We start from the raw sequence: 56,965 nt of genomic DNA, 5'->3' as shown, positions 1-56,965 counted from the left end.
ATGAATTGTCATGCCCTAGTTGCCAAGCAGGCCGCGCGTGGCAAGGTTGCGCATGAGCGCGGCCGTCCCGAAGGTCCAGGGCGGGCATTCGGTCGACAAGGCCACCGTGTTGATCAGGCTGCCCAACTCAGCGTTCGAAATTGCTACCCTGTCGCCTATCTTGTGCGTAAAGCCCTGGCCGGGTGTATCGCGATCCTCGACCGGCGCAAAAAGGGTTCCCATGAACAGCATGAGCCCATCAGGATATTGATGGTGGCGACCAATCGTCTGGGCGACGAGATCGAGCGGATCGCGACTGATCTCCTTCATCGAACTGCTGCCATCAAGGACGAAACCGTCCCTGCCCTCGATCCGTAGTTCCAGTTCGGCGTTGCGCACGTCCGCGATCGAGTAAGTCTCGTCAAACAGGCGGATAAACGGCCCGATGGAGCAAGAGGCGTTGTTGTCCTTTGCCTTGCCGAGAAGAAGCGCCGAACGACCCTCGATATCGCGCAGGTTGACATCGTTGCCGAGTGTCGCCCCCTTCACGCGCCCCCGGCTGTCGACGGCCAGCACGATCTCGGGCTCGGGATTGTTCCAGTTCGACACCGGATGAAGTCCAACGGAGGCGCCCCAGCCGACGGAGGACAGCACCTGCGCCTTGGTAAAGACCTCTGCGTCTGGTCCGATACCCACTTCCAGATATTGCGACCAGAGGCCGACCTCGATCAATGCCTCCTTGACCTTTGCTGCTTCCTCCGATCCGGCACGCAGGTCGCGCAAGCTATCCCCGATAACCGCCGTCACGCGTTCGCGTATCGAGCGCGCCATGTCCGGGTTTCCGGCAGCTCTTTCTTCGATCACCCGCTCGAGCATCGATCTCGCGAAGGTGACACCGCACGCCTTCACCGCCTGCAGGTCACAGGGTGCAAGCATCGAAAATGGGGCATGGTCGGGTAGATCCGGGTCCATGATCGCTCCCAGCGACGCGACGATTTCGCCGGGCTGCGCGCGAACGAACGAGACCGGATCGTCTTTCTCCAGCAGGTCGCGCATCGTCGGCGCCTCGGCACAGGTGATATCGAACACCATTCCGTCGCGCACGACGACCACGGACGGACCGCCAAACTCGGAGCGGAATATCCGGCCAGCAAACGTGCCGCATTCGAACGAATTCAGTGCCATGAGGAACTCCAGTCCAAAGTCATCGAACTTGTGAGGGTTTTGCCGGGCTGAAGAACCGTCAGCCCGGGCATACCGGGAAGATTGTGCGCATCCACCGGATGAGAAACAGGCTCGAAACAGAAGAAATCCGCATCCGACCCGGGCGAATAGACGACAGTAACGTCGAGATTGTCAGATGCGCTCAAGCGAAAGGAGACGGCATCAGGGCCTTGTTCGACATCGCAGGAGCCCAGCCAGCCAGTGAACGCATTGTTGATCCACTCGGCCGGCAAAGGGGTCGGCGCCGAGAAATCCCAACAACCGTCCGCATCAATATCGACCAATGTCAGCGGCAGATGTCTTTCATTCTCCAGCCAGACTTTGTTCGCTGAAAACCGAACTGTTGTTCGTGCGCTTCGCGGAAACCAGGGATGAAACCCGATGCCGAAAGGCAAGGCCGTCGGTGATGTCGATGTCACCTCCAAACGCACGACAAGCCGGGTTTGCGACAAGACGAGCGTCTGCTTTGCATCATATCGGAACGGACCAATACTACCGTGAGGACAATGCAGCGTGATCGTCGATGTATCCCGCCCGGCGATCAGCCACTCCCGCATGAACGCATCTCCGTGAATCGGAAGCTCTTGACCGCCCAAATTGGGACTGACGGCGTGGAAGTGCTCGCCGAATACAAACCCTCCCTGCGATATCCGGTTGGAGAAGGGAACCAGAACATTACAGCCCAGAGCGAAAGGACCATCAGTGATCCGCCCGCTCCACGGCCGCAGGAGAGGCCGATACCTCCCCTCGGCGTCGCGAACATCAAGCCGCGCCAGACCGCCACCCAAGCTGGGAACAACGGCGACGCGGGCTTTGTCGTTCTCCAGAACGATCTCCTGCGGATGCAATTACCAGCCTCCGTCGATGGCAAAATTCTGGCCCGAGATCATATCGGACGCCGGCGACACCAGAAAGAGAACGAGGCTCGCGACATGGTCGGGCTCGATGCGCTTCTTCAGGCACTGACGGTCCAGAACCCAGTCGCTATATTGCTGCAGCCGATCCCCGAACACGCGCTCTTCTGCTTCGGAAACCACCGCGCCCGGCGAGACGGCATTGACGTTGATGCCATACGGACCGAGTTCACGGGCGAGCCCCTTGGTCAGACCGAGCATCGCGCCTTTCGACGCCACATAAGGCACATAGCCGTCCCACTGCCCGTTCATGGTGATTGACGTGAAATTGAGGATCTTTCCGCTTCGCTTCGGTTTCATGAACGGCGCGACTGCCCGCACCACCGCAAAAGCGGCGGATGAGTTGACCCGGATTTGATCCTCATATTCCTCCAGGCTAAACGCCTCGAACGGCCTGTTGATGATCAAGGCGGCGTTGTTTATAAGGATGTCGATGCCACCTAGGGCTTTGGCTTCCTCGCTGACAATTTCCTCCGTGACCTGCAGCTGGTTGAGATCGCAACCGAGGAACCGAACGCCGGCTCCAAGTTCTGCCGCTTTCTGCGCGCCGTCTTCGATGTCTGGCCGATCAAGAACGATCACGGAAGCGCCTTCGGCATGAAGCCGTAGCACCTGAGCCCTTCCCAGAGTTCCGAGGCCTCCTGTTATCAGGGCCGTCTTTCCTTCTAGCATTCCCATTGGCTTTTCCTCAGAGCACCGACTGAACTTCTTCGATCGTCGTGTCGCCGATCCGCTTGTCGAGCACGACTTGGCCACGGGCCATGGCGACAACCCGATCACAGCATTCGAAGACATGGTGCATGTTGTGACTGATGAAGATGCCGGTTACGTTCTGCTCTTTCAGGGAACGAACGAAACCGATGACCTTGTTGGTTTCCTTGACCGAAAGGTGATTGGTCGGCTCATCAAGGATCATCACCTTCGATTTGAAGTGCATGGCACGCGCAATGGCGACGCCCTGCCGCTGCCCGCCAGACAGCTCGCCGACAAGGGCATCCGGCGATCTCAGATGCAAATCCACATTGCTGATGGCCTTGACGCTCTCCTCACGCATCCTGCCCATGTCCATGACACCGACGCCTGCAATCGAAAACCGCATGGGCTCCCGACCGATGAAGAGGTTGCGCGCGATCGACATGGTCGGGACCATGGAGTTGTATTGATAGATGGTCTCGATGCCGAGCCGCATCGAGTCGCGAGGGCCAGAAATGGCGACCTTTTGGCCCTCCACGAAGATCTCGCCCTCGTCCTGTCGCTGGACGCCTGACAAGATGTTGATCAGGGTGGACTTTCCAGCACCGTTGTCGCCAATCAGCCCGACAGCTTCGTTCCGCGCGAAATCGATCGAAACACCTTTGACGGCATGAACACCCGAATACCATTTGTGCAGGTTTTTAACCGAAACGATGGGTTCGTTCATGGCTCACACCTCCACCTTGATTGCCTTGGCGCGCTTGCGCAGCCAAGAGTTTGCAATAACCGCGAAGATCGTCAGCGATCCGATAGCGAACTTGAACCAGTTGGCGTCGACCTGGCTAAGGATGAGGCCATTGTCGATGACGCGGATTAGCGCCACACCGATAATCCCTCCGAGAACAGCGCCGATGCCGCCTGTCAATGCAGTTCCGCCAATGACCGCAGCCGCGACAGCCTGCAATTCCATGCCTTCCCCGATGGATGGCAAGGGAGAGCCGAGGCGCAAGACCTGGATCAACCCAGCAAATCCACTCAGAACCGAGCATAGGATGAAGCAGGCAATTTTGACGCGCGCCGTGGGGATGCCCATCGCATTTGCTGCGGGAAGAAAGCCGCCAGTCGCACGCACCCAATTGCCGAAATTCGTGCGGCTCAGCAGCAAGGACACGAGGATTGCGACAGCGACGAACCAGATAAAGGACATACGGAAGAGCTCACCCGGTCCGACGAAACTGACAAATAGCCAGGTCGGTAGATCCGCCGACAGCAACGGCGGAAACCCACCGGAGACCACCACCGTTAGCGAGCGCGCCACAAACATCATTCCGAGCGTCGTGATAAAGCTCGGGATGGCGAACTGGATCGTGAGAAAGCCGTTCAGGAAGCCGATTGCGACGCACACTAGCAATCCCGCCGCCAGCGCCACGGAAAAGGGGACATCATGGGTCATTAGGACCGCGACCGTCATCGGCATCAACGCGAACACCGCGCCAACCGAGAGGTCGAACTCGCCACATATCATCAAGACGGTCACGCCGATGGCGACCAAGGCCATCTCGGGCAAGATTCCGAACACGCCTCGCAGGTTGCCAGCGGTAATGAATAGTCCTCCTGACCGGCTCTGAAACAGGAAGATCAAAACGACCAGCAGAAGGAGAGCGGCAAGCTCTGGCTTCTCCATATAAATCTTCAGAAGTCTTTTCATTAAGCAATCTCCAGAGTGGAAGGGGCTCATGAGTGATCCCCTTCCTGCCTTTGACTTAGCGCAGGCCCTTAGCGGACAGATCCATGATCATGCCTGCATCCGCCGGGCGCACGATGCCTTGGCCCGTATCGATGTTCGACGGCGCAAGACCCAGCTTCTTGGCGAGGTAAACTTCCATCACCGGCATGAAACCTTGCATGTATGGCTGCTGGTCGACCTCGGCCTGCACATAGCCGGCCTGCATCTGCTGGACCACTTCAGGAACGAGGTCGAAACCGCCGAGCAGAACCTTGCCGGGCGCAATGCCGCGATCCTTCAGAACTCGTGCGACCGATGCATGCCAGAAACCCGTGTCGAGATAGGCGGTGGTTTCGGGATGCGCGTTGAGGTAGGCGCCGACACGGTCTGCGGTCACAGCAAGGTCAGTTCCGCTGTCGATGCGGTCCCAAGAAATATCCCGCGCGGGGTTGGCAGCCTTATATTCTTCAAGAAAATCAATGACACCCCGCCCGCGCGCCTCCGACCAGTTCTGCCCAGGCGCGGAGACGCCAACCAGAACCTTGACCGGCCCATCCTTCGGAAAACTCTCGGAGATCGCCTTGCCGAGCGAATGACCGGCCGGCCGGAAGCCCTGGCCGACGAACGCCGCGCGTTTGTTACCGTCGGCCCCCTTACTGTCATCAACGTTGACGCCAATCACAACAACGCCGTCTTTGACCGCGCGATCAATCACGTCGTCGAGCGCCTTGTCGTCAACGATCGAGGTCAAGAGCGCGTCAGGCTTGCGAGCAAGTGCTGCTTCAATGTTCGACAGCTGCTGCTCGACCGATCCTTCGGTTTGCGTGAAGACCATCTGGCAGTTCGCGCCGATCTTCTCGCAGGCGTCGTCGAAGCCCTTCTTGACCGCCTGCCAGAAGGTATTTGATGCCGACGAATGGTGCGCAAAAACGATGTTCAGCGGTTCGGCCTGTGCGATGCTCGTAGTGGCTAAAAGGGCAAGCCCCCATGCACCGCAGATAATGCTCTTTCTCATGCCTTTTCCTCCCAGGTTTGCGTGTTACTTCAGTTACAAAGTCAGATGCTTACGGAGTTCGATATGCGGCGAGACACCGTGAATGCCTTATCGAGATCGGGATGCAGTTCCATGCCCAATCCGGCACCAGGCGGCACGGTGATCATTCCGTTTTTCACCTCGGGCAATGCCGTGACGAGATCGCGATACCAGGTTTTGTAGAAGGCCCGCACACTCTCCTGGACAAGCGCATTGGGCGCGTTGAGCGAAAGATGCGTCGAGGCGCAAAGCACGACGGGCCCGGTACAATCATGAGGCGCGACCGGCAGATGCCAGGCTTCCGCCATCGCAGCTATCTTCCTTGCTTCCGACAGTCCCCCGCACCAGCTGATGTCGAGCATCACAACGCCAGCCGCCCCGGTCTCCAACAGATCGCGGAAGGCCCAGCGCGAACCCAGCGTTTCCGATGCCGAAATCGGTGCGGGCGACACGGCCGCGTAGCGTCCGAGACTGGAGAGACTGTCCATCTTGATCGGATCTTCGTGCCAGAATGTCTGGTAGGGCGTCAGCGCCTTTGCGATCTGCATGGCAGGCAGCAGTTGCCACATCGAATGGAACTCGACCATGATGTCCATCCTGTCGCCCACGGCCGAACGAATTTTCTCGAACGGCTCCAGCGCCCGCCTGAGATCCGGTGAGGAAATGTACTGGCCGCGGGCCTTCTCCGCCGCGATATCGAAGGGCCATATCTTCATGGCCGTTATCCCTTCTTCAAGCAGGGAGTGGGCGAGTTCGTCGGCGTGAAGAAGGAAGCCATTCAGATCGTCGTAAGCGTTGGTCGCAGATGTCGCCAGATCGTAGTTAGCCGTCGTTTGGCCGGTTGCCTTCTTGATGTATTCCGTACCGGCGCAGGTATTGTAAGTGCGGATTTCGCGACGGCTGAATCCGCCCAACAGCTGTGCAATCGGCTGTCCGGTTGCCTTGCCAAAGATGTCCCACAGTGCAATGTCAAATGCCGAGTTGCCCCGCACCTCAGCCCCTGACGACCGAAATCCGAGATAACCGACGAGATCTGCGGCCAGGAGATCGATCTGCAGCGGGTCGCGTCCAATAACGCGTGGCGCTACGTATTCGTGAATGTAGGCTTCCACGGTCTCTGCACCGAAGAAAGTCTCCCCGAGACCGGTAATTCCTTCATCCGTATGGACCAGTACCCAGAGCAGGTTCTGGCGTTCCGCGACACGCACGGTCTCTAGTTTCGTGATTTTCATAAGATGCTTCCCTATGCGACGCCGGCTGCCAGCAACGCCTTCACGCTCTCTTCAAAATGCTGGGCCATCAATTGGCTTGCAGCCTGGGGGTCACCCGCAACAATCGCCTCGGCGATCGCGACATGCAGGTCGTTCATGGCATGCCGCTCATTGTCAGATGATCGACTGCGCCATCCGATTGGCCATGTCTGTCTCGAGACACCCTGAAATGCGCCGACAATCATCGCGAAGATCGGGTTCTTGGAGGCGCGAGCAATCTCAAGATGAAATGCCAGGTCGCTCTCCATGACCCGTTCCGCCGCATCGAAATTTGTACGCATCGCCTCGGCATGCTCAAGAATCGCACGGGCTTCATCATTGGAGCGGCGCAGCGCCGCGAGTGTTGCCGTCCGCACTTCAATGGTCCGGCGCACGTCATAGATTTGCTGGACATTGATTTGTGCGGTGTCAATGCCATGCTCGATCATCAGCGACATCGCACCATGATCCAGTTGCGCGACCATCGCTCGCTTGCCGACACGCAGGTCGATGAGCCTCATTGCTGCAAGCGACCGGAATGCCTCGCGCACCACTGTGCGCGATACGCTGAGCTCTTTAGACAACGCTCCTTCGCTTGGCAGGCGATCGCCCGGGCCCAGTTCGTTCATGCGGATATGAGCGGTGATCGCTCCAATCGCATTGCTGACCAGCCCCGCGTTTCCGACTACCTCCGAAACAGTCGCCATGATAACTCCGTTTAAAAGTTCAAAACCTGTATGACAGCTTTCATTGATTTATGCGTATTTTATGATTACCCTGTCTGTCAACAGTCAATATTCGGACCGGGGGTTTCTGTGGGAATAAATGTTGAGGTGGCTCTGACGGCGGCCAACATCGTGGGGGAGAGCGCAGTATGGGATGACCACAGGCAGCGCCTGCTGTGGGTCGATATTGTTGGACGAGCCATCCATGCCCTGACGCCGGCAACGGGTGAGTACCAAAGCTGGCCGACGCCTGACATGCCAACCTCGATCGGACTGAGGCAAGACGGCGGAGCGATTGTCGGCCTCGCCACCACGATTGCGCTTTGGGATTACGGAGACGTGTTCCGGACGGTTGCGACAGTAGAGCCCGGGACGACCGGCAATCGATTGAATGAAGGCGTCGTCGGTCCGGATGGCGCCTTTTGGGTCGGCACAATGCAGAACAACATCGCCGCTGACGGCACGCCATTGGCAATGAACGGCGAGAAGGGTCGGCTCTACCGTTACACCCCCGATGGCAGGGTGCTACCCTTGACGAACGATCTATTCGGCATCACCAACACCTTGGTCTGGCCGGGTGACGGTACCGTGCTGACGGCGGACACGCTTCAAAACACGATCTACTCTTATGAGATCGCCGGCTCTATGCTCCGCAACCGCGTTCCAGTATTTGCCGGCTTCGAGCGAGGCCTTCCAGATGGCTCGTGCCTAGACGACGAGGGGTTCATCTGGAATTGCCGCGTCGCCCGTGGTGGCTGCATCGTCCGCTTAGATCCAAAGGGACGCGTGGACCGGGTCGTTGACCTGCCGGTTTCCCAGCCAACAAGCTGCACTTTTGGCGGCCATGACCTTTCCACTCTTTTCGTCACTTCCGCCCGGTTTTCGATGACGGACGAAGAGGTAAGGGGAAATCCGCTCGAAGGCGCCCTGCTCGCCATTAACATGGGAAAGCGCGGCCGAAGGGCAAATCGCTTCGGGTAGATCCCATCGCCAGCGGCAAGATAGGTATAGGCTGCACGCACAATCGGGAATGAGGTATTACCCGCGCATCAGAACTTGATTGCCGGCGTACTTTAGTTCCGCCTCTGCAACCGATCGAACATTGGCAAGTTCTCCGGATGCCGCCTATTGTCCGGCAGCCTATGGTTACGCCACCTATGGAGAAGCGGTAGGAGCCCATGCGGCTCGTCTTTCACCTGCAGCCGTAACCTGCCAGCTCCCGGCCGCTCGGACATCGGCGTGCGGAACCACTTCCGGCGCTTTGTCGGCCTCTCTGAAATGCGGTAATCTCATTCGCTTTGCGAGCGATGGGTTCTTCTCCAGGTGTCGTTCTTCGAACGCGGTGCACCCCTCCGCCTTTTGCGCATTGTCGCCCAGCTTACAGCCAATGAGAAAGTCGCATGTGCTGGTCATGTCTACTTTCCAGGTCATGAATCGCAGCCGACTTCGAGCACCGCCGCATTGTCCTGGTGCTCTCGCAGCCCCTTGTAGGAGGCGTGCCGAAGCTTTCCATCATGCGTCCATGCTCGATACTCAACTTCGGCGATGAGGGTCGGCTGCACCCAGACAATGTCCTTCTGGCGGCCGTCGTACACGACTGGCGGCCGCCTTCTGACGATGCGGTCCAGCAGTTTCCGAAGCGCGGCCGCGCTATTTTCATTGAAACCCGTGCCAACGTTGCCAACATAAATCCACGCGTCCCCCTTTCGAGCAGCCAGCAGCAGACTGCCGATCCCTCCTCGCGCCACAGGCGATGGCTCGTATCCGACCACGATAAAGCTGTCGCGCTGGACGCATTTGATCTTGACCCAATCGCCAAGGCGACCTGATCGATAACTGCTGTCCTTGTGCTTGGCGATTATCCCTTCGAGCCCATGCCGGGATGCAGCGGCAAAAATCTCACGGCCATCACCATCAATGGTATCGGACAGGCGGATAGCGCCATCCTCGTTTCGCAAGAGTGACTCCAGAAAGTAGCGCCGCGCCGTCAGTTCCAAGCTGCGGATATCGTGACCGTCGAAATAAAGCAGATCAAAAGCCATCATCATCGCCTGGCCGGACCGAAGCTTGCCTCCTCGTCCCCCGAGCGAGTTCTGCAGCATTCCGAAGTGAGGGCGACCTTCGGGATCGAGGACTACCGCCTCCCCGTCGATGATGGCGCTCCCAACATCCAGTGCCTTAGCCGCCTGGTCAATGTGTGGGAAGCGATGCGTCCAGTCGTGTCCGCCACGCGTCAGGATGCGAACGTTACCCTTGTTGAGGTGGACCGCGATCCGATACCCATCCCACTTTACTTCATAGAACCATTCGTCGCCGACCGGCGGGCGCGGCTTCAAAAGCGCCAGGCACGGCTCGATCCGGTCGGGCATTGGGTCGAATGGCAGCTGAGGCTGCTTGGGGTCGCGCGGCTCTCGTGGACGGGAACGGATTGGCTGGTAGTCGGCCAGCAACGGCCGTTCACGAGGAGCCTTCACCATTAGCCAGCCTTTTTCATCTCGGCGATGTCGTCGGGAAGTACGAGCATGCCTGCCTCGTGGGCAGCATCGACGAACGCGGCCCTGGCTGTATCGGCATCGGTATAAAATTCCAAGGCCTCCACCGATCGCATCAGCGCACTGTGAAATTTCTCGCCGCCGCGATGATGCCATTTGCCGCTGAGCAGCATGGCCGCCAGTTGGTCGACGGTCTCCGCTTTTCGATATCGTCCCATGCCATCGATTTCGACCTGCAGGGGCTTAATAAACACGGGAAGATCGACGGCCATGGCGAAACTCCTTGACATATCTCCGCCCACTAAAATGCCAAGTGATTCGTTTGTCTAGGGGAGTGAAAATATATAAGTCCAGCGGAACAAAAGCGTCGCATGGGAGTTAACCTTTCCCCTGAAGGATAGCCGTTTCCATTTGGAAAACACTTCTCTGGGTCCACTCTGATGTGGCTTTTTGCGGGATTGCTCAACTCTTTATATCAGTCATCACTAAATCAAAGAGCGTTGTGTCGTTGCCCAGCGAGCAATGGTGCATCAATCTGCGCTGGATTCCCGTACCTCCCGGGCGCACCAACTGGCAGGTCCTTTTTGCGCTCAGTTCCCACAGTTGATCATCGCTCAGATCTTGGCTTCCAACCCCGCGTTAGACCGCTGCTCATGCATTTCTGAGCGGTATCGAGCTGGTCTCGAAGGAAGCGGCAGTCGTCGATCAGTGTGGCAATCGTGGCATGCAGATCGCCATCGTGCCACTCTATAGCTTGATCGACTGGACTAATTTCCTCGCGCACTTGCTTCATCGCAGACATGACATTTCCTTTGTCGTCTTCGGTTTCATCGGACAGGATTTGTTAAGGTCACCCGGCGTCACTGCTCGGCGAACATGCGCGTCATGCGGCGTGTACCAGCAAGGTGGATTAGATGAGTGATCCTGGTAAACTCAACTGGCATGGGCGGATCGATTTCCTCCGGTACTCCAAGTTCCAGCCGACGTTGGGATCGCAATGCGACCGGACAAATCACAAGCTTCGACTTCGAACTCGGCACACTCGCCAGCTTTCACTCTCATTAACTCCAGCATCCAGCGAGCCCTCCCCACACCAGGAACAGGAAGCTCTTCCGATGGCATAACGCTTACCCTCCATCGCGTGGCCGAGGCCGTTGGCTGACCGAAGTCCGTTGCCTCGCTCTGTCGGCGCCACCGCCGAATAATCAATCCCAGTGTGCCGGACTTTTCCGCCGCCAGTTGCAGCCGTCGGGACGCCGTCATCGGCAGTCGAACCAATTCAGCAACGACGGCTCCTAGTGCACCGTAGGAAAGGGCTTCCTCCATCGACGCGAGAACATCCTCCTCTCGATCCGCTTCGACGAATATTACCCGGTTCGGGTGAAGGCCGACCTGCGCCAGCGCAGGAAAGAAGAGATCCGGTCGGGTAAGGCACCAAATCACTTTCCCTTTCGTGCGAGCGGCGACCCCGGCTGCAAAAAGGGCTGCGGCTGCCCCATCCACGGCCCCCGCACCACCGCCCGCGAACTCGTGGATCGCTCCCAATGCCAGCCCCCCACCAGGCAGATGGCTATCAATTTCCGGCACACCAAATGGCAGGGCGCATTTCCGTCGCGATAGGGCGCCATCAAGATGAGAAATACGCTCGCGAAGCTCGGAAATAACGGGGTTTGCGCTCGCATGCGCCATCTGTAGCCTTCGTCAATTCATGGGTTCCATCTCGCTTTGGAAGCGATTATGTTCTACATGTGTTCCGGTAAGGCAGTCTAGTCAATAGGGCTATCTGCGGTCACCATGGGCAGCTCGGCTTTTCTAGGGGTGGCATGAAAATGATCCGCGAACGAATCCAATGCCGTAGCCGGTCGAAATTCAAGTTCGTACGATATCTAACGATGAGAAAAAATTCCTGCGACGAGAGAACCTCGCGGAAGTATCGCGGCTCAATCATACCTTGGTGTGCGGCGTCTGCGACCGGAGTATCGAACTCGGCCGCAAAGCTGGCAACACGTATCAGGCCACTGATCTTGCGCTAGCTTTCCACTTCCGACCCAACTTTAGGATCAACCCCTTCAGCTCTGGCTCTTGCACCAAGACGGCTGCTTCTCGCGGATGTCTCCAAATCAAATCGCGCTGGTCTTGCTCTGGAAACTTTAAGCGCTCCCGCCTGACCTCGAGCAGATAAACGCCGACGATCGAAGTTACGTGCTCGTTGTCCTTCAGGTACTTCGTATACGTGTAATGACCGAAGGTCTTCTTCCTGATCTTTCCCCGGACGCCGGCCTCTTCCCACGCTTCCCGCTCTGCGGCCTGGTACGCTTTCAAATTAGCGCACGGCCATCCCTTGGGAATGGTCCACCGCTTTGTTTGGCGGGTCGTGATCAGAAGTATGTCGATACCGCGGAGAGATTTCCGATAGCAAAGCGCCCCGACCTGCTCCGCCAGGTCGCCTGCAAAAACCCTGTGCGTGTAAGGCGTCAGCTTCGAGAAATGTCGATCCGGCTGGTCCATCGCGCGAACATGGAGCGAAGGCCGATACGCGGCAAGGCTTTCGAGTAAGTGGCCTCGCCCCTGCGGCCATGGCTAGGTAGGCAACGGCTCTCCCGTTTGTTCCTTTACCATGTATTCCGCATACCAGATTGGCCAACCTTCATCGTGTTGCCCGGTCAGTTTCTCGTGTTCACCATGGGCCTCTGACGCGCGCCGCAGCGCGGCCTCGAGTTCGGCGGAAGAAACGAAGGCTGCCCCGCCCGTGTCTATGCGACCCGGCAAGCGGCCGGTGACCTCCTGCAACAACCAGCCGTTCCCATCAGGATCATTGAACGAGGCGTAGGTCCTATAGGTGCGGCGCTCAGGGTCGCGGCCGCTTACTCTCCGGCTCCCGAAAAGGTACGGCTCGTCGGTACCAATCTTTTCTTCGCCTGCATGAAACACTTCGCTGATCCGTACACCGCGCGCCAGAAGTTCCTCGCGCGCCGCGCCGATGTCGGAGACGATCAGATATAGGCCCCGCGCAGAACCGGGCGCAGCCGAAGTGACGTTCTTTCCGAAGATGACCGAGCATCCCGAACCGGGCGGCGTGAACTGGATTACGCGCCACTCGCTACCAGCGGTGAAGTCGCCGTCTAGCCGCCAGCCAAGGCTCGCGTAGAAGCTCTTGGCCCGATCGACGTCGGCTACGGGGATTACGACCACTTCCAGCTTCATGTCGACGCCTCGATCGCGCGTGGGCCGGGGTGAATTTTCGCTGCGAACCTCGGTATTACCCATCTCGAGTCTCCTAGATTGTTTAGCTGCGAGATAAACGGCAGGTGGGGAGCGCTCACGGATGACGCGAGTTATCAAACTCTACAAACCTGCACTACGGCCGACATCAACGCGATTGCCCCTATGGTGCCCCCAGACCCGAAGTCGGATTTTAGTCGGCACGCCTCATCGAGACAACAATCCGGCAGTTGCGAGGATTTGCCGCCCATTTTCGCTGGCGTCTAAACGGAGGTTATGGCTCCGATTTCCTTGCAAGCACCAACGCTGCTTCGATGCCCGCCTCTAGTATGTCCTCAGCCAGAGACATATCCGAAACAGCGCGTGCGGTTTGCAGGGTCATCGTCATCGGCGCGACGAACTATCCGCACTTGATCGACGCCGTATTACTGCGCTCTGGCCGTCTCGAGCGCCATTTCGAAATCGGGCTTCCGGACGAGAAACCACGCGCGGATATCTTCCGGTTCTACCTTCGTGGACGCCTTTCCGACGAGGAGATCCGGACTGTGGCGTCGGATTCCGAGGCGGGTCTGGCACGGCACTACAACACGAAATGCAACATGTGACATGCCTCGGCAATACTATGGCCCGGCAAACAGTTACGACCCTACAATCTATCCTAGGATGCGGGCTGCGCCACGGCCTCGGCAATCGGAGCGGGTCGTCGTTCCAATTCAGGTGGAATCCGGAACCACAGGACATAAAGCGCCGGAAGGAAGATCAACGTCAGCGCCGCGGCAACGACCAGACCCCCCACCACGGTAAAGGCAAGCGGCGACCAGAACGGATCGCGGATGATCGGCAGCATGCCGAGGATCGTCGAACCGGCGGTCAGGAAAACCGGCCGCAGACGCTGCGCGGTGACGTCGATGACGCCCTGCCAACTCCTGCCTTCCTCCTCCATCCGTCTATCGATCTGGTCGATGAGCACCACCGAGTTTCGGGTGATCATGCCGATGAGAGCGATCATCCCGAGGACGGCGATGAAACCGACTGGCACGCGAGTGATAAGCATGATCAGCACGACGCCAATCAGCCCGAGCGGAACAACGCTGACGACCAGGATAAGGCGCTGCACGCTCTGCAGCTGAAACATCAGGACGATGAGGATGATGACAGCCATGACCGGCAGCATCGCTACGACTGCTGCGAGCCCGTCTTCCGCACCCTCAACGGAGCCACCCACCTCGATCAGATAATTGGGATTGTCGCGAATGAGTGCAGCGATCTGCGGCGTGGCGGCGTCGACGATGTCAGTCGCCAGCACGCCTTTTTCCGCGTCGGCCTGGACGGTGATCGTAGTCGAGCGGTCGTGCCGCCAGATCAACGGCTGCGTTGTCTGGTATTCCACTGTCGCGATGCTTGAAAGCGGCACGGTGTGATTGGGACCGACCGGTATCTGCAGCGAACGCAGCGTATTGATGTCGACGCGTTGATCCTCCGTCGCGCGTGCGACAACGTTGACCAGATAGATGGAATCGCGCACCTGCGTGATCGGCAAGCCCGAGGAGGTCGCAAACAGCGTCTGCGCGATAACGGACGAGTTCAACCCGACCAGCCTGGCGCGGTCTTGGTCGACGTTGATGACGACCTTCCGGATAGGTTCGTTCCAGTCGAGGTGCGGTTGAACAGCGCCTGGGACGGTATGGAGAACGTCAGCAACCTTCCAGGCGAGATCGCGCACACCGACGATATCAGGGCCGCTGACGCGATATTGAACGGGCCAGCCGACTGGTGGGCCCATTTCCAGCGGAGAGACACGGGCGATGATATCTGGGAACTGCTCGTCGAGGAGTTTTTGCAGCCTCTGCTGCAGGGCATCCCGCTGGGAAACGCTCTTGCTGATGACAACTGCCTGCGCGCGGAAGGGGGCCGGCGGATTGAGGTCCATCGAGAGATAGAAGCGGATCGGGTCGGAGCCGACGTAGAAGCTCCAGTTGGCAACCCCTTCGTCGGCGGCGAAGATTTCCTCCACCCGCTTTACCTGGGCGGCAGTCGCCTCTTGCGAGGCATCTTGTGGCAGGACGAGCGACAGAAGCAGTTCCGGACGATCTGACGATGGGAAAAATTGCCGGCGCATATACTGTGAGCCGAAAAGCGACGCGGCAAACAGGGCGACGGTCGCCAGAATGACGAGAACGCGCATGCGGACGCAGGCGCCGAGCAGCCTCTTGAAACCGCGGATAAGCTTGCTCTCGGTCTTTTCGCCGGCTTTCTCGCTCGGCTTCAGGACGGCAAGGCCAACGATCGGCGTCAGAAGCACCGCCACCAGCCAGGACACGATCAGGGAAAAGCCGATCACGAAGAACAGCGAGCGCGCGTATTCGCCCGAGGAACTCTGGGCGAAGCCAACCGGAATGAAGCCTGCAATGGTGACAAGCGTTCCCGCAAGCATCGGAAAGGCGGTGGATGTATAGGCGTACGCTGCCGCCTTCACGCGGTCCATTCCTTCCTCGAGCTTCGCCATGGTGATCTCAACCGTCACCATCGTGTCGTCGATCATCAACGTCAGCGCGATGATCAGCGCACCGAGCGAGACACGCTGCAATGCAATGCCGGTGATGTCCATGAAGAGGAAGGTCAGCGCCATCACCAGCGGGATCGAGACTGCGACGGCAAGGCCCGCTCGCACGCCGAGTGCCAGGAAACTGACACCAAGGACGATGACGACAGCCTGCGCCAGCGAAGTCGTGAAGCCGCGAATGGCGGTTTGCACCACTGTCGGCTGGCTCGCGACCCGCGTCAGATCAATGCCGATCGGCAGATCGTGCTCGAAACGATTCATGACGCTATCGATGTTTCGGCCAAGCTGCAGAATGTCGCCGCCGGAGGCCATCGAGACGGCAAGCCCGATCGCCGGCTTGCCATCGACGCGAAAGCGCGGTTGCGGCGGATCGACGGTGCCGCGCACGATATCGGCGATGTCGCCGAGGCGAACGAAGCCGGAGGCGGTCGGAATATTGAGCTCGCGCAGATCCTTTTCGCTGGCGAGACTGCCCGAAACCTCCAAGACCGTGCGATCGCGCTCGGTCGTCAGCTGGCCGGTGGGAAGAACGGCGTTCTGCGCCTGAATCGTCGAGATCACGCTCGGCATGCTGAGGCCGAGGCTGGCGAGCCGATTGGTCGAGAACTCGATGAAGATCGTCTCGTCCTGCGTGCCAATAAGCTGAACCTTGCCGATATCGTCGAGCTTGAGCAGGCGGTTGCGCGCCTCGTAGACCCAGTCACGCACCTCGCGGTCACCGAAGCCATCAGCAGTGAAACCGTAGATGATGCCAAAGGTATCGCCGAAATCGTCGTTGAAGAACGGCCCGCGGACGCCAGCCGGAAGCGTCGAGACGATGTCGCCGACCCTGGTTCGGGCCTGATACCAGGATTCGCCGACCTGGTCGGGCGGCGTTGCGTCGTCGAGCACCACGTAGATCACTGACTGGCCGGCGCTGGTCAGGCTCCTCAGGTGATCGAGATGCGGCACCTCCTCGAGTGTCCGCTCCAGCCGGTCCGTAATCTGGTCTGTAGTCTGCTCGATGGTGCCACCCGGCCACGCGGCAGACACGATCATCGTCTTGAAGGTGAATTCCGGGTCCTCGTCGCGGCCGAGATTGAAATAGGCGAGAATGCCGCCGACAGCGCTCAGAAATGCGAGGAAGACGATCAGGCTTTTGCGCTGAATGGCCCATTCGGAGAGATTGAATCCTCCGTTCATTGGACGCTTCCTTCAAGCAGGCGAACCGCCATGCCGGGACGCAGCTGCTGGACGCCGGCGACGACGACCTGATCGCCGCTCGACAGCCCCTTGCTCACGAGGAAATCCTGCGTATCGAATCGATGGACCTCTACCGGCACGAGCTTGGTGGTGTTGCTTGCCGGGTCAACCACCCAGACGGCCGGCTGGTTGTTCTGGTTGAACAGCGCCGTCATCGGCAGCCGCGCGACGGGCGCGCCTGCGATCTGGATCGTACCACGCACCGAACTGCCGAAACGGAACTCTTCAGGCGCGTTGTCCAGGCCGACGCGGACGGTGAAATTGCGCGTAACCGGATTGGCGGTCGGCGATATTTCCCTGACGGATCCACTCGCCGTCACATTTGGATTGCTTAACAACCGAACTTCGACGTGGGCATTGCTGTTGGCGGTCTGGATCGTCGCCTCCGGCACCTGGAACACCGCATCCCGCGGACCAACCTGCGCCACGCGGACGACCATCTGACCCCCGCCGACCACCTGGCCCACTTCGCCGCCAATGCCAGTGACGACGCCGGCACCATTGGCTTTCAGCGTACGGTTGTCGAGGTTGGTCTGGGCAATCCGCAACGCCGCCTCAGCGGCATCGACACCGGCCTGGGCAACATTGGCCTGCGCTATGGCCGCGTCTAACTGCTGACGGGTCGACGTCCGCGGGAAGAGTTGCTGCTGGCGATTGCGCTCGATCTCGGCGTTCTGGAAGGTCGACTGCGCGGAAAACAGATTGGCTTCCGCCTTGCGGAGCGCATCCTGGGCATCTTCGGAATCGAGCCGGGCGATCACCATTCCGACCTCCACGCGATCACCGACCTCGACGTCGCGCTCCCGGATTTCCCCGCCCTGGCGGAAGCCGAAGCTGGTCTCGACCCTTGGCTGGATCTCGCCAACCAGGGAGCCGAACGTATCCTCGGGATTGAACGAGACAGCCTGCGTCTTGACTGGCCGCGTCGGCAGCTCTTCCTTTTCCTCGCTTCTCTGGCAGCCGGAAAGGACAAGGGCGGTAAGCCCCGCGTAAACGAAAATCGCTTTGTGTCTCGACATCAAGGAACGCAACGGCATGGCGGCCTCTCACTTCTCGAACACACCCACAAGTTGGCGCGGCTTACACCGCGTCAGCGATCGGTAACCCGGGCGACCGGAGCACGCGTAAAAGGTCAGTAATCGACCGCGTCGCGGATGATCGGGCAGGTCATGCAATGCCCGCCGCCGCGCCCGCGTCCAAGTTCAGCACCGGTAATGGTGATGACTTCGATACCTTCCTTGCGAAGCAGCGTGTTCGTGTAGGTATTGCGGTCATAGGCATAGACGACGCCCGGGGAAGCGCAGACAAGGTTGGCGCCGCTATCCCACTGGGTGCGCTCGCGCATGTAGTCATTGCCCCCGGTCTGGACGACGCGCATCTTCTTCAAGCCGAGGGAGTCGCGGACCGTCTCGACGAAGCTGCCCTTGTCCTTGTGCAGCTCGACGCCGCCTTTGCCGTCCGGGCGGTAGGAGAAGGCATCGATCTTGTCGACGATGTCGGGATAGATCAGGACGCAATCACGGTCGGCGAACGTGAAGACCGTGTCGAGATGCATGGCCGCGCGCAGCTTCGGCATGGCCGCGACAATAACGCGTTCGGCTGCACCCTTTTCGAACAGCGCCTGGGCAACCTGGCTGATCGCCTGGCGCGAGGTCCGCTCGCTCATTCCGATTAGCACGTTGCCTTTGCCGATTGGCATGACGTCGCCGCCCTCGAGCGTGGCAAGCCCCCAATCCTTGGTCGGATCGCCCCACCAGACGTTCACCTTTCCGGCGAAATCCGGATGGAACTTGTAAATGGAGCTGGTGAGGATTGTCTCCTCGTGGCGGGCCGGCCAGTAAAGTGCGTTGAGCGTTACCCCGCCGTAGATCCAGCAGGTGGTGTCGCGGGTGTAGAGCGTGTTCGGTAGCGGCGGCAGCAGGTATTCGTTGACACCCGCCGCGTCGCGTATCAGCGCGAGCTGCTCACCACCGATCGATTCCGGAAATTCAAAGGTCGAGAGGCCGCCGATCAGCGTTTCGGCGAGCTCGCGGTTGGAAAGCCCCTCCAGATAGGAGCGAACCTCGTCAAGCAATCCGAGCCCGATCTGGTTCGGCGCGACCTGGTTATCGAGGATCCACTTCTTCGCTTCCGGGATGGCAACTGTTTCGGCGAGCAGATTGTGCATCTCAACGACTTCGACGCCGCGATCGCGCATCTTCGTCATGAAGTCGAAATGGTCGCGTTTGGCATTGTCGACCCAAAGCACGTCGTCAAAGAGAAGATCGTCGCAATTGCTCGGTGTCAGGCGCTGGTGAGCCCGGCCGGGCGCGCAGACCATCACCTTGCGAAGCTGGCCCACTTCCGAATGCACGCCGAAAGGGATGTCTGATGTCATGACGCTCCTGCCTTTCTGTTCAAGGTGTGATGATGCCCGTCAACAGGCCGTAGGCCCCGATCAGGCCGGCAATCAATGTAACGGCGAAGATGATGAGCTCGGTGGAGGTAAACAGCTGCAATTTCTGCTCACGCCGCGCCCAGACATAAAGAATGGTGCCAGGCACCAGGAGGACGGCGACGAGAAGCACATATTTGAGACCGGCGGCAATGAACATGAAGATCGTGTAGATGACGGCGATCCAGGCGAAAATCTGGTCGCGACCGCGCTCATTGGGCGTCGTTTCATAGCCCACGCCGCTGCGGGCAAGCAAAACGCCGTAGCCGGCGACGAGGAGATAGGGCAGAAGCGAGGTGACGCTCGTCATGTCGAGCATGAAATTGAAGGCGTCGCGTGACCAGTAGGTGGAGATGATGAACAGCGACACGACCAGGTTCGTCAACCACAACGCGTTGGCTGGTACGCGATTGGCATTCTGCGCGGCAAAGAGCCTCGGCATGTCGTCGGACTTGGCCGCGGCGAAGAGCACTTCGGCGCAGATCAGCGACCAGGCGAGATAAGCGCCCAACACCGAGACCAGAACGCCAATCGAGATGAATACGGCGCCCCAGTGCCCGACAACGGCTTCGAGAACCGCGGCCATTGAAGGTTGCTGGACCGCGGCAATCGCCGATTGCGGCATCACCGCATAGGGAAGCATGGTCACCGCCACCATCAGACCGGTGACGCCGACAAAGCCCAGTATGGTTGCGGCGCCGACATCGGAGCGTTTTTCGGCAAAGCGTGAATAGACGCTTGCGCCTTCGATGCCGATGAACACGAACACAGTGATCAACATGGTATCGCGGACCTGCGCGACCAGCGGCTTTGCCGGCATGTCCGCACCGCCAAAGAAGTTCTCGGAGAACTGCGTGTAGTTGAAAAAGAAGATCAGCAGCAGGATGAAGACGAGGATCGGCACGATCTTGGCGACGGTGACGACGGTGTTGATGAACGCTGCCTGCTCCACTCCCTTCAGGATCATGAAATGGAAGGCCCAGACGCCCAGCAGCGACACGATGATCGCAATCGCGCTGCTTCCGTCGCCGAAGATGCCCGGGAAAAAGCGCCCTAGCGTCGACCCGATGAGCACCCAGTAGAAGACGTTGCCGAGGCAACTTCCGAGCCAGTAACCGAAGGCCGAAAGGAAGCCCATGTAGTTGCCGAAACCAGCCTTGGCATAGGCGAACACGCCCGCGTCGATGTCCGGCCGTTTCTCGGCGAGAGCCTGAAACACACGCGCGAGCATGTACATGCCGGTACCCGCGATTGCCCAGGCAATGATGGCTCCGAAAGGCCCCGTGGCGGCGCCGAAGCGACCGGGCAGGTTGAAAATGCCGGCCCCGACCATGGATCCGACAACCATGCCAGTGAGTGCCAACCGGGAAAATTTCTGCGTGGATTGAGATGCCATGTCGCCCTCTCATGCCAACTGATGTTGCTTTTTAAGGCTTATGCACGTCGTGTAATTATTTGCTCTGGAACGATAATTCGTTTCCCCGCGACTGTGATCCGTATGAAGTACCACGAATATGCGATGCCTGCAATTTTTTGCGACCACTGGCTGTAAATGCGCGACCACTCATCGCGTTGCGCGATCGACTAAATGCTAATACGTCCTGTCGCGATGCCGAGGATCGCGACAACTGCGCCGACGGCCGCAACCATAAATATGGCGGTCTCCGCCGGAGTAAAGGCTCGCGCACTCTGCTCGCGTCTGGCCATGAAGTAGAGGATGGTTCCAGGTCCATAGATGGCGGCCGACAATAGCAGGTGCTTGGCGCCCGCGGCATAGATCAGCCCGGCGGTATAGAGAAGCGCGATACCGGCCCGCACGAAGTCGCCACGATGACCGGACGAATCCCGCTCGTATGTCTCGCCGGTCCAGGCGAGCTTGAAGCCGTAAGCCGCAACTAAGAGGTACGGGATCAGGATCATCGAGCTCGTCAGCTCCAGCGCCAGGGTGAAGGCGTATTGCGCAAAGAGAGTGAGGATCAGGAACACCTGGACCACAATGTTGGTGAGCCAGAGCGCGTTCGAAGGAACACCGCTTTCGTTCTCTTTGGAAAGAAAGCGCGGCATCGTGTCGAACTTCGATGCCGAATAGAGAATTTCGGCGGCGAGCAGCACCCAAGAAAGGTAGGCGCCGGCGACCGAGATTATCAGAGCGGCGCTGACGAACAGCCGACCCCACGGTCCGACCACCGCTTCGAGCACGCCGGCCATTGAAGGATTTCTGAGCGTTGCGAGATCCGTGCGCGGCATTATCCCGTAGGACAGGAGCGTAATCAGAACCATCAGCGAAAGCACGCCGAGAAAGCCGGTCAGCGTTGCGATACCAACATCGGCCCGGTTGCGTGCGTAACGCGAATAAACGCTCGCGCCCTCGATACCGACAAAGACGAAGACCGTGACCAGCATGGTCGCGCGCACCTGGCTGGAAATGTCGGCGAAGGTCGGGTCACCGCCGCCCCAGAAATTGGCGGCGAACAGGTCGTATCTGAAACCCGCAATCACGAAGACGATGAAGAGCAAGATGGGAACAATCTTCGCAAATGTAACGATCGTGTTGATTACCGCGGCTTCGCGAATGCCGCGCAGGATGACGAAATGCATGCACCAGAGGAGGATCGAAGACGTTGCGACCGCGAGTATCGTGTTGCCATCGCCGAAGATCGGGAAGAACAGCCCCAGTGTCGATTTGATGAGCACAAAGTAAGAAACATTGCCCAGCAGCGCCGCCGACCAGTAGCCAAGAGCCGAGAGGAAGCCGAGATAGTTGCCGAAGCCGGCCTTGGCATAGGCATAGATGCCTGCGTCGAGATCGGGGCGGCGCCGCGACAGTGATTGGAAGACGAAGGCGAGCATCAGCATGCCGACGCCGGCAATCGTCCAGGCGATGATGGCACCGAACGGTCCGGTTGCGCGGCCGAAGGCCTGTGGCAAGGAAAATATCCCTGCGCCGACCATCGAGCCCACACACATCGCCATCAAGGTCCAAATCGAAAACTTTCCTTCAGAGGGGGAGGTCATGACACAAACCGAGTTGTTGGATGGGTGAAGTTTAGCGCGTCCTTTGACGCAAAGTGCTCAGCAAGAAATCCAGAAACTACGCCTCCAGTCCCATTTGCAGGATTACGCACGGGCCGCGCCTGTATTGGATGCCGATCATTAACCACGTGCATAGGTCCCGAAAAGGTAAAGGACGATGATGTAACAGAGTATCTGCAGTGAGTAGGTCTGGCCATTGCCGGTATAGGCCTGGCGAACCCACTGCGCCGCTCCAATGACCGTCGCGCTAGTCCCGTTCCAGACGGCCCTGGCCAAGGGTTCGGTGACCGCTGCCAACGCCGGTTTATAAAAGCGATAGAAGGCGTCGATGCTCGTTTTCGAAAAGCGGCCGAGATTGCCCCGGTAAATAAGCCAGGCGACGAGAAAGATCGCAGCCGACAGCATAAGGGCGACCGTCATCGCTGGCAGTGGATTCCAGTGCGCATAAACCGCTTCGAGCGACATTCCCTGCCAGACGAGCCTTGAGGAAAATTGCGGGTCGATTGCTGCCGAAATCGGACCCATCACGAGTTTCGGGAAGAATGAGAGTGCCAGAATGGCGACCGCAAGCAGCGCTTGCGGCGCAAGCAGGCTGATCGGGGCTTCACGCAGATATAGCCGGTCTCCTTTCGGTTGGCTTAGGAAGATCGCGTAGGCGAAGCGGAACATGTAAAGCAGACCGAGCAAGGTCGCAGCCACCCCAAGCGCGGCCAGCCCGTACCACCCACGATCGATCATGGCACTGAGGAGCAGCCATTTGGCGCCGAAGCCGACGAGTGGCGGCAGTCCCGACATTGACAGCAGCGCGACGACGGCAAGCACGAACGTGAGCGGCATTGCCGTCATAAGTCCGCTGATCTCGTCGAAGCGGCGCGTGCCGGTTCGCAAAATGACGGCAGCTGCCACGAGAAAGAGAATGCCCTTGACCATCAGATGGTTGGCGATGAGATACATCGCCGTCACCCAGCCAAGATGGCTCATCATGGCGATGGCCGTCATGATATAGCCGATCTGGCTCATGCTCGAGTAAGCGAGCATGAGCTTTACGTCATCCTGCTTGAGCGCCATCGCTGCACCGCCAAGCGTGGTCAGAAGGCCGATCCAGGCCATCACATGTGCAAGCTCCAACCCCGTGTTTGCCCTTATCGCCAGATAGGTGACAAGAAACAGGCCGACGATCGCGACCTTGCTGACCACGGCCGATAGCATCGCCGACATGTCATCATCGGCTTCCGCATAGGCGCCGGGAAGCCAAACATGCAGGCCGATCGCGCCGGCCTTGATGAGAAAGCCAATCCCCAAGAGGGTGAATGCCATCGACGCCATGCTGGATGAAACGAGGGCGTCCAGGGAGATGGTGCCGCTCGCTGCAGCCGAAAGCCCGAAACCGGAAAGAATGCAGAAGGCCGAAATCAGGGAAAACATCAGGAAGGGCAAGGCATGCGGGTGCGCACTTCGCCCTTGCATGATGAGGAAATAGGTCGACAGGGTGATCAGTTCCCAGTTGAAGAAGAACTCGAGACTGGTGGGCGCCCAAAGCAGTCCGACGATCGCAAGCGGCAGGACCGTCATGAATGGATAGTAGCCGGGACGCTGATCGGTGCGATAAAGCCCCGCCATGGCAACGACGAGCCCGCCCCCAAGCAGTAGAGCCGCGAACAGCTGATTGAGCCCGGACATCAAAGAGACTTGTGCCATACCGAGAAAGAACACGAGCGCGAGCATCAGCACGCATTTGATCCGGCCGGGAAGCCCGTCCACGCAGAAGACGACGAGACCCGCCAGGAGCGGCAGGAAAAGCTGGAGCGAGGCAACCCCGGCAAGGCGTGATGCGATCCAACCTCCCGCAGTCAGTAACATCACGCAGACAAGCGACGGCGCGAGTGCAGCGATCCTGGGCCAGGCTTCGGCAATCTCGGCCGACGCCCGTGTCGACTGCTTGAACCAGCGAAACATATAGGCAGCTTCGAGAAGCGACCCAGCCAGAATGAGGATCACCCAACCGTAGCGCTCGCCCGCGGCAAGGCGCACCACGAGTTCCCACTTTGCCCAGAAGCCGGGGAAAGGTGGCAGACCGGAGATTGCAACCAGCAACATGGCAAAGACGAGGAGCGTCAGCGGTCGGTTGGCGATGGCAGGCCATGCCGCGGTGCGTGGGAGCCCAACCGCACCGACCAGCCAGAACAGGCCGGCCTTCGCGAAAAGATGGTTGAAGAACAGCCCGCCGACCACAAGCGGCATCGCTGCGTCGGCGTCGAGTTCTCGCAGCAAGGCAAGCGACAGCATCAGCAGGCCCATCTGGGCAATCGACGAATAGCCGAGCAGGCGCTGCACCTTCGTCTGCGGCAGACCGGCGAGATTGGAGAAGAGAAAGGTCAGGCCACCCGCCCAGGCGATGAGGTCGTAATGGGTCGCAAACAGCGGCAACAGCTTGAACAGCGCAAAGAAGACGCCCGCCGACACGCCGCCGGAGATGAGGGCCGCAATCCCGGCGGGCGCGGTTTCGTAAACGTCAAGACCCCAGCCATTGGCGGGGAAGGGTTTCAGTTCGAGTATCAGCGCCGACAGGACAAAGAGAAGCGCCGTCGTGCCGATCGGGCCTGATATCAGCGCCCTGTGTTCGATCATGTCGTCGATGTTGAGGGTTCCGGTGACGTGGTAGAGCAGCACCGCGCCCAACAGGAAGCATGACGAGGCAAGCACCGTCGCCATGATATACTTGAAGCTTGCCGAAAGTGCCGCAGGGCTGCCCTCCATCCCAAGCAGGCCGTAGGTCGCGATCGACATGATTTCCAAAAAGACGAACTGGTTGAACAGATCGCGGGTCATCACCATGCCGTTGATGCCCATGACCAGTATGAGATAGAGCAGCAGTGCCGCATAGGAGTTACGCAGCCGGCCCCACAGCTGCCAGACGCCGAGCATTGCGGCGAGATTTACGCTGACGGCGAAAAACCCCTCCCAAAGCCCGAAGCGCAGATTAATGGAAAAGGGTGGGATCGCTCCGGCGGTATAGATCTCGTTTGTCGAGCCGCCACGGAGTAGCCACCACAATTGGACTACAGAGACCAGCGTCATACCGGCAAGGGCAGCGAAGAAGACGATGGCCGGGAGCGGCTTGGCAATGCGATAGACAAGCGGGATCAGAAAGCCGCCGCCAAGGCCGAGCAGGAAGATCGTCAGCGGTTGCAGCACGCCTCCTACCATTTCGATTCCGTCAGCGCATCGATGGAGAGAGTTTTCCTGGCATCATGGATACGGATCGCAAAGGCGAGCATCACGGCGGTCACGGAAAAGCCGATGACGATCGCCGTGACCACCAGCGCGGCGGGGATGGGATCAACCGAACGCACCGTTGCTTCGGAGATTGAAAGCGCCTTGTCGATGATCGGCGCCGTCCCCCCGGTTACATAGCCTGTCGCGACCATCACCAGATGCAGGCCGGTATTGATCAACGAAAAGCCGATGATGATGCGCAGTATGTTGCGATGGCCAAGCATCCCCCAGAAGCCGATGAGGACGAGCGCGAAGCCCGTGACCATGAGAATGTGCGACACCGGCAGCCCCATGTTTCCTCCTTCAGCTTCTGAAGCGATCGATGACGACGCTGAGCTCCGCCCCTACCTTGATACCCAACAGCGCCGAAATCACCGGGATCGCCCCGGCGCTGGCGAGCGAGCCAAACTCACCCTTGGGCAGGATGTGGCTGTCGAGAAACCCGCCTGCGAACCAGAGCCCGCAAATCCCGAGCAGGACGTAAATGACGCCCGCCAGCGATTCCGTTACGCTTAGAAAGCCTTGATGGAGGCCCGTGCCGGGGCGGGCGAGCACTAGCAGCATCACGCCCGACGCCACCACGGCCCCTCCCTGGAAGCCGCCGCCGGCCGAAAGGTGACCGTTCATGATAACATAGGCGCCGAACAGGAAGATCAGCGGCAGGATGATCTTCGCGCCGTTTTCCACGAGCTCGCTTGGTCGCGGGGCTTCGTTCGTGCGGTCTTGCGCCGGCGATCCGCCAAGCAGGATGCCAACGCTCGCAGCCACCATGAAAAGGACGGCCACTTCGCCGAGTGTATCGAAGCCGCGAAAGGTGATCAGGATGCCGGTGACGACGTTCGCTCCGCCGAGATCCTGTGGCACCGCGGTGAGATAGTGCCGGGCAAGCGGCGAGAGCGTCTGGCGTTCGCTATATCCGCCTGCGACGCCGGCGAAGATTAACGCGAAGACGAGGATGGCAAGAAGGCTGAAGACGCGTTTTGTCATGCCTTGCCCTCCTTGGCCGCCTCATCTGCATCGCGAAGCGCGTCCACAACCGTCGTCTCCGCCATCGGCGTGCGTACTGCATGGGCCGCGCGCGACAGCGCGTGCGACGACAGGGGGTTGGTTATCAGAACGAAAACGGCGACAATCAAGAGCTTGAGCGACCAATCGGGATGGTAGATGCCAAGCCCGGCGACGACAAGAATGTTGCCGAGCGTCGAGGCCTTGGTCCCCGCCTGGATGCGGGTGAAGACATCGGGCATGCGCAAAAGCCCGAGGCCGGCGGAAAAGAGAAAGAACGCGCCGACGAGGATGACGATGCTGCCGACTAGCTCCTGCACATCTCACTCCTTCTCACTACCGGCGTCTCCGCCGCCGGTTCTGCGAATGGCATAGAGAAAGATCAGCGTCGCGAGCCCGGAACCGATTGCTGCTTCTGCCATGGCGACATCGGGCGCGGCAAGCAGCACGTAGGAGACGGCCGCAAGCAGGCTCGCGAGCCCCGAACTCACCATCGCCGTCATGAGATTGGGAAGGCGCACAGCAAGAACCCCGCTGATCAGGATGYACCCGCACACCAGCATAACGAGAAGCTCCAGCATCGTGTCACGGCCCCTTTTCCAGGAAACGAGCGATAGCAAGCACGGCAAGGAAGCTGAGCAGCCCGTAGACGAGCGCCACATCGATATACACGAACCGGCCGGAAAGATGCGCATAAAGCGTCACCAGCGCGATCGAGACCACGGTCAGCATGTCGATTGCCACGACGCGGTCCATGAGGGTTTTGCCGATGATCAGACGCAGCGCCCCAAAAACGATGCTGAAGAAGATGAGAACGGCGGCAATGCGAACGATGAAATCAGCCAAACGCCGCCCCCAGGTGCTTTTCGAAGGGTCCGGCGATCATCGCGGCGGCTTGCTCCGGGTCTGTCGTCTTCACATCGAGCCAATGAACGAAAAGGGCGTCGTCCCTGATGTCCATGACCAGCGATCCGGGGGTCAGCGCGATCGCATTGGCAAGGGCAAGGCGACCGATCGGCGATTTCAGCCGCATCGGGATCCTCACGATGCCGGGGTGAATGTCGATGCGCGGCGAATAAACGTAGCGCAGCATGTTGACGTTCGCCTTCACCAGTTCGATGAAGAATACCGATGCAAAGGCAAGGAAATGGTATGCCGCGCCCGGTGTCAGCGCGGTCTGCTGCCATAGTCCATAGCGACGAGAAACGATCGCTGCGATGGAAAGGGAGATGACGGCGCCTGTCATCACGACCGGCAGAGCGAGTGAAGCGTTCACGATCAGCCAGAGCGCGAACAGCAAAACCCAAAGGCCGATCAACCCCTTGAGGGCTTCAGGCAAGCCGTGTTCGGTAGTTTCGCTCTCCGCCGGCATAGCATCGACCTTCGTCGCCACTGCTAGTAGCAATCAAGCAGGGTTACCCCTCGAAATCAAGGGGGGCCGCCCTCCCGTAGGCCGACACCGATCGAACGAAACCTGACATCGCCGACGAAGGTTGTGGCATTGCTTGCTCAAAATCTCGAAACCCGGGAAGCCCCAAGATGATCAGAGCCTCAACCAAATGTCATCGAAATCAAGCTTGAAATTTGCAGCAGAGCCGTTCGGACTTTCAAAGCTTTTCAAAGAAATCGTTCAAAGGCCGGATTGCGTAGAAGACAATTCGAAGACATTCGATCCTCGAAATTATCTTAATGCTCCGCTAACATTTCATAAGTTTAATCAGAGTTAGAAGCCGGGAAGTAACTTGGCGGCAAGACGCTCTCTGGCGAATTGCTGCCTGTCTTGCCGTTAGCAGCCACTTTTCTCCCCGACAGCTTCATTGAAGCAATCAATGATCGACGAGTGGTGATCAAGATGTTTGCCAGGCTATTGGTACTAAGCCGTTATATCATGATCCTGCCAGTGGTCGTGACGTTGATTGGAGCCATATCGCTGATAGTTTACGAGACTGCGGTCATGGCTCTAAGTATCCGCGATACAGTGGAGAACATTGCTATCTCGACGCAAGCAGTCAAAATGTTTGCGATCGGAGTGGTCGAGGGCATTGATGTCTTCCTAATCGCCGTAGCCGCCTACATTATCAGTCTCGGCCTTTATACGCTTTTCATTGACGAGAATTTGGAGCGCCCCCGATGGCTCATGCTGAAAGATCTCGAAGACCTGAAAGCAAATTTGGTCAGCGTGGTGATTGCCGTGCTTGCGGTACTGTTTCTTCGAGAGGCTGTTGCGTGGGATGGGTCGCAAAGAATTGTCTATTTGGGCGTGGCGACAGCCCTTATCATCTTTGCGCTAGCTTTCTACCTTTCTAAGCACAAAGGCTCCCCGCCATGATGCGTGGTCGTTCGTCGGCAGGCCGCTTCTTCGTCAAGCCGGCCGGCGGCTGAGGACGGAAAGTTCTGGCCTGCGCACCATTGCCGGCCCGGCAAATTGCCTGGACAGCACGAATAGCATCTATTGCGCCGGAGCCGTTTCCTCTATCCGCTCGCTTCCGCCGAGCGCCCACCGGGTGACTGGGCGAGCGAGAAGGACGAGGACGATCCCGAAGCCGGCGCTGATCAGGAAGATGCGGGTGAACGCGTCCGGAAGTCCGGCGGCATGTTCGGTGTCCATACCTGCGGCCAGCAATCCCGCCATCAGGTTGCCGAGCGACGCGGCGACAAACCAGAACCCCATGATCTGGCTGGTGAAGCGCTCTGGCGCAAGGCGGGAGAAGGTTGAAAGCCCGACCGGACTGAGCATCAGTTCGCCGACTGTGTGCAGCAGGTAGGTACAGACGAGGAAGAGCCCGGTAACCTTTACGCCCGTTGCCGCTGTGTGCGCCGCCGGCACTAGGATCAGGTAGCCCAGGCCCATCGCGACGAGCGCCAGTCCAAACTTCACGAAAACGGGAATGGTCCAGCGTTTCTCGGCATAGATCCAGAACGCCGCAAAAGCCGGGGTCAGCAGGATGATGAAGAGGGAGTTCAAGTTCTGGAACCATGAGGCAGGCACCGTGAAACCGCCAAGTTGGCGCTGTGTGAGGTCGTTTGCGAAGAGGTTGAGCGAGGAGCCGGCCTGTTCAAAACCGGACCAGAAGAGCGCGGCGGCCACGAAAAGGAGCGCAAGGACGATCATGCGCCGTTTCTCCGAGCCACTCAGGTCCCCTGCCAAATAGATGTTGAGGAAGAAGCCGATGGCCACAGTCACGATGATCAGGCCCATGGCCTGTGCCAGCCCTTGCGCGCTGGTCAGATTGATCTGACCGGTTAGCGCTGCTGCGGCGACCAGGACGACGACGAGGCCACCGATAGCACCCGTGAAGAGGTGGTCACGACGGCCGGTCGCCGCGTCGGGGTGATGGTGCACGGCGGGCGCCCCACCTTTGTCGCGAAGCGAGGTGCGGCTCGCCCGCAGGAAGTTGATCAACCCCAAGAACATGGCAACGGCAGCCGCGCCGAAACCCCAATGCCAGCCCCAGTTCTCGCCGAGATAGCCGGCAATAAGTCCTCCGAGGATCGCGCCGATGTTGATGCCCATGTAGAAGAACGAGAACCCTGCGTCGCGGCCGCCGATATCGTTCTTGTCATAGAGTTGGCCGACCATGGTCGAGATGTTTGGCTTGAGAAGCCCGGTGCCGATCGCGATGCAGAGGAGGCCGAGGAAGAACACGATTGCAGCGGAGCCGGAGACCGCGAGCAGGACATGCCCGATCATGATGACGACACCGCCAACGACGATCGCGCGCTTGCAACCCCAGAAGCGGTCGGCGATCCAACCGCCTGGCAGCGCCAATATGTAGGCCGACGCGGTATACAGGCCATAGATCGCTGCGGCGTCGGCCGTGGCGAGACCCAGGCCGCTGTTTTCGACCCGATCCACGAGGTAAAGGATGAGGATCGCCCGCATGCCGTAGTAGCTGAAGCGCTCCCACATCTCGACGAGAAAARGCGCAACCAGTCCTGGTGGATACTTGACAGACGTCGTCATCGGCTCCCCCCGACTTTTTCATCTGCGCTAGTATAGCGCGAATCACCGCGGAAAGCGCGCGCTACCTACCTCGCGCTATGGCGAGGAGAGCGTCCAATACCCGCGAATGCTCGTAAGTCCTTTGCCGCAACATTGGAGTCGGCAGCATATTGGATGAATTTGATTTCAGCTTTGAGCGATCACAAAGGCGATATCAGGTTGGGACAAGGCGTGGCAAAACCGGACTTAGGGCGGCGCAGTAACGGAGTGTGCAACCTCGCTAAGGCGATGGGGTGGATTGCAAGGGCGGTGCATTGAGCCGGCCGCGTGCCTGCTGCGAGGAGGTTTTTTGTATCAATGCTGCTTGGCGCGAGCACGCCCACACTCTGGAAACGAATTTGCTTCATGCTTCTTCCCTAATATTTGCTATATAGATACGCGATTGATACTCGTGGTTGGCGCACCATTATCCTCCGTAGGAAATCTTGCTCGAGCAAACATAGTTGGTGGAAGAAACGCGATCATGTTACGCTCATTGCTCCTAGTCATCTGCGTGACCATTGCAGGAGGCTCCCTTTCAGCGTGCGCTCCTCATACCGAGCCCATCGATGTTAACAGCAATGCCGCGCTCAGCACGAAGTCAGCAAATAGGAGCCCAGGCCCTAGGCGCGTCAAAGGCACGACTGACTGCAAGGCAAAGCCCAATTACGCAGGGATGCTCCGTACACTCTGCTATTGACCGCTTAGAGCCTCTTTCAACGGACTTGGGCGGCCGAGCCAGCGGGGACACTGGCATGGCCATCTAACGTCGAACACGAGAAGTTGCTGCTCGTCGTGACGCGTGCGGCTTGAGACGAAGCGGACCTCGCAATCAAGGGTTATCGAGCACGCGTCACAGTTCCTCGGCTTCGAGCGATGACCAATCCGCGAAGATTTCGACGCGAGCACGTTGCGGCCTTGAAATCGATTCGTCAAAGGCCGGCATTGGTGACAGAAAGAAGAAGGCAACTGCAGTACCGACAAGGCCACTACCGCAAAAATCAAGCAAGGGAAATCTGTCGATCCGCCATATCGATTGTTGATTGCCGGTGCGCGACGATGACTCGAGCAATCCTCAAGGCCCCGACTGCGTTGTTTATCGTCGCTTCACTCTTGGAATCTAGATGACTGGTTGCTTCATCGAGAAAGAGGATCGAAGGCCGCCGGTACAAAGCCCGCGCCAGAAACAATCGTTGTATTTGGCCGCGCGACAGAGCACTCCCCATATCCCCCACGAGTGTCTCGAAGCCCATGGGCATCTTAAGGATGTCTTCGTCAATGGCTGCGATTCTGGCACACTCCTCAACCCATTTGTCATCGAACTGCGGATCAAACACAGCAATGTTCTCTGCAATTGACCCCGCAAACAACCGGTCCTCCTGCAACACGCAGGCTATCTGACTCCGGTAGTAACTTAGACCCATCTGCCGGATATCTTGCCCGCCGAGGCTGACGGTTCCGCTCGTCGGCGTGATCAACCCTGCCATGATTCTCAGGACGGTTGTCTTTCCGGAACCGGACGCACCGGTTATCGCCAAACTCTCTCCCGGTGAAACAGAGAGGCTCAACCCGTTTAAGACGAAGGGTTCGCTGTCGCCGTAGCGGAAACATATGTCTGTCGCGCACAATGCTCCAAGCCTCACTGGATTCACGAGAGTGGCAAAGTCACGGCGGGTCATTTCTTCTGGTTCAGCCAGGGCAATGTCGGCTACACGCTCCGTGTGGAGGTTCAACATTCGCAGTTTGATCACAAACCCAATTAAGCTTTGAGATCGCACGATGAACATCCCTTTGTATGAAATGAACGCGATTAGCATGCCGGTCGTCATATTGCCGCCGATCACCGCTCTGGCACCCATCCAGAGCGTCACGATGCCTTCCACACCTGCCACAAAGGTCGCAACTGTTCCAAAAAGTAGATCCAACTTCTTGATCCGGAGTCCAGCATTGATGGTGTCAACAAGCAGGTTGAGCCAGGCGTTTTGGCGGCGCTCGCAAATACCCAACGCCTTGATGCTTGCAATGCCGCGTATCGTCTCCATGAAGTGTGTGTCTTCTTTGGCGTTATGGACGATTGCCGCCTCATTCGCCTCCCTGTAGGGGACGTATGCGAGAAGTCGAAGGATCAGATCGAGACCGAGGCTAACGAGCGCGACAGCTGCAAGCTGACCGCCGAAGAGTACCATCATCGCCGCTGAAGCGAAGATGACGATGACGTCAAGCATGGTGACAACGAGTTCGGCGGTTAGTGTCGTTTGAATTGGGGTGAGCGACCCAAACCGCGAAACGATATCCCCTATGTGCCGCTTTTCGAAGAAATCCAACGGCAGTCGCAACAAATGATCGAAAAGGCCAATTTGCCAATGAACACTCAGCGATGTACCTAGCATCAAGCTGGCCCATGACTGGGCAACGCTGACCATCGTTTGGACGAAGAGGAACAATCCGAGCCCAATGGCAATAAGGCTGAGGAGGTCGAGGTCGCCCGCTACGATGGCCTGATCCACAATGATCTGCGTCCCTATTGGTATTATCAGCCCTAAGATTTCCAGAGCGAGGGACAGGGTCACAATTTGAACAAGTGCTCGCTTCAGTCCGACTATACGACGAAACAGACAAATAAGAGGGAGCCGCTGACGCTTGCTTTGCCTTTCAAAATCGCTCCCGGGCCAGGCTTCTAGGGCAACTCCAGTGAAGCTGCTTGAAAATTCGCTTAGCGGCACACGTCTGCGGCCTCGGGCGGGATCGACGATCGTAGCGTGGTTTGTTGCAACACGCTCGAGCACCACGAAATGCCGGAGATCCCAATGCAATACGCAAGGCAGTCGCAGATTGCGCAATTCATGTAGGTCGAGCCGAAGCGCCCGAGTTGTCAATCCTAACGAAGAAGCAATTCGAACCATACTGTCCAGCGTGATGCCCTTCAAGGAAGCGCTGAATCGCCGGCGAAGGCTTGCAAGATCAACCTCGTATCCGTGATGTCTGGCCACCATTGCCAGGCATGCCAGACCACATTCCGCGACCTCCGTTTGCAGGATGACAGGGATCGTCCGTCCGAAACCGAAGGACAAGCGACGCAATACGCTCATTTCGTTCGGTCTTCGAAAACGTCGGCGGCACGGCCGCGCAAGCTGTACAAGGGCTCTAAAACCCATTTCCACAATGGCCGACGGTCAAGAAGAATATCGGTTTCAACCTGCATCCCCGCCTGAAGGGGTCGGGCTTGGCCGTAAGCCGTAACGAATTGGGTCTTCGGTACGACGGTCACACGATATGAACCGGCCATGGACGGATCTCCGGCAAGCGCCAACTCCGCATCGCCCGGCTGAATGGTCACCCGCGATACCTTTGTCACCGATCCCGTATACTGGCCGAACCTCTCATAGGGAAAGGCGGCGTAGCGAAGCAACACTTGGGCCCCCACTTTCACAAAGCCGATCGCACTGCTGGGAACGGAAAAATAGATCTCCTGCTTTGATCCCGACGGCAAGAGGAACAGAAGCGGTGCACCCGCGAGCACAAACTGTCCTCGTTGGGCGAGTATAGCTGTGACTACACCTTCGCGTGGCGCGTACACGAAAACGCGTCGCCTCGCCTCGCCCTGCGCGATTTGAATTTCGATGTCGGACAATCGACATTTCAGATCGCTAATGAGTGACGCGGTGCGCGCTGGCCTGCTTGCCAGTCTAGCGTGGACTTCAATCAGTCGCTGATCCAACTGCGTACGCTGCCGTTGCAACGTGGCCAGGCTGGCTCTGGTTTGCATGAAATCCTGTTGGCGAGTTTCGAATTCCCTTTGAACTGTGATGCCCTGCCCCGCCAAAAGACGATGCTTCTTCATCAGGGTTCGCAGGACATCCACGTAATCGGAGGTGCCATTAATCTGGTTTCCGATCACCTCCACTTCGCGAACCAGAGCTTGTTCTTGATCTTCGAGCTCTCTTTTTTCGATCTCATCGAGATCGTTGCGACGGTGTATCTCTGCAAGAATTTCCTGGCGCTGAATCTCCAGTTGTGACAGCACTATCGCCCCTGTTTCCCCCAAACTGGTCCAGCTATCAAACCCGAGCGTAGAAAGCGTCGCACCCTGACGCACGGCGACACCTTCCGCGACGCCGATGTTTATCACGCTACCGGCCTGCGGAGCGACGACTCGCACAACGCCGGCGCTCGGCGTCACAATGCCCACAACACGGACTCTGCGCGTGTATTCGCCGAAGATTATGAGGAGCGCCACCAGGCAGATGGCTATCGTTGCCATGCTCGCCACCATCAAGATCGGAAGGGGCTGCAATAATTTCGGCCTACCCAACCAGTTGACGCGCTGTGCGGCGATGACTTCGGGGCGAAGAAAAGAGGACGCAGTTATTTGCGATAAAGGATGACCCGAGTTTTCTGGCGGCGAGTTGACCATCGTCGACGTCATTTTAGAATAGCGACGCGCAACCTGTCGCACATGAACTCAACAGAATAGCCCGTTGGCGAAGCACTCCAAAAGGGCAATGACAATGCAATGACCGCTCTCGTCGTACCTCGCACTAGGAGCGTAGTTTGAATTTACGGACGCACGAGTACGCCTTCCAGGTATTTCGACATCTCATCGACGGAAAAGGCACCGGAATAGCGCTTTGCGTTGATAAAGAACGTGGGCGTCCCATGCACGTCAAAAAGTTGCTCAGCTTTCTTTCGCCCGTCAATGATTTGATCCAACAAGGTCTGGTTTGATAGGCATTTGAGAAACGCAACTTCAGACAATCCTGCAAGTCTTGAAATGCGCAAAAGAGCTGCCTTAGCATTTGCGCCCCGAGCCCATTCATTCTGCTGCTCGAAAAGCGCATCAAGCAACGGCTGCCGAGCTTTCGCCGGAACGCATCGCCCCAACATGGCGGCGCCAGCTGATGCCGTATCGAGCGGAAAGTCCCGCATAACGAAATTTGCCTTACCGGTGTCGATAAATCTCTCCCGCAGCGCTGGAAAAACCTGCGTGGCGAACGCTGCACAGTGTGGACATCCCATCGACGCATACTCAACTATGGACACGGGCGCATTCGCGTTGCCGATGATTACATCGTCAAGGGGCTCGTTGCTTACTAGAACCGCCTGTCGCGTGAATTCGCTGGATTGTGGCGCTCGCGAAAGCAACCAAAGCCAAGCGCCACCTGCCAAGAGTATAACGAATGACAAGAGAATTAGGCGCCGAACGCTCATGATTGATTGTTTATACAACTAATACCTCGTTTTCGGCACCTAAGTCTCGTGCTGCAATGCGGTCTGCTACGAGGTCGGCGCCCCCCCTGGCGCGCAACGATCCTTTCCGTTAGAGCCTGTGGAAGGACGCCCATTCAGGCCCTTGCCATCAGATCCAAATACTCCGCCGGTCGGGGACCTGCTGGAACTCTTCGAAGTCGACTTCCCAGGGTTGCCACTTCCACCACCCCTGCCCCCGCTGATGAGACTTAGTTCGTGACTGTTCAGTTCGCGCATTCGATCTACCTCCTAGCGTTAAGCTTTTCAGACAGGCAACACTACTTATAAGGGCCTATCTTGAGGATGCTATCCGTAGATGTACCTAGGAAATATCATCGGCTTTGGCTTTTACTTATCGATTTCAAACGGACAAATGTCATATGCCCATTAGGGTTAGCCACCAGATTCCGGATGCCCCACCCGCTCGACGTCTCCCAGATCGACAATGCCTCCACGGACATTCATTTCCTGGAGGTGGTCGACGGAGCGGTTGTGGTCGTCGGCCGTTCGTATTTGGCCGTCGTCACCCGATATGGCGACACTGGCCATCGACTTCTGCCTCACCTGGAAAAGCCATCGGTCTTGTCGGTCGCGCTTTGTCTTACCCAGGCCATCCGCGAAAAATGGCTTGCGGCGCGAAATCTCAGTCACCCCTGGCCAATGTTCGGCCGGCCGCGTCTGTTCGCGGATCTGGAGCGCTGCGTGCCGTTGGCCATTGTCAATCACAACCTTCAGGAAAACCCCAAGATGCTGAAGTGCCGTTCATCGAATGGCAATACAACACTGCGGCTCCGACTACTTGCGGCGACGAACCCAGCGGGTGCTGTTGTCGTTTCTGCCGGGTACGGCAATTGTCGCCATAAGGGATCAGCATGTTTGCCTTGCACTATTATTCACCGTGGCTCGGCACCGTCGTTTCACAGCCCTACCGGCTTCGCAAAGCTGGAGGTCAGATACAATCCCCGCGACACTAGTCGTAGGTGGATTTAACAGATCGCCCAAAATGCCAAGCCACAGGCGTCCCGGGATGCGGCGATTTCTCGCCGCACCCAACGCATCTGGCTTTAAGCTTTGATGAAGGCCAGCAGATCGGCGTTCAGGACATCGGCGTTAACCGTCAGCATCCCGTGCGAAAAGCCTGGATAGGTTTTGAGCGAACCGTTTTTCAAAAGCTTGGTCGACTTGAGTGCCGAATCCGCGATCGGCACAATCTGATCGTCCTCACCGTGTAGGACAAGCGTCGGCACGGTGATTTCCTTCAGGTCTTCCGTTTGATCGGTTTCGGAGAACGCTTTGATGCCATCATAGTGGGCCTTGGCGCCGCCCATCATGCCCTGACGCCACCAATTCTGTATCACGCCTTCCTGGATCTTCGCACCGTCGCGGTTGAAGCCATAGAATGGGCCGGCCGGAACATCGCGGAAGAACTGCGCGCGGTTGGCGGCAAGTGCCGAACGGAAGCCGTCAAAAACTTCGATCGGCAGGCCCTCGGGGTTCGAGGCCGTCTTGACCATGAGCGGTGGAACGGCGGAGACGAGAACCGCCTTGGCGACCCTGCCGGCCTTTTGACCATGCTTGGCGACATAGCGAGCGACTTCACCGCCGCCTGTCGAGTGACCGATATGCACGACATTCCTTAGGTTCAGGTGCTCGACGACGGCAAACGCATCGGAGGCGTAATGGTCCATGTCGTGACCTTCGGAGACCTGGGCCGAACGGCCGTGACCGCGGCGGTCATGGGCGACGACGCGATATCCATTGGCGAGGAAGTACAACATCTGTGCGTCCCAATCGTCGGACGACAGCGGCCAGCCGTGGTGGAACATGATCGGCTGTGCGTCCTTCGGACCCCAGTCCTTGTAGAAGATCTCAACGCCGTCCTTAGTGGTTACAGTGCTCATGTTTTTGCTTCCTTCAGTGGAGTGCTTCGTGGATGCAGCGTTGGCTGCAACGCTGAAAGAGGTTGGAATTGCAAGGGACGCAGCGGCGGCAGCTCCAGTGACGAGGGCAGCGCGGCGTGTAACAGGGAAGAGGTTATCGGTCATTTCGGCTCCGGTTTCCGTCGGGTGTGGTGCGCGACGGGTGTCTGATGGACGGATATTGTCGAAGAACATGGCCATCAACAATTGCATCAATAATTCAGATTTAATTGCGCATATTGAAATTATCGGCGGGCAACTACTCCCGCCACCAATGACGAGAATCAGGCAGCCCCCGGACGGTTGATCGTCAGGAAATGTCGGACGACTGGTCTTTCCGAGCCTGAATGATACGTCAGAACCTTGCTCTGCAGGTCCGCATCCGCTTGCGACACACGCTTGTGCTGGCGCAGATGCTCGGCCCAGGACTCCACCATGAACCATTCGACAATCTTTTGAGGATCGGCCGAATCCTCGGTGATGCCCCAGCCGTAGGCGCCATCGCGGCGACGTTCCTCGGAGAGTTCGTCGATTGCACGAAGGAAGGCAGTGCGGTGATGTTTTTCCACCTGGTACTCGATGAGGATCAGGACTGGGCCACGGTCATGGGCGACCGGTTCTGCGACCAGCGGTTCTGGCCAATGGTTTGAGGCCACGAGATCAGCATCGCCGGCCGGCAGTTTGATGCGATGCATGATGATACCAGCGACCAACAGGCCCGCAGCGCCGATCAGCAGTGTACCGGGTACGCCGGCAACCTCACCGACTGTGCCCCAGCCGATGCTGCCAGCCGTCATCGCGCCGTTGAAGACGGTCAGATAGACGGCAAGGCCACGGCCTCGCACCCAGTTGGGCAGGATTGCCTGGGCCGCGCCGTTGAGAGTCGTCAGCGCGGTGATCCATGCGCCCCCGAGGAAAAGCAGGACGATGATGGCGACCCATTGCGGCGGGGCGAGCGAGAGCGCTGCCATAACGAGAGCCGTAATGACTGCGGCGCCGAGAAGCAGTCGATCGGCGTCGAAGCGTTCACGCAACTTCGGCATGACGAGCGCACCGCCGATGGCACCGGCACCGACCGCACCAAGCAGAATTCCGTAGAAGCCGGCATCTCCGCCAAGCAATTGCCTGGCGACGAGCGGCAGTAGTGCCCAGACGGCGCTGGCGAAGGCGAAGAAGATTGCCGCGCGCAGAAGCACGACATGCAGCGGACGGCTGGCGCGGGTATAACGAAGACCGGCACGGAAGGCGCCAAGGAAGCCCTCGGCGAGCGCGTCATCGGCATTCTTTGCTCGTGGCCACCAGACGAGGGCAGCGATGACAACGAAATAGCTTGCGACATCGGCGCCATAAGTAATGCCGGCCCCAAAAGCTGCCAGAAGCAGGCCACCAGCAGCAGGTCCTATCGAGCGGGCAATGTTAATGCCGAGCGAATTGAGGGCGACGGCGCTCTTTACATCCTCCCGCTTTACCAGTTCCGGCACGATCGCCTGCCAGGTGGGGCCCATCAGCGCAGCACCAATGCCGCCGAGGAAGGTAAGTCCGATCAGGGCGCTGACAGAAAGCATTCCGGTGTGTGCCAGAACCATCAGCGTGATGCTGACTGAGGCGAGCAGGAATTGCACGGCGATCAGGAACTTGCGGCGATCGAGGATGTCGGTCAGCACGCCGGCCGGAATGGCGAGAAGGAAGATCGGCAATGTGCCGGCCGCCTGAACCAGCGCCACGGCAGCTGGCGAGGCCGAGAGGTCCGTCATCAGCCAGGAGCTTGCGACATCGCGCATGAAACTGCCTGTGTTGCCAAGCACCGTGGCTGTCCAAAGAACTGCGAAGACAGGTTGAGCGAGTGGGGCGAAACTGCCCCCTGAGGACCGTGCGGGGCTCATTTGGCTGCTCCTTTGGTGAGATCAACGGCGGCGACGAGAACGAAGGCGCCAGTCAGGCCCAGATGTTCGAAGAAGGCATTCGTTGCCATCATCCGCTCCATGCCAGGGGCGAGTTCCCAGAAACGCAGCGCCACGAGGGTTGCGAGAAGTGTAAACCCCGACAATGCCAACGCCCCTGCCCAACGCAGCAGGCCCGAGACCACCATTGCGGAAGCGGTGAGCTCAAAGGTGATCACAGCCACGGCAAAGAAAGGCGCCGGATGCAGGCCGAAATGGTCCATCTCGGCGATCGCACCATTGAAATCTGCGATCTTGAAAAGCGGTCCCTGGATATAGGCCGCGCAAAGCGCCAGAAGCGCAACCGTGCGCGTGGTGGGAGCGGTGACGACTGCTGCGAGCGCGCTCCGCTCTTTTTTGAATGATGCTTTGTCAGTCATGTCTGCTCCTTTGAATGTGGCCGGTCGTAAGAAACGGCGCTCTGTATGGCTGTTGGAGCGATATTGGCTGGAATTATTGCCGCCAACAATTGCATCAATAATTTCGTATTAATTGCGAAATTTGCAATTAAGTGGAAGGTGGGAACGGGGCAGCGGTGATACGCTGCCCGCGCTAGACGCCTGTGGTCGTGACGGGTCTTAGACGGCCCAGCAGGAGCAACCAAGCGCGCCAAAGAAGCCCTTCAGGTCGGCGATCGGCAGTTTCGAAGTCCAGGCGCCGGCATGGTCATGGCCGTGGACACCGCAGTCGTTGGCGCAGCCGCACGAAGCGATCGCGGTGCGGCGCAGCGAGTGGCGACCAGCGCCTTCCGGTTCGCCCCAGGCGGCATAACCGCCAAACTTTCTGACCGGCGACCAGTCGGGCATGGCTGGAGGCACGTCGCTTTCGTCGAGCGCCTTGAAGTCGCCGGCGCCATAGACGACCTTGCCGCCGACCATGGTGAGATCCGATGTCAGGAAGGAGATCTCGTCCTCGGCGCAGGAGAAGAAGTCCTTGTCTGGCACGACGAGATCGGCGAACTGGCCCTTCTCGATGCGACCCTTCTTGCCTTCCTCGTTGGAGAACCAGGTCACCTTTTCCGTCCACATCCTGAGGGCCGTTTCGCGGTCTAGGCAGTTGGCACGTGGATAAAGCTGCATGCCGCCGACTGTCTTGCCGGTGACCATCCAGGCAAGCGAAACCCAGGGGTTATAGGAGGCGACGCGCGTTGCATCGGTGCCGGCCGAGACGTTGACGCCTTTGTCGAGCATGCGGCGGATCGGCGGGGTGGCTTCAGCGACGCCGTGGCCATAGCGCTCCACGAAATATTCACCCTGAAAGGCCATGCGATGCTGGGTGGCAATGCCGCCGCCAAATGCCGCGATGCGGTCGATGGAGCGCTCCGAGATCGTTTCGGCATGGTCGAAGAACCAGTTCAGGCCTTCGAGCGGAATATCCTTGTCGACCTTCTCGAAGACGTCGAGCGCGCGCGAGATGGTTTCGTCATAAGTGGCGTGCAGACGCCAGGGCCAGCGGTTCTGAGCCAGCACCCGAACGACCTCTTCGAGCTCGCCTTCCATTTCCGGTGCCATCTCAGGTCGCGGCTGGCGAAAATCCTCGAAATCGGCTGCCGAAAAGACCAGCATCTCGCCGGCGCCGTTGTGGCGGAAATAATCATTGCCCTGCTTGTATTTGACCGAGGACGTCCAGTTGAGGAAGTCCTCCTTTTCCTGCTTGGGCTTCTGGGTGAAGAGGTTGTAGGCGAGGCGGACAGTGAGCTGGTTTTCGTCCGACAGTTTCTGGATGACTTCGTAGTCATCGGGATAGTTCTGGAAACCGCCGCCAGCATCGATGACGCCGGTAATGCCGAGCCGGTTCAGTTCACGCATGAAGTGGCGGGTAGAATTGACCTGGTAATCGAAGGGCAGTTTCGGGCCCTTGGCCAGCGTCGCATAGAGAATGCCGGCGTTCGGCTTGGCGAGAAGCATGCCGGTCGGGTTACCATTGGCGTCGCGGGTAATTTCGCCGCCTGGCGGGTTCGGTGTGTCCTTTGTGTAGCCGACGGCACGAAGGGCTGCACCATTCAGCAGTGCCCGGTCATAGAGATGCAGCAGGAAGACAGGCGTGTCGGGCGCAACCGCATTGATCTCCTCGATCGTGGGCAGGCGCTTTTCGACGAACTGGTGTTCGGTAAAGCCGCCGACAACGCGCACCCATTGCGGGGCGGGTGTCACGGCCACCTGGCGCTTCAGCATGTCCATGGCATCGGCAAGCGAGCGAACGCCATCCCAGCGCAGTTCCATGTTGAAGTTCAGGCCGCCACGCACGACGTGGGTGTGGTTATCGATCAGGCCCGGCAGGACACGCTTGCCCTTGAGGTCGACGATCCTGGTGTCGGGGCCGGCGAAAGCCATGATTTCGGCATCGGTGCCAACCTCCAGAAAGGTACCGTCCTTGATCGCGACGGCAGTGGCATTCGGTTTCGAACGGTCGAGCGTGGTGATCAAACCGTGGTGGAGGATGAGGTCGGCGAACATGAGATATGCTCCTGGCTTCACTATTAAGATCGATTTCAACGCTTTGCGCCGGGGCAACTGGGCATCGGCGGCCCCATCGCAAGCGAATCTCCTCTTGCGGCCTCAGCTATCAGACTTCGTCTGAGCTTGGCGAGACACGACGATGTCATTGCGGACGTCGCCTTTCGGCATATGGCCGAACATGTGCGGCTTGATCTGGTTGATCCACGACACTGCCGCGGGCTCCTTGGCGATCAGCGTTCTTGCGAAGGGAATGAGCTGTTCGCCAACCAGAATGCCAAGCAGGCCGACCAGCGCAACCACCGGCGGAGCCGGAGAGCGGACATTGAGCAGGCTGTAGACAATGCCGACCAGAAGACCGGCGCCCAGGGAAAAGAGATAGAGTTTCATTGGAGCGTCCTCGACGATGGAGGCGCCGCTTCGGCAAGACATCCTTTCATGCTGCCGAAGCGGGCCGAATGGGTTGGATGGCGGACTTACTTGGCCGGGTTCGGGCCGATGCGCTTCCGTGGGTGACGCGTTCGTCTACGTCGTGGACCATCGTGTAGGCATAGTCGATGCCCATGCCGTAGGCGCCGGAATGCTCCTTGGCCAGCGAGGTGACCGCGTCATAGGTCTCGCGGTGAGCCCAGTCGCGCTGCCATTCGAGCAAAACCTGCTGCCAGGTCACCGGAACCACCCCGGCCTGGACCATTCGGTCCATCGCGTATTTGTGGGCCTCGGAAGACGTGCCGCCGGAAGCGTCGGCGACCATGTAGATCTCGTAGTCGGGCATGTCGTGCATCGCAGACAGCGCGAAGGTGGTGTTGCAGACTTCTGTCCAAAGGCCGGAAACGACGATCTTCTTGCGTCCTTCGGCGGCGTTCTTGGCCAACGCATCGCGAACGTTCTGGTCATCCCAGGAGTTCATGGAGGTACGTTCGAGGATGTCGTTTTCCGGGAAGACGGCGAGGAGTTCAGGGAAGGTGTGGCCGGAAAAGGACAGCGTCTCGACGGTGGTGATGGTCGTCGGGATGTTGAAGATCTTGGCAGCCTTGGCGAGGCCGACAACATTGTTCTTCAGTACCTGGCGATCCATCGACTGGACGCCGAACGCCATCTGCGGCTGCTGGTCGATGAAGATGAGCTGGCTGTTCTTCGGGGTCAGGACTTCGAGCTTCTTGGACATTTCAGGTTTCTCTTCCGTCTGCTTGAACCGCTGATGCGGCGGGTTGACATGTGAAGCACTTTTCTGGTCGGCGCGGAGTGGCTTTCAGAATGCTCTTGGGTGGCCGGAGCCGGTTAATCGGTGTTAGCGGCCCATCTCTTTTCGTTCGTCTTGGCTGCTGAAATGGAACCTAGATCGGTTTGGTGTGCGGCGGAATTGCAATATTAATTCCGATTGAATTGCTCCAAATGCAATAATCTACGCGATGAAAGCCCTTTCCAGATTGCGGGCGCTCACCGAAAAAACCTAGTTTGAATGGGTGACAAATCGCTCAATTGTCGAGGCGGGTCTTGTCTAAAAGTCAGGTCGATTGGACGAAATGCACTTGCGGTCAATCAAAACCTGGAAATCGCCGCTGCCCCAGGCGTGGTCCTCAGCAACTGCGCCGCCAGCTTCCAGGCGTCGTGCCGACAAGATTGGTGAAAACACGAGTGAAATGGCTCTGGTCGGCAAAGCCGCATGAGGTTGCGACTTCCGAAAGCGGTATATCGGGCGTGCGCAAGAGTTCTCGAGCACGCGAAACCCGTTCGTTGAGAAGCCACCGGTAAGGCGTCATGCCCGTCGTCTCGCGGAAGGCTTGAATGAAGTAGCCGCGCGAAAGGTTGCATGCCCTGGCGACGTCGAGGACAGATATCTCCCCATCGAGGTTGTCGAGGAGAAGGCTCTTGGCCCGCTTCTCCTGAACACGCGACAGCATTCTGGAGCGGAGCGCCAAGGGGGTCGATCTATTGCCATAGCGCTGCACGAGATAGCTGCCGATTGCGGTGGCCATCTGGTCGACAAATAATTGCGGTGCTTTTTCGGGGCTTTCCAGCGCGGGTATCAGCACGCGGGCAAGGTTGGAAAGCACGACATCCTTCGACGCCGTTTCCGCAGTGAGCGAATTCACTCCGGCTAGCTCGGCCTCCTCTGCTATCCGTTCGAGCGAAGTCGGTGAGATTTGAAGGAGCAGAAAGTCGAAAGCGCCGCCAAGGTCAGCCTTGTAATGGTCGGACATGTCTCGGATGTAGATCGCGTCCCGATCGAAGGCATGATTGGTCGCGTGGTGCTCATGGAAGACACGCCGGGTATGCCTTCCGGTGGTGGATAAGCCCACGACAAAACCGCGATTGCTGGCCTCGGCCTCGATCTGCTGCAGATGGCCGTCGCGACTACCCTTGCGGAAAAAGACAATATCGGCCCCCACAATCGACTGGTCCTTGTAGAGCTTGTCGAACGGGCAGCCAAAACTGTCCGTTGGCTTTGACTGGGCTGGTTTGATGTGATCGATAGAGATGGGTCCCAAGTCAGCAACCTTCCGTTCGAAGCATTCGGCACGGCATCTCGATGCCGCGGCTCACGACGGGATCGCCTGGTGAGCCGAAAGTTCGTTTACGGGCGGCGCCTTGCCTCTTCAAGACAGGTTTGCGGCAATCCGCAGAACACAAAATCGTGTAACGCCGCAGGGGGTTAGTCCTGCGGCGCTTTGAATTGTCGGTGTCTGCCAAGGGCTCCCTCAGGCAGCCAGCGGCTGGAGATTGGCTTCGATCCTATCGCGGAACGGCTCGTAGCGGGTCGGCAATTTCAGCACTTCGCCGAGATGCGCGGTGTCCTCATCACGATTAAAGCCAGGTTCATTGGTGGCAATCTCGAACAAGACCCCACCCGGCGTACGAAAATAGATGGCCCAGAAGTAATCGCGGTCGATGACAGGGGTTACCTGATAGCCCGTATCCATTAGCGCCTTGCGCACTTCGATCTGCTTTTGGCGATTTTCGACGGCAAACGCTATATGATGGACCGATCCGGCGCCCTGGCGAGCAAAGGGCGTTTCTGGCAAGGCGGCGAGATCGATTGTGTCGGCACCATTACCGTCGGGCATGATAAAGCGGGTAACATCCCCTTCCTTGTCGGCGCGCTCGTAGCCCATGAAGCTCAGCAGTTCTTCTGTCGCAGCCGTGTCACGCACGTTGAGGCGAGCCCCGGAAAAACCTCGGATCGCAGCCTCGTGCGAGACATCACCGCCAGTCCAGGCCGGTCTGGCGTCATCGGCAGTCTCGATGAGTGCAAAACCGTCGCCGTCCGGGCCGTTGAAGCGCAGACGCCTGGCGCCGAAGACCGTGTCTTCCTGCAGGCCGCCAACATTCTGTGCGGCAAGGCGCTCACGCCAGAAGGCAAGCGAGCCCTTCGGTACGGAGAACTGGGTTTCGCCAACTTCGCCGACACCGGCCCTGCCGCGCATCATGTGCTCGAAAGGGAAGTAAGTCATGACTGTTCCGGCCGAACCGTTCTCATCGCCATAATAGAGGTGGTAAACACTCGGGTCGTCGAAATTCACGGTCTGCTTGACGCGGCGAAGGCCGAGCGTGTCGGTGAAGAATTGGTTGTTCTGGCGGGCATCCGACGCCATCGATGTGACGTGATGCAGTCCAGTGATATCCTTGATCATGTTCCTGGCCTTTCTCTCGGGCGTTGTCTGTTTGATGCCCAAGATGTATGTCAGTTGATCAATCCCCGGAATTGCAATATTCATTTCGATTGAATTGCTACTTTTGAAATAATCGAGATGAACGACTATAAAGCCCTGAAAACATTCCTCTTGGCGGCCGAGAAGCGAAACTTCGCCCAGGTCGCACGCGAACTCGACATGACCCCCGCGGCGGTGACGCGAACGATTGCCGCACTGGAGGCCGATCTCGGCCTCCAACTTTTCGTGCGTACCACGCGGCAGGTGTCGCTGACGACTGACGGTGCTGTGTTTGCCGCCCAGATACAGCCGGCGATGGCGATGCTGGAAGATGCGCGCAAGGAGGTGATGAATGCTCACAAGGCCGATGAAGGGCGGTTGCGGATCAGCGCGCCGACCTGGTTCGGCAAAGCTGTGCTGCCGCCGATACTGTCGGGCTTCAGGGAGCGTTATCCAAGGATAAGCTTCGAGATTTCGCTGTCGGACGGGCTCGTGAATATCGTCGATGACGACTATGACCTGGCAATCCGCATATCCTCCCAACCGTCCGACAAGTTCACCATCTGGCGCAAGATTCGCGTCGTTCCTCGTATTCTGGTGGCAGCGCCGGGAAGCCGGTACGTGACCATGCAGCACCCGGGCGAGCTGACGCCAGACGATTGCCTTGCCTATAGCGGCGAGAGCCGAAGAGAGACCTGGGTGCTTTCGGACGGCGGATCGAGTATGACGATCTCGGCGGGGCGCTCCTTCAGTTCCAACAATGGTGAAGTGCTGGCCGACATGGCTGCCGATGGAACCGGTGTCGCGATGCTGCCCGGATTTAATATTGCCGAGCATCTGCGAAGCGGCCGCCTTGTGCACGTGTTCCAGGGCTGGGCGCCGCCCGACCTGTGGCTAACCCTCTATTACCCGCCCTATCAGGCGCTGCCACCGCGCATTGCTACCTTTTCCAAATTCTTCGAGGAGCAAGTGGCCTCGCAAATGACGCTGCTCGGCTAGTATCGAATTTGGAGTTTCAAGGTATGATTGACGACGGGGGAGGCTCTTAGGAGCGCTGACCTGGAGTCATTGAACGTGGCTCGGCATCATTGACTGCTCTTGAGGAGAGGCGCTCTGATGGATCCGGCGCAACCTCTCGGTTGTGCTTCTCCAATAGACGCAAAAAGCTCTTGCGCTTTTTCTTTCCCTGAAGAAGGTCGATGTCGCTGACCAGCTTCGCACCGCCATCGCGCCGTTCCAAGGTTATCTTGCGGCTATGGAAGGCCTCCAGTTCGGCGCGGTGCGCAACGCTGACGATGGTGGCGTTCGGCAACTCGTCGATCAGCATCTCCATCATCTTGTCCTGGCTCTTCGCGTCGAGTGCCGAGGTCGCTTCATCCAGAACGATGATGTCGGGATCGTGCAGCAGAAGTCGCGCGAACGCGAGCCGTTGCTTTTCCCCGCCCGAAAGCGTCTGGTCCCATGGTGCCTCCTCCCCGATCTTGTCGTTCAGATAGTCGAGTCCTGATTTCTCCAGCGCACCCTTGATTTCGTCGAGCGTCCAGTCCTCGGCGCCACGCGGATAGGCGACCGCCCTGCGTAGCGTCCCGGATGGGATGTATKGCCGTTGCGGCAGCATGAAAAGCTGTCGGTCGGCATGGAAATTGACACTGCCGTGCCCCCACGGCCAGAGCCCGGCTATCGCCCTCACCAGCGTGCTCTTTCCCGATCCCGACTCTCCAGCAACGAGCACCCGTTCACCTGGCTCGATGGTCACCTGTGTCTCCTTGACGACGGCAGTGCCGTCGTCGAGCGATACGGCCAGATCATTCAGGCTGAGCACCACCTCACCTTCGGTTTCTCCGCGCTTGATGCGCCCCAAGGCTTCGCTCTGTTCGGCACGTTCAAGTCCGTCAAGAGACATCATCAGCGATGCGATGCGCCGTGCACAGGCGTTCCAATCCGCAAGGCGCGGGTAGTTGTCGACCAGCCATCCAAACGCGCTCTGCACGATGGCGAAGGCGGACGCCGCCTGCATGACTTCGCCAAGCGTCATGCTGCCATCCAGAAATTTCGGAGCGCAAAGCAGAACCGGTACGACCGGCGCAAACAGGCTCGATCCCTGCGACACGAGGGTCGTGCGCATATGCTGGCGTGCAAGAAGCGCCCATTGGCCGAGCACTTTGATGAAAGTCCTGTCGAGGTCGTTTCGCTCCTCCTCCTCGCCTCCGAGCAGTGCAATACTCTCCCCATTCTCCCTTACGTGCGTCAGAGTATAGCGAAACTCGGCCTCCGCCTGGTTCTTGGCCTCGGAGACCTGAACAAAGTTGCGGCCGATGAGGGCCATCGAACTGGAGGTTATCCCGGCGTAGATCACCGCAGTAACGACGAGGAAACCGGGAATGGTGATAGTCGAACCTGCAACAGTGAGGGTCAGCGCCCCACCGATCGTCCAGAGCACCATGATGAAGGTCGAGGCCGACAGAAATGCAGCGATGACGCCCGCGACGAAATCGACGGGAGCTTCAGTAGCGATCCGTAGATCCTCCGCAATACGCGCCTCCGGATTGCTGTGGTCGCCGCCGATGAGGTTCAATTGATAGTAGCGGCCATTTGCGAGCCACCGCCCGATCACCGACGTCGTAAGCCACGAGCGCCAACGGCGTTGGATCATCATCCGGACGGCGACCTGCGCCGTGACGAGGCCAACACTGCCAATCACGAGCGGCAGGAAGACTACGCTTAGAAAATAGACGGCGCTTGCGTTGCGCTGTTCTATCGCGTCGAAGATGGAGCGGTTCCAGACGTTTATGCCGTACTGGAAGCCGACGTTACCACCAATGAGGATCAACAGCCCGATCGAGCATGGCCATGCCAGCTTGTCGCCTCGGCGTCCCCAATAACGCATCGCGCTGATCCAGAAGCGCTTGAGCAGATATTTCTTCCGCGCCCTTTCGACCTCCTCGGGCGTCCACTTGGGGTCTGGCTCAACAATCTCCGGCGGCGGCTCAACCTCGGTGTTGGTTGGCTCGTCTGCGCGGATGTCGCCATTGGAGGGATTGGTCCGATCGACCGATTTCGAATTCACATTTCTGTCCACCATCACGCGATAACGGACTGAGAACAGAAAGGTTTCTTTGGCCTTCAATCCATGTGGCTGGATAAAGCCGCTTTCATTTATGATCGCGGCGCTTGGATTTAGCCGCGATCCTGCAGGGTCCGCGTATATTTGAAATCAGGAACAGGAACCGTGCAGGAAAACCAATTGGGCCGCATGGCCACCCTGCTTGAATGCTGGACGCTCGAGACCTAGATTGGCTAAATGCTTGACCATTCGTCTCAACCGTTGTCGCCATCAAACATTCCCATGGATGCGCTAAGCGAAGTCCTGCAAGACTTTCGCTTGAGCGGGGTCAACTATGGCCGCTGCGAACTCAGACATCCGTGGAGCATCGCCTTTCCACAAAAACAACTGCTTCGTTTTCATTTTGTCAGCCAGGGTCCGTGCTGGATCCACACGGAAACCCAAGGATGGCAGGAGTTGAACGATGGCGATCTGGTCCTTCTGCCGCAAGGCATCGAACATCGATTGGCCAGCGCACCAGATGTTGAGGGCGACTCGCTTAAAGGCTGTCAGATAACGAAGGTTGGAAGCAACGTTTGCGAAGTGGTCCGCGAAGGAACGGGTGCGACGAGCACCCTCTTCTGCGGCTCCATGGCTTTGGGTGCGCATGCGCTTAACCCCTTGATCGCTCTGATGCCACCGATCATCAAGGGCTGCGATGTGGCCGGCAATGACGCTGTCGTTGGCCCCCTGCTGCTAGCTATGTCGGCGGAGGCGACGCAGCCCCAAATGGGGAGTGCGACTGTCTTGTCGCGAATGGCGGACCTGCTCGCAGCGAGGCTTATTCGCTGCTGGGTCAATTGCAGCGGAGCATCGACGACGGGCTGGCTCGCCGCCATCCGCGATCCTCACATCGGTCGTGTTTTGGCAGCCATGCATCGAGACCCCGGCCATAACTGGACCCTTGAAAGCCTCGCCGGCGTGGCGGGCCAGTCGCGCTCGATCTTTGCCGAGCGCTTCAGCGCTATTTTGGGAGAGGGCGCAGCACACTATCTCGCCCGTCTGCGCATGCAGCTTGCGCGCGAGTTGTTGGGGCAAAGCGGTTTGTCCGTTGCCGAGGTTGCTTCCCGCTTAGGCTATGAGTCTGAGGCATCTTTCGCTCGCGCCTTCAAGCGTATCACGAGGGTCTCACCGGGCGTTGTGCGCCGCACCAATTCCGGACGAATTGACATGGATTTCGGATTTTAAGGTACATATCATCCCGAACAGTTCGTTTATGACATCTCCAACCTAAGGAGATGCACGGGATGACGGACACAACATCGCAACTTGACGTAGCAGCAATTGGCCTGGATACCGCCGAGCCGTCCACGTGGAGCGCGGCAACCTGGTTTGCCGTACTTTCGATGGCGGCCACCAGCTTTGCGCTGGTATCGGCTGAGTTCCTGCCGGCGGGTCTGTTGACGCCATTGGCGCACGATCTCGGAATCACCGAAGGAACAGCTGGCCAAGTCGTCACCGCCACCGCTTCGGTCGGTGCGGTCACCGCTCTTTTGAGCAATGTGCTCATCGGCAGATTGAACCGCAAGACGGTGCTGGTCAGTCTCAGTGCATTGGCGATCGGCTCCAATATACTTGCAGCGTTAGCGACCGATTTTTGGCTGTTGTTGTTGGGCCGGGCTGGATTGGGCATCGCACTTAGCGGTTTCTGGGCCCTCTCAGTTGCCGTCGTGGCGAGGCTGGTCGGCGCCAATGCGACGGGCCGGGGCATGGCTATCGTCACCCTCGGCGTGTCGCTCGCGACAATAGCTGCACCATCGTTGGGTGCCTTGATCAGCGACTGGCTGGGATGGCGCACCGCCATGGCCATGACAGCGGGGCTTGCCGCGCTTGCAATGCTTCTTCAGGCACTTAGCTTGCCAACACTGCCTGCAAGTACGAGCAACAGTCTCGCTGATGTTTTCAGGCTGACACGGCGGCGTGGAATTCAACTGGGCATGCTTGCTATCCTTTTGCTCATGACGGGCCATTTTGCTGGTTCGGTTTACGTGCGTCCCTTCCTTGAACAGGTGACGCTCCTTGAAACCAGGTCGATCGCCCTGGCGCTGCTTGGGTTTGGCATTGCCTCCGTCATTGGTAATGTCGCTGGTGGCAGAATGGCCGACGCCAGTATCCGCCTGGCGCTCGCTGTCACGGCAGCGTTAATGGCGTTTGCTGCACTTTCTTTGGTACTCTGGGGCGCTCATAGCGGTATTGCGTTCGCCCTCGTCACGCTTTGGGGCTTCGCCTTCGGCATGGCGCCGGTGGTGCTGCCCACCAATCTTTCCCGCGGGGCACCCGACGCTCTGGAGGCGGCAGGCAGCCTGATGGTCGTCTCGTTTCAGATCGCCATCAGTATCGGCGCGGTTTTCGGCGGCTATATCGTCGACCACTATGGCGCTGTTGGACCCTTGACCCTTACCGCGGTCCTCGCTGCGTCGACGGTCGCCTTGGTGTCGACGCAGCCCCGCAGTTGATCCTTACTTCCGCGTTGAGAAGCAAGGCAATCGGACCGAAGTTGCTGTGAGAGAGTGGCGCTCTTGCCTCGCTCTGGATATGAGGCCGCCCGGCGATCGTCGGCGGCCTTTGTGGTTGCAGCGCCGAACGAGCGAATTCATACAAGGAATGCAGAGGGGGCAGCAGGATAGCATCGTCAACTTGGGGCTTGTCGGGTGCTCAGTTTTGACGAATGTGCTGCCGCATGAGATCCTTCAGCCGTTCGGTCTCACCGGCAGCGATCGCATCAACCATCAAGTGGTGCTCCCGGCCCGACTGTTCGACGCGGGCACGCGTGCGCCATTGGGAGACCGGCGCGGACGAGGTTCTCTGGCGGATCTCGGTGATGAGATCGACGAGTTCCAGATTGCCGCCGAGCACCAGCAGCTGGCGGTGAAAGGCAAGATTTGCTTCATAGAGCTCCAGCATCGTGCCGTTCAGCGCCATTTGATCGAAGTGCTCGGCAAGCTTCCTGAGAGTGCTGACATCCTCTGTCGAGCCGTTCTGGATGATTGTTCCAGCCATAGCCGTTTCGAGAATGACGCGTATTTCGCTGACTTCCCGCGCCCGGCGGCCGTCCGGCTCATAGACGTGATAGCCGCGGTTCTGCACGTGCTCGACTAGCCGTTTCTGCGCCAGGCGATCGAGCGCACGGCGCACTTCGGGGCGGGTACAATTGTATCGACGTTCGAGGTCAATCTGCTTCAACCACGTCCCAGCAGGCAGAATGCCAGCCAGGATGTCCTGCAGGATGAAGTCTGTCACGTCGCGCGTGCCGGGCGCTTCCGCCTTTTCTTCCATCACGACATCTGCCATGCGATCTCCGCGGTCGATGCAGGAGTAGATCGCACAGTGATCAGCGATCTCGAACGAAGCAAACACAATGCGTCAATTGATCTGCTTGATCGCCTTGCAAGGGCTCTCAAGGTGGACGTTGCGATCTTTTTCACCTCGCCTGATCCGGCCGATCCTAGGCCGGAGCCATTGAAGCCCGGTCGCAAATCGCACAAGTAATGTTGGAAAAACCTAATCGGTCGCCTTGACGAGAAGCGAACCCACAAAACGGCATGGTTTCTACACTGGTTACAGCAAGTTAGAAACGACTGTAAGTGCGCTGCGCCAAACGTCGACAAACTAAGGTTGGGAGTTCATCGCGCTGTTGAGATCATTCAAGCCGATCATCAGCATCATGGAATCAGATGGCGAAGGCAGAAAGCCCACCGCCTCATAGAAGGCTCGCGTGTCATCGGAAATCGCATGCACCAGCACGCCGCGGATGCCGAGGATCTCTACGGCATTGAGCGAGCGCAAGCCTGCGTCGCGCACCAATGCTCTGCCGATCCCGYGCCCCTGATTGGACGGATCGGTGGCGAGGCGACCAAGCACGGCAACCGGAATTGGATCTGGCATGTTGCGCCGAAACCGGCCGGGCACTTCCGGCTGCTTCACTGCGCCGGAAGCGAGTGCGTAACAGGCGATGACGCGATTTTCTTCACACACGACAAAGGGGCGCGATGCGCCACTTGCCTGATTGGCGCGGGCGCGGTGAGGCAGCCAGTCATCCAGTTCAAAGACGCCGGAATTGAATTCTGCCAGCTCGTGGTGATGGGCCAGTGGTATCGGTGCGCTGAGGGTCACGCCTCATCCCACGGCGCTTTGGTCGACATGGTGCGTTTCAGACGCTCACTGGGCTGCGTGGGCGCATCCAGTCGCGAAAGGTATTCGGCATAGATTTCGGGGCTGACCGTGAAGATAGTACGGTCGAGCAGCACTTCCTCTGCGCGGCGTTCAGAGGCCTCCAGCATGAAATCCGTGCGCGTCTTGCCAAGTAATTCAGCAGCGCGGTCTATCAAGTTGCGGGTCGCAGGCTTGATCCGCATATTCAGCGGCACGCTGGCGTCCGGGCTTTTACTCCTATGCGGGGTGGTGGGCATAGACATCTCCTGTTTCCACCGACCATATAGCGGAACGACGTCATCTTTACACGTTTCGTGTCGCGCTGTTTCGACACCTCAACTTCATTGCCGGTCTTGAACGGATCCGAACCGACGCACCGCCAATAAGGGCCGATCTAGCTGGTCGGCAGGGAGTCTGGCCATTCCTGCATGCCATGAAGGACGCGAAGAATGCGTACGGTTGTTTCACTCACGGTGTACGCCGCTACATACGGCGTCCCGTTGATCACAAGTTCGCGCGTGCCAGGAATTCTGCCAATGCGACCGCTTGCAGGAAAATCGATCAGGCGGCGAGTTACGGCCACAATCCGTTCATCGATCAAGACGGCAGCTGAAGGATTATCTGTCTCGATATATGTGAATATGGCATCGCGATCAGATAACGCGAACGCAGACCAAGTAAGCTTCACGATTTGCGCGCGCTCGCCCTAAGTCGGGCTGCCGCTCGACGTTCCGCAAAATGGGCATCAACCTCATTATCTGAGATGTCCGGTCGGGTATCGTTCAGCGCCTCAAGCACCCTAGTGCGAAACCAAGCGTCATGCGCCTCGCTACTCGAAAGGAGTTCGAGGGGCAGCGCGCCCTCGTTTGCCGTGCGGGTCAGCAGGATACGGACTGCGTCCGATACCGTAAGGCCCATGCTCTCAAGCACGGCGGAGGCACGATCCCGAATTTCGGCATCAATGCGCGTTTGGACAAGTGCATTTGCAGCCATAGCTTTCTCCACGTCTGAAGAGAAGGTAATGCATTTGAATGACAAATCAACAAGAAGTTTCGAACCATCATCAATCGCTTGCGGCAATTTTGTGCTCTTGAAAGGATCCGAACCGTCGCCACCTGATTTGGCTAAGCTACTGGATTATTGGAAAATCTGCCACATAAGCCGCTGTTGTGGAATAATCGCTACGACTATGCGGGCTGCAGGAAGACCGGCCCCGGTATTTTATCGAGCCGGCACATAGTTTGCCGCAACCGTTTTAGCGCTGGATGAGCTTTGAGCCGAATGGCGGCACATCTCGATTAGCCTCGAGGCGGCCTTGCTGCTGTGCCGCTCCTTGTGTCTCAGGAGTCGGAACTCGCGAATCGGCCGGCAGAAGTTGATTTCGATGAGCTTGCCGGCTTCGATGTGCTGTTGGGCAGCAAGGCGGGAAACGGCGGCGGCACATATGCTGTCTTTCAGCGCCGACAAGATCGCCTCGTTGGAGGGAAGCACCATCGCGACATTCAGATCATCGGAATTGACACCGATCTTGGCCAGCGCATGCTCGAATACCGAGCGGGTTCCAGAACCAACCTCGCGCATCACCCAGCGGGCGGTCGTGAGATCGCTGGCGGCAAGCGTCTTGGCGTCAGCCCAGGGGTGGGTTGCCGCCACAACGACCACCAGTTCGTCCTGGTCGATCACCGATGCGGCAAGCGCCGGCTCATCGAGATCGCCCTCGACGAAGCCGACATCGGCCTCGCCATTGATGACGGCGTCGGCCACTGTACGGGTGTTGCCGATGGTGAGGTTGAGGTCGATGCCGGGGTGAGAGGCATGAAACCGCATGAGACGGGAGGGCAGCCAGTAGCTTGCGATCGTCTGGCTGGCGAAGACGCTGAGCGTTCCCCGCTGCATCCCGCCGAGTTCGCTGAGTACGAGTTCGGTTGCGCGCGCTCTCGCCAGCAGCGTTTTCGACTCGGAGAGAAAAATCCGGCCGCTCTCCGTCAGCTCGATGCGCCGGCCGACTCGGTGAAAAAGCTCGACGCCATAACGGTGCTCCAGGTTCTTGATGGCCGTGCTGACGGCGGATGGCGTAAGATTGATCGAGGCGGCGGCCTTGGTGAGATGCTCGCGCTCCGCCACCGCGACAAAAATTGCAAGCTGTTCAAAGGTCATGGGAAATCATTCTACTTTCTCGAATAAAATGTAGAAGAATATTCGATGGAAGTCGACGCAATTAGCTGAAAAATCTGAAGGGCAATCTCTGAATTCCAGGTGCCCCGATGACCCTCCAGAACTATTTCAAACATAGCAGCCAGATCGTTCCTGGCCTGCTCGTCTGTATTGGCGTTGCTACCGCTGCTGATCTGTTCGAGCGGCTCGAACTTGCGGTGTTCGGCGTCGGTCCATTGGAAGCGCTCGTCTTTGCGATCGTTATCGGGATCGTCACGCGAACGGCTTTGCCCAGCAGGAAATCCTGGCAGCCTGGTATCAGCTTCAGCTCCAAGACATTGCTCGAGATCGCCATCGTGCTCCTTGGCGCGTCCCTGAGTTTCGGGACGCTGTGGAGTGCCGGTGCGACACTTGTTGTCTGTGTCGTGGCGATCGTGGTCATCTCGATCTGCGTCAGCTTCCTCGTCGCTCGATTGTGCGGCCTGTCGGACCGACTTGCCATGCTGATCGCCTGCGGCAATTCGATATGCGGCAACTCCGCCGTCGTCGCCGTAGCGCCGGTCATCGACGCGGATTCCGATGAGGTTGCTGCCGCGCTCGCCTTCACCGCGGTCCTGGGCGTTGCCTCCTTGCTCATTTTGCCGCTGATTTATGTCTATGCGGGCATGACGGCGAGACAATATGGTGCGCTGGCCGGCCTGACCGTCTATGCGGTGCCGCAGGTCCTCGCTGCGGCCGCTCCTGCGGGGTTGGTCGCCGTGCAGACCGGAACAGTGATCAAGCTCCTGCGCGTCTTGATGTTGGGGCCGGTCATCTTCGTTCTCGGCCTTCTCCGGACGGACCACAGAGACTGCGCGCAGGCGCAGCGCGGTCTTGTTCCCTGGTTCATCATCGGCTTCATCGTCGTCGTGATCGCCCGTTCGATGGGGCTCATTCCCACCGCCCTCATCCCGATCCTCCTGACGATCTCGGGCGGCCTAACGGTCGTTGCGATGGCCGCCCTCGGCCTCTCGGTCAATATGCGGACGGTGGCCAGCAAAGGGAAACGAGTGCTTTTCGCGGCATCGGCTTCGCTGCTATTACTGACGACCATGAGCTACTATTGCGTTGTCCTCGTCCTCGCGAAGTGAAAGTGCACAAGAGTCGGAGGCAGAACGGCGTTGTCAGGTAAGGGTTTGAAGCGCGCTTTCGCCATGGGGCGTGGCTCAACCACTGGTCCGGTCACGGCCCTCAATGCGCGATCGCCCTGAGGCGATTCAGATGGGCGGCGATGGCTGAATGTTGCAAACGGGCGGCATGAAGAGATTTCGGACTATTTGGGCGAAGCAAACTATCATCGCTGAAGCCGAAGATTCTAACGTTCGACGAAAGCAACATTGTTCGTCGGCCGTGAAGAACACGGAAGCTGCTGATTAGACATAGGAATCGAAGGATCTGCAGATCTTCTAATTGCCGGAAACAGCCACCGAACGGGCTGTTTCCTTGCAAAATCAGTTTGAGGTTTCCCTGGTTGGCGAAGCGTGATTGAACGAAGGCGCTAGCGCGCCA

53 protein-coding genes and 1 pseudogene are annotated in these 56,965 nt (G+C 58.6%); 9 read left to right on the top strand and 45 right to left on the bottom strand.

What is annotated here, in order from left to right:
• Positions 1–15: 15 nt before the first annotated feature.
• From AC1DE4_RS25060 to AC1DE4_RS25025, 8 genes are read right to left on the bottom strand one after another with little or no spacing between them, the layout of a single operon-like run.
• Positions 16–1,164: a fumarylacetoacetate hydrolase family protein gene (locus AC1DE4_RS25060; protein ID WP_169682064.1), complete on the bottom strand. Its 1,149-nt coding sequence runs from the start codon at positions 1,162–1,164 to the stop codon at positions 16–18.
• Positions 1,155–2,051, bottom strand: coding sequence for an aldose 1-epimerase (locus AC1DE4_RS25055; protein ID WP_169682063.1), 897 nt, complete (start codon positions 2,049–2,051; stop codon positions 1,155–1,157). Before AC1DE4_RS25055 ends, AC1DE4_RS25060 begins: the two co-directional genes overlap by 10 nt.
• A complete protein-coding gene (locus AC1DE4_RS25050) occupies positions 2,052–2,795 on the bottom strand; it encodes an SDR family oxidoreductase (RefSeq protein ID WP_169682062.1) in 744 nt (247 codons plus the stop codon). It lies immediately after the preceding gene.
• Between the two features lie 10 nt (positions 2,796–2,805).
• Positions 2,806–3,537, bottom strand: coding sequence for an ATP-binding cassette domain-containing protein (locus AC1DE4_RS25045; protein ID WP_169682061.1), 732 nt, complete (start codon positions 3,535–3,537; stop codon positions 2,806–2,808).
• A gap of 3 nt (positions 3,538–3,540) precedes the next feature.
• Positions 3,541–4,518 carry an ABC transporter permease gene (locus AC1DE4_RS25040; protein ID WP_169682060.1) on the bottom strand — a complete coding sequence of 326 codons (978 nt, stop codon included), beginning with the start codon at positions 4,516–4,518 and terminating at the stop codon, positions 3,541–3,543.
• A 55-nt stretch (positions 4,519–4,573) separates the two neighbouring features.
• Entirely contained in the window at positions 4,574–5,551 is a 978-nt protein-coding gene (locus tag AC1DE4_RS25035; RefSeq protein WP_169682059.1) for a sugar ABC transporter substrate-binding protein, read from the bottom strand.
• A gap of 41 nt (positions 5,552–5,592) precedes the next feature.
• Positions 5,593–6,801 (bottom strand): mandelate racemase/muconate lactonizing enzyme family protein, encoded by a 1,209-nt coding sequence (locus AC1DE4_RS25030; RefSeq protein WP_169682058.1) that lies wholly within the window; start codon positions 6,799–6,801, stop codon positions 5,593–5,595.
• 11 nt (positions 6,802–6,812) lie between these two features.
• A complete protein-coding gene (locus tag AC1DE4_RS25025; RefSeq protein WP_169682057.1) occupies positions 6,813–7,526 on the bottom strand; it encodes a FadR/GntR family transcriptional regulator in 714 nt (237 codons plus the stop codon).
• A 108-nt stretch (positions 7,527–7,634) separates the two neighbouring features.
• Between AC1DE4_RS25025 and AC1DE4_RS25020 the strand changes: the two genes are divergently transcribed.
• On the top strand, positions 7,635–8,525 hold the full coding sequence (locus tag AC1DE4_RS25020; RefSeq protein WP_312867263.1) for an SMP-30/gluconolactonase/LRE family protein: 891 nt from the start codon (positions 7,635–7,637) through the stop codon (positions 8,523–8,525).
• Positions 8,526–8,971: 446 nt separating this feature from the next.
• Here the strand turns inward: AC1DE4_RS25020 and ligD are convergent, their stop codons facing one another.
• The 5 genes from ligD to AC1DE4_RS24995 form a co-directional block, all read right to left on the bottom strand.
• Positions 8,972–10,021, bottom strand: coding sequence for a non-homologous end-joining DNA ligase (ligD, locus tag AC1DE4_RS25015; protein WP_169682056.1), 1,050 nt, complete (start codon positions 10,019–10,021; stop codon positions 8,972–8,974).
• Positions 10,021–10,308, bottom strand: coding sequence for a DUF982 domain-containing protein (locus AC1DE4_RS25010; protein WP_018856289.1), 288 nt, complete (start codon positions 10,306–10,308; stop codon positions 10,021–10,023). Before AC1DE4_RS25010 ends, ligD begins: the two co-directional genes overlap by 1 nt.
• A gap of 661 nt (positions 10,309–10,969) precedes the next feature.
• Positions 10,970–11,725 (bottom strand): ImuA family protein, encoded by a 756-nt coding sequence (locus AC1DE4_RS25005; RefSeq protein WP_169682055.1) that lies wholly within the window; start codon positions 11,723–11,725, stop codon positions 10,970–10,972.
• 321 nt (positions 11,726–12,046) lie between these two features.
• Positions 12,047–12,544, bottom strand: coding sequence for an NUDIX hydrolase (locus AC1DE4_RS25000; RefSeq protein WP_169682054.1), 498 nt, complete (start codon positions 12,542–12,544; stop codon positions 12,047–12,049).
• Positions 12,545–12,616: 72 nt separating this feature from the next.
• Positions 12,617–13,303, bottom strand: coding sequence for a VOC family protein (locus tag AC1DE4_RS24995; protein WP_169682053.1), 687 nt, complete (start codon positions 13,301–13,303; stop codon positions 12,617–12,619).
• A 284-nt stretch (positions 13,304–13,587) separates the two neighbouring features.
• Between AC1DE4_RS24995 and AC1DE4_RS24990 the strand changes: the two genes are divergently transcribed.
• A complete protein-coding gene (locus tag AC1DE4_RS24990) occupies positions 13,588–13,863 on the top strand; it encodes an AAA family ATPase (protein WP_246733677.1) in 276 nt (91 codons plus the stop codon).
• Positions 13,864–13,916: 53 nt separating this feature from the next.
• Here the strand turns inward: AC1DE4_RS24990 and AC1DE4_RS24985 are convergent, their stop codons facing one another.
• The 12 genes from AC1DE4_RS24985 to AC1DE4_RS24930 form a co-directional block, all read right to left on the bottom strand.
• The gene (locus AC1DE4_RS24985) at positions 13,917–17,003 is read right to left on the bottom strand and encodes an efflux RND transporter permease subunit (RefSeq protein WP_477883579.1); all 3,087 of its coding nucleotides are present in this window, start codon (positions 17,001–17,003) and stop codon (positions 13,917–13,919) included.
• Positions 17,000–18,100, bottom strand: a complete 1,101-nt coding sequence (locus tag AC1DE4_RS24980; protein ID WP_169682051.1) for an efflux RND transporter periplasmic adaptor subunit — start codon at positions 18,098–18,100, stop codon at positions 17,000–17,002. Before AC1DE4_RS24980 ends, AC1DE4_RS24985 begins: the two co-directional genes overlap by 4 nt.
• 95 nt (positions 18,101–18,195) lie before the next feature.
• Positions 18,196–19,440: an arginine deiminase gene (gene arcA, locus AC1DE4_RS24975; RefSeq protein ID WP_018856278.1), complete on the bottom strand. Its 1,245-nt coding sequence runs from the start codon at positions 19,438–19,440 to the stop codon at positions 18,196–18,198.
• A gap of 19 nt (positions 19,441–19,459) precedes the next feature.
• Positions 19,460–20,893: a basic amino acid/polyamine antiporter gene (locus AC1DE4_RS24970; RefSeq protein WP_018856277.1), complete on the bottom strand. Its 1,434-nt coding sequence runs from the start codon at positions 20,891–20,893 to the stop codon at positions 19,460–19,462.
• Between the two features lie 188 nt (positions 20,894–21,081).
• The gene (locus tag AC1DE4_RS24965) at positions 21,082–22,512 is read right to left on the bottom strand and encodes a basic amino acid/polyamine antiporter (RefSeq protein ID WP_192305801.1); all 1,431 of its coding nucleotides are present in this window, start codon (positions 22,510–22,512) and stop codon (positions 21,082–21,084) included.
• 138 nt (positions 22,513–22,650) lie between these two features.
• Positions 22,651–25,737 carry a complex I subunit 5 family protein gene (locus AC1DE4_RS24960; RefSeq protein ID WP_192305803.1) on the bottom strand — a complete coding sequence of 1,029 codons (3,087 nt, stop codon included), beginning with the start codon at positions 25,735–25,737 and terminating at the stop codon, positions 22,651–22,653.
• Positions 25,731–26,099 (bottom strand): sodium:proton antiporter, encoded by a 369-nt coding sequence (locus AC1DE4_RS24955; RefSeq protein WP_169682048.1) that lies wholly within the window; start codon positions 26,097–26,099, stop codon positions 25,731–25,733. Before AC1DE4_RS24955 ends, AC1DE4_RS24960 begins: the two co-directional genes overlap by 7 nt.
• Positions 26,100–26,109: 10 nt before the next feature.
• Complete coding sequence (mbhE, locus tag AC1DE4_RS24950) at positions 26,110–26,793, bottom strand: hydrogen gas-evolving membrane-bound hydrogenase subunit E (RefSeq protein ID WP_169682047.1); 684 nt, start codon at positions 26,791–26,793, stop codon at positions 26,110–26,112.
• Positions 26,790–27,131 carry a monovalent cation/H(+) antiporter subunit G gene (mnhG, locus tag AC1DE4_RS24945; protein ID WP_169682046.1) on the bottom strand — a complete coding sequence of 114 codons (342 nt, stop codon included), beginning with the start codon at positions 27,129–27,131 and terminating at the stop codon, positions 26,790–26,792. Before mnhG ends, mbhE begins: the two co-directional genes overlap by 4 nt.
• Positions 27,132–27,134: 3 nt before the next feature.
• On the bottom strand, positions 27,135–27,392 hold the full coding sequence (locus tag AC1DE4_RS24940) for a hydrogenase subunit MbhD domain-containing protein (RefSeq protein ID WP_477883574.1): 258 nt from the start codon (positions 27,390–27,392) through the stop codon (positions 27,135–27,137).
• 4 nt (positions 27,393–27,396) lie between these two features.
• Positions 27,397–27,657, bottom strand: a complete 261-nt coding sequence (locus tag AC1DE4_RS24935; protein ID WP_018856270.1) for an MrpF/PhaF family protein — start codon at positions 27,655–27,657, stop codon at positions 27,397–27,399.
• The gene (locus AC1DE4_RS24930; RefSeq protein WP_246733676.1) at positions 27,650–28,216 is read right to left on the bottom strand and encodes a Na+/H+ antiporter subunit E; all 567 of its coding nucleotides are present in this window, start codon (positions 28,214–28,216) and stop codon (positions 27,650–27,652) included. The genes AC1DE4_RS24935 and AC1DE4_RS24930 overlap by 8 nt, the downstream gene beginning before the upstream one ends.
• Before the next feature lie 363 nt (positions 28,217–28,579).
• Here AC1DE4_RS24930 and AC1DE4_RS24925 point away from each other — a divergent pair, with 363 nt between their 5' ends.
• Positions 28,580–29,140, top strand: a complete 561-nt coding sequence (locus tag AC1DE4_RS24925) for a YqhA family protein (RefSeq protein WP_018856268.1) — start codon at positions 28,580–28,582, stop codon at positions 29,138–29,140.
• 120 nt (positions 29,141–29,260) lie between these two features.
• On the opposite strand, the gene AC1DE4_RS24920 is transcribed toward AC1DE4_RS24925, so the two are convergent.
• From AC1DE4_RS24920 to AC1DE4_RS24905, 4 genes are all read right to left on the bottom strand, one after another.
• Positions 29,261–30,775 (bottom strand): peptide MFS transporter, encoded by a 1,515-nt coding sequence (locus AC1DE4_RS24920; RefSeq protein ID WP_477883572.1) that lies wholly within the window; start codon positions 30,773–30,775, stop codon positions 29,261–29,263.
• A 1,019-nt stretch (positions 30,776–31,794) separates the two neighbouring features.
• On the bottom strand, positions 31,795–33,882 hold the full coding sequence (locus tag AC1DE4_RS24915; RefSeq protein WP_477883570.1) for a peptidase domain-containing ABC transporter: 2,088 nt from the start codon (positions 33,880–33,882) through the stop codon (positions 31,795–31,797).
• Positions 33,879–35,219 carry an HlyD family secretion protein gene (locus AC1DE4_RS24910; protein ID WP_192305807.1) on the bottom strand — a complete coding sequence of 447 codons (1,341 nt, stop codon included), beginning with the start codon at positions 35,217–35,219 and terminating at the stop codon, positions 33,879–33,881. Before AC1DE4_RS24910 ends, AC1DE4_RS24915 begins: the two co-directional genes overlap by 4 nt.
• 131 nt (positions 35,220–35,350) lie before the next feature.
• The gene (locus tag AC1DE4_RS24905; protein WP_281412459.1) at positions 35,351–36,001 is read right to left on the bottom strand and encodes a DsbA family protein; all 651 of its coding nucleotides are present in this window, start codon (positions 35,999–36,001) and stop codon (positions 35,351–35,353) included.
• Positions 36,002–36,451: 450 nt separating this feature from the next.
• Here AC1DE4_RS24905 and AC1DE4_RS24900 point away from each other — a divergent pair, with 450 nt between their 5' ends.
• Complete coding sequence (locus AC1DE4_RS24900; protein WP_169682040.1) at positions 36,452–37,030, top strand: hypothetical protein; 579 nt, start codon at positions 36,452–36,454, stop codon at positions 37,028–37,030.
• 74 nt (positions 37,031–37,104) lie between these two features.
• Here AC1DE4_RS24900 and AC1DE4_RS24895 read toward each other — a convergent pair whose 3' ends face one another.
• The 8 genes and pseudogenes from AC1DE4_RS24895 to AC1DE4_RS24860 all read right to left on the bottom strand — a co-directional run bounded on the left by AC1DE4_RS24895 (position 37,105) and on the right by AC1DE4_RS24860 (position 45,990).
• Positions 37,105–37,941: an alpha/beta fold hydrolase gene (locus AC1DE4_RS24895; protein WP_192240516.1), complete on the bottom strand. Its 837-nt coding sequence runs from the start codon at positions 37,939–37,941 to the stop codon at positions 37,105–37,107.
• A 302-nt stretch (positions 37,942–38,243) separates the two neighbouring features.
• The gene (locus AC1DE4_RS24890) at positions 38,244–39,842 is read right to left on the bottom strand and encodes an MFS transporter (protein ID WP_192240517.1); all 1,599 of its coding nucleotides are present in this window, start codon (positions 39,840–39,842) and stop codon (positions 38,244–38,246) included.
• A complete protein-coding gene (locus AC1DE4_RS24885; RefSeq protein WP_169682037.1) occupies positions 39,839–40,279 on the bottom strand; it encodes a DoxX family protein in 441 nt (146 codons plus the stop codon). Before AC1DE4_RS24885 ends, AC1DE4_RS24890 begins: the two co-directional genes overlap by 4 nt.
• 198 nt (positions 40,280–40,477) lie before the next feature.
• Positions 40,478–42,355, bottom strand: a complete 1,878-nt coding sequence (locus AC1DE4_RS24880; RefSeq protein ID WP_192240518.1) for an amidohydrolase — start codon at positions 42,353–42,355, stop codon at positions 40,478–40,480.
• Positions 42,356–42,457: 102 nt separating this feature from the next.
• A complete protein-coding gene (locus tag AC1DE4_RS24875) occupies positions 42,458–42,745 on the bottom strand; it encodes a XapX domain-containing protein (protein WP_037089501.1) in 288 nt (95 codons plus the stop codon).
• 86 nt (positions 42,746–42,831) lie between these two features.
• A pseudogene (locus AC1DE4_RS24870) lies at positions 42,832–43,523 on the bottom strand (hydrolase).
• Positions 43,524–43,935: 412 nt separating this feature from the next.
• A complete protein-coding gene (locus AC1DE4_RS24865) occupies positions 43,936–44,847 on the bottom strand; it encodes an AraC family transcriptional regulator (protein ID WP_210334318.1) in 912 nt (303 codons plus the stop codon).
• Between the two features lie 210 nt (positions 44,848–45,057).
• Positions 45,058–45,990, bottom strand: a complete 933-nt coding sequence (locus tag AC1DE4_RS24860) for a VOC family protein (protein ID WP_477883565.1) — start codon at positions 45,988–45,990, stop codon at positions 45,058–45,060.
• Positions 45,991–46,107: 117 nt separating this feature from the next.
• Here AC1DE4_RS24860 and AC1DE4_RS24855 point away from each other — a divergent pair, with 117 nt between their 5' ends.
• On the top strand, positions 46,108–47,007 hold the full coding sequence (locus AC1DE4_RS24855; protein ID WP_192240519.1) for a LysR family transcriptional regulator: 900 nt from the start codon (positions 46,108–46,110) through the stop codon (positions 47,005–47,007).
• 46 nt (positions 47,008–47,053) lie between these two features.
• On the opposite strand, the gene AC1DE4_RS24850 is transcribed toward AC1DE4_RS24855, so the two are convergent.
• A complete protein-coding gene (locus tag AC1DE4_RS24850) occupies positions 47,054–49,090 on the bottom strand; it encodes an ABC transporter ATP-binding protein/permease (protein WP_477883563.1) in 2,037 nt (678 codons plus the stop codon).
• A 219-nt stretch (positions 49,091–49,309) separates the two neighbouring features.
• Here AC1DE4_RS24850 and AC1DE4_RS24845 point away from each other — a divergent pair, with 219 nt between their 5' ends.
• Both AC1DE4_RS24845 and AC1DE4_RS24840 read left to right on the top strand, forming a co-directional pair.
• Positions 49,310–50,299: a cupin domain-containing protein gene (locus tag AC1DE4_RS24845; protein ID WP_477883561.1), complete on the top strand. Its 990-nt coding sequence runs from the start codon at positions 49,310–49,312 to the stop codon at positions 50,297–50,299.
• Positions 50,300–50,358: 59 nt separating this feature from the next.
• Positions 50,359–51,567, top strand: coding sequence for an MFS transporter (locus tag AC1DE4_RS24840; RefSeq protein WP_018856250.1), 1,209 nt, complete (start codon positions 50,359–50,361; stop codon positions 51,565–51,567).
• Positions 51,568–51,766: 199 nt separating this feature from the next.
• On the opposite strand, the gene AC1DE4_RS24835 is transcribed toward AC1DE4_RS24840, so the two are convergent.
• Complete coding sequence (locus AC1DE4_RS24835; protein WP_018856249.1) at positions 51,767–52,402, bottom strand: GntR family transcriptional regulator; 636 nt, start codon at positions 52,400–52,402, stop codon at positions 51,767–51,769.
• On the opposite strand from AC1DE4_RS24835, the gene AC1DE4_RS24830 reads away from it, so the two are divergent.
• Positions 52,394–52,600, top strand: coding sequence for a helix-turn-helix domain-containing protein (locus AC1DE4_RS24830; RefSeq protein WP_192240543.1), 207 nt, complete (start codon positions 52,394–52,396; stop codon positions 52,598–52,600). The two genes, AC1DE4_RS24835 and AC1DE4_RS24830, sit on opposite strands and share 9 nt — an antisense overlap.
• Positions 52,601–52,720: 120 nt before the next feature.
• On the opposite strand, the gene AC1DE4_RS24825 is transcribed toward AC1DE4_RS24830, so the two are convergent.
• From AC1DE4_RS24825 to AC1DE4_RS24805, 5 genes are all read right to left on the bottom strand, one after another.
• A complete protein-coding gene (locus AC1DE4_RS24825; protein ID WP_477883559.1) occupies positions 52,721–53,224 on the bottom strand; it encodes a GNAT family N-acetyltransferase in 504 nt (167 codons plus the stop codon).
• The gene (locus AC1DE4_RS24820; RefSeq protein WP_192240524.1) at positions 53,221–53,520 is read right to left on the bottom strand and encodes a type II toxin-antitoxin system TacA family antitoxin; all 300 of its coding nucleotides are present in this window, start codon (positions 53,518–53,520) and stop codon (positions 53,221–53,223) included. Before AC1DE4_RS24820 ends, AC1DE4_RS24825 begins: the two co-directional genes overlap by 4 nt.
• A gap of 137 nt (positions 53,521–53,657) precedes the next feature.
• Complete coding sequence (locus tag AC1DE4_RS24815; RefSeq protein ID WP_018859154.1) at positions 53,658–53,951, bottom strand: type II toxin-antitoxin system RelE/ParE family toxin; 294 nt, start codon at positions 53,949–53,951, stop codon at positions 53,658–53,660.
• Complete coding sequence (locus AC1DE4_RS24810) at positions 53,948–54,256, bottom strand: type II toxin-antitoxin system RelB/DinJ family antitoxin (RefSeq protein ID WP_018859153.1); 309 nt, start codon at positions 54,254–54,256, stop codon at positions 53,948–53,950. The genes AC1DE4_RS24815 and AC1DE4_RS24810 overlap by 4 nt, the downstream gene beginning before the upstream one ends.
• Positions 54,257–54,484: 228 nt before the next feature.
• On the bottom strand, positions 54,485–55,420 hold the full coding sequence (locus AC1DE4_RS24805; protein ID WP_018859152.1) for a LysR family transcriptional regulator: 936 nt from the start codon (positions 55,418–55,420) through the stop codon (positions 54,485–54,487).
• A gap of 107 nt (positions 55,421–55,527) precedes the next feature.
• Between AC1DE4_RS24805 and AC1DE4_RS24800 the strand changes: the two genes are divergently transcribed.
• The gene (locus AC1DE4_RS24800) at positions 55,528–56,547 is read left to right on the top strand and encodes a YeiH family protein (RefSeq protein ID WP_477883556.1); all 1,020 of its coding nucleotides are present in this window, start codon (positions 55,528–55,530) and stop codon (positions 56,545–56,547) included.
• A 100-nt stretch (positions 56,548–56,647) separates the two neighbouring features.
• On the opposite strand, the gene AC1DE4_RS24795 is transcribed toward AC1DE4_RS24800, so the two are convergent.
• A partial coding sequence (locus AC1DE4_RS24795; RefSeq protein ID WP_477883554.1) for a hypothetical protein occupies positions 56,648–56,965 on the bottom strand: 318 nt, incomplete at its 5' end.

Source organism: Rhizobium sp. 10N414 (assembly GCF_056394785.1).
Note: the sequence above shows the minus strand (reverse complement) of the source record. Positions and strands in the feature narration are given on the sequence as shown.

What these genes read in the sequence shown, in the direction of transcription:
- AC1DE4_RS25060 (WP_169682064.1), bottom strand. Translation starts at nt 1,164, where the DNA reads ATGGCACTGAATTCGTTCGAATGCGGCACGTTTGCTGGCCGGATATTC.
- AC1DE4_RS25050 (WP_169682062.1), bottom strand. Translation starts at nt 2,795, where the DNA reads ATGGGAATGCTAGAAGGAAAGACGGCCCTGATAACAGGAGGCCTCGGA.
- AC1DE4_RS25045 (WP_169682061.1), bottom strand. Translation starts at nt 3,537, where the DNA reads ATGAACGAACCCATCGTTTCGGTTAAAAACCTGCACAAATGGTATTCG.
- AC1DE4_RS25040 (WP_169682060.1), bottom strand. Translation starts at nt 4,518, where the DNA reads ATGAAAAGACTTCTGAAGATTTATATGGAGAAGCCAGAGCTTGCCGCT.
- AC1DE4_RS25035 (WP_169682059.1), bottom strand. Translation starts at nt 5,551, where the DNA reads ATGAGAAAGAGCATTATCTGCGGTGCATGGGGGCTTGCCCTTTTAGCC.
- AC1DE4_RS25030 (WP_169682058.1), bottom strand. Translation starts at nt 6,801, where the DNA reads ATGAAAATCACGAAACTAGAGACCGTGCGTGTCGCGGAACGCCAGAAC.
- AC1DE4_RS25025 (WP_169682057.1), bottom strand. Translation starts at nt 7,526, where the DNA reads ATGGCGACTGTTTCGGAGGTAGTCGGAAACGCGGGGCTGGTCAGCAAT.
- ligD (WP_169682056.1), bottom strand. Translation starts at nt 10,021, where the DNA reads ATGGTGAAGGCTCCTCGTGAACGGCCGTTGCTGGCCGACTACCAGCCA.
- AC1DE4_RS25010 (WP_018856289.1), bottom strand. Translation starts at nt 10,308, where the DNA reads ATGGCCGTCGATCTTCCCGTGTTTATTAAGCCCCTGCAGGTCGAAATC.
- AC1DE4_RS25005 (WP_169682055.1), bottom strand. Translation starts at nt 11,725, where the DNA reads ATGGCGCATGCGAGCGCAAACCCCGTTATTTCCGAGCTTCGCGAGCGT.
- AC1DE4_RS25000 (WP_169682054.1), bottom strand. Translation starts at nt 12,544, where the DNA reads ATGGACCAGCCGGATCGACATTTCTCGAAGCTGACGCCTTACACGCAC.
- AC1DE4_RS24995 (WP_169682053.1), bottom strand. Translation starts at nt 13,303, where the DNA reads ATGGGTAATACCGAGGTTCGCAGCGAAAATTCACCCCGGCCCACGCGC.
- AC1DE4_RS24990 (WP_246733677.1), top strand. Translation starts at nt 13,588, where the DNA reads ATGTCCTCAGCCAGAGACATATCCGAAACAGCGCGTGCGGTTTGCAGG.
- AC1DE4_RS24985 (WP_477883579.1), bottom strand. Translation starts at nt 17,003, where the DNA reads ATGAACGGAGGATTCAATCTCTCCGAATGGGCCATTCAGCGCAAAAGC.
- AC1DE4_RS24980 (WP_169682051.1), bottom strand. Translation starts at nt 18,100, where the DNA reads ATGCCGTTGCGTTCCTTGATGTCGAGACACAAAGCGATTTTCGTTTAC.
- arcA (WP_018856278.1), bottom strand. Translation starts at nt 19,440, where the DNA reads ATGACATCAGACATCCCTTTCGGCGTGCATTCGGAAGTGGGCCAGCTT.
- AC1DE4_RS24970 (WP_018856277.1), bottom strand. Translation starts at nt 20,893, where the DNA reads ATGGCATCTCAATCCACGCAGAAATTTTCCCGGTTGGCACTCACTGGC.
- AC1DE4_RS24965 (WP_192305801.1), bottom strand. Translation starts at nt 22,512, where the DNA reads ATGACCTCCCCCTCTGAAGGAAAGTTTTCGATTTGGACCTTGATGGCG.
- AC1DE4_RS24960 (WP_192305803.1), bottom strand. Translation starts at nt 25,737, where the DNA reads ATGGTAGGAGGCGTGCTGCAACCGCTGACGATCTTCCTGCTCGGCCTT.
- AC1DE4_RS24955 (WP_169682048.1), bottom strand. Translation starts at nt 26,099, where the DNA reads ATGGGGCTGCCGGTGTCGCACATTCTCATGGTCACGGGCTTCGCGCTC.
- mbhE (WP_169682047.1), bottom strand. Translation starts at nt 26,793, where the DNA reads ATGACAAAACGCGTCTTCAGCCTTCTTGCCATCCTCGTCTTCGCGTTA.
- AC1DE4_RS24915 (WP_477883570.1), bottom strand. Translation starts at nt 33,882, where the DNA reads ATGAGCGTATTGCGTCGCTTGTCCTTCGGTTTCGGACGGACGATCCCT.
- AC1DE4_RS24910 (WP_192305807.1), bottom strand. Translation starts at nt 35,219, where the DNA reads ATGACGTCGACGATGGTCAACTCGCCGCCAGAAAACTCGGGTCATCCT.
- AC1DE4_RS24905 (WP_281412459.1), bottom strand. Translation starts at nt 36,001, where the DNA reads ATGAGCGTTCGGCGCCTAATTCTCTTGTCATTCGTTATACTCTTGGCA.
- AC1DE4_RS24900 (WP_169682040.1), top strand. Translation starts at nt 36,452, where the DNA reads ATGCCCCACCCGCTCGACGTCTCCCAGATCGACAATGCCTCCACGGAC.
- AC1DE4_RS24895 (WP_192240516.1), bottom strand. Translation starts at nt 37,941, where the DNA reads ATGAGCACTGTAACCACTAAGGACGGCGTTGAGATCTTCTACAAGGAC.
- AC1DE4_RS24890 (WP_192240517.1), bottom strand. Translation starts at nt 39,842, where the DNA reads ATGAGCCCCGCACGGTCCTCAGGGGGCAGTTTCGCCCCACTCGCTCAA.
- AC1DE4_RS24885 (WP_169682037.1), bottom strand. Translation starts at nt 40,279, where the DNA reads ATGACTGACAAAGCATCATTCAAAAAAGAGCGGAGCGCGCTCGCAGCA.
- AC1DE4_RS24880 (WP_192240518.1), bottom strand. Translation starts at nt 42,355, where the DNA reads ATGTTCGCCGACCTCATCCTCCACCACGGTTTGATCACCACGCTCGAC.
- AC1DE4_RS24875 (WP_037089501.1), bottom strand. Translation starts at nt 42,745, where the DNA reads ATGAAACTCTATCTCTTTTCCCTGGGCGCCGGTCTTCTGGTCGGCATT.
- AC1DE4_RS24860 (WP_477883565.1), bottom strand. Translation starts at nt 45,990, where the DNA reads ATGATCAAGGATATCACTGGACTGCATCACGTCACATCGATGGCGTCG.
- AC1DE4_RS24855 (WP_192240519.1), top strand. Translation starts at nt 46,108, where the DNA reads ATGAACGACTATAAAGCCCTGAAAACATTCCTCTTGGCGGCCGAGAAG.
- AC1DE4_RS24845 (WP_477883561.1), top strand. Translation starts at nt 49,310, where the DNA reads ATGCTTGACCATTCGTCTCAACCGTTGTCGCCATCAAACATTCCCATG.
- AC1DE4_RS24840 (WP_018856250.1), top strand. Translation starts at nt 50,359, where the DNA reads ATGACGGACACAACATCGCAACTTGACGTAGCAGCAATTGGCCTGGAT.
- AC1DE4_RS24835 (WP_018856249.1), bottom strand. Translation starts at nt 52,402, where the DNA reads ATGGCAGATGTCGTGATGGAAGAAAAGGCGGAAGCGCCCGGCACGCGC.
- AC1DE4_RS24820 (WP_192240524.1), bottom strand. Translation starts at nt 53,520, where the DNA reads ATGCCCACCACCCCGCATAGGAGTAAAAGCCCGGACGCCAGCGTGCCG.
- AC1DE4_RS24810 (WP_018859153.1), bottom strand. Translation starts at nt 54,256, where the DNA reads ATGGCTGCAAATGCACTTGTCCAAACGCGCATTGATGCCGAAATTCGG.
- AC1DE4_RS24805 (WP_018859152.1), bottom strand. Translation starts at nt 55,420, where the DNA reads ATGACCTTTGAACAGCTTGCAATTTTTGTCGCGGTGGCGGAGCGCGAG.
- AC1DE4_RS24800 (WP_477883556.1), top strand. Translation starts at nt 55,528, where the DNA reads ATGACCCTCCAGAACTATTTCAAACATAGCAGCCAGATCGTTCCTGGC.